Raw genomic sequence first — 57,461 nt, 5'->3', positions numbered from 1 at the left:
CGCTGCGCAGCGCGTAGCTTTCCAGCAGCCGGTTGCAGTGCTCCAGCAGCGCCTTGCGCGGCGCCTGGCGCGGATAGAGGTGCTTGAGTTCGGCCAGGTAGCGCGCCTGCTCGGCGCCATCCAGCTGGCTGACCTGATTGCCGGAAGTCTCGCTGCCCTGCTCGTGCTGGCTGTCGTCGTTGCCGGTGGCCTCCGCGGCGGCGCCGGCCGGCAGCGCGGCGCCGAGCAGGGCCAGCAACAGGCCGCGACGCAGCCGCTGCATGAATCCTGTGTGCATGATGGTTACCCTTGGTTCACGTGAAAAATGCCGCCAGCTTAATCCGCACGCATGTTCGGCGCACAGCCCGGCGGCCTGCCAGTATTAACAGGATGTGACAGGACGGACAAAGGTCGCCGACGGCCCGCCAAGGGTTGCAGGCAGAGGCGCAGGCGGGCAAGTTAGACGAACAACTCACCGCCTTGCCGAGGAGGCAGCCATGCCCCTGCGTTCCCAGATTCTCGCCCACAAGCTCGCCCTGCCCAGTGCCGAGCAGGCGCTGCCCGGGCGCGCCAGCGCCATGCCGGTGCCCGAGCGGCACCATGTCAACGGCAATCCGCTGCTGCCGCCGTTCCCCGACGGGCTGGAGGAGGTGCAGTTCGGCCTCGGCTGCTTCTGGGGCGCCGAGCGGCGCCTGTGGCAACAGCCGGGAGTGTGGGTGACCGCGGCGGGCTATGCCGGCGGCCATACCCCCAACCCGACCTACGAGGAAGTCTGCTCCGGGCTGACCGGGCATACCGAGGTGGTGCGCGTGCTCTACGATCCGCGCCAGACCAGCCTCAAGGCCCTGCTCAAGGCGTTCTGGGAGGCCCACGACCCGACCCAGGGCATGCGCCAGGGCAACGACGTCGGCACCCAGTACCGCTCGGCGATCTACTGCAGCACGGCGGAGCAGCTGGACGAGGCGCGCGCCAGCGCCGAGGCCTTCGCCGCCGAACTGGCCCGCGCCGGCTTCGGGCCAATCACCACCGAGATCCGCGCCAAGGTGCCGTTCTACTATGCCGAGGCCTACCACCAGCAGTATCTGGCGAAGAACCCCGGCGGCTACTGCGGCCTGCGCGGCACCGGGGTGTGCCTGCCCGAATAAGGATATCTCGATGGCTCCCACGCTCCAGCGTGGGAGCCGGAGCCCTGGACGCTCCGCGTCCGGCCCGCGATGCATGCCCACGCCGGACAGCGGCATCGTAGGGTGCGCCGTGCGCACCACGACACCGCAGGTGCGCACAGCGCACCCTACGGGCGGACACCCGCCTCACCGAGCGCCAACCAACTCAGCCGCCGGCCTTCTCCTCGATCAGCCAGTCCAGCCGCCAGCCGCCCTGGCTCTGCGCCAGTTGCGTCGCCAGATACGGCAGCAGCTCGCGCAGCTCGTCCTCCAGCGGCCACGGCGGGTTGGCGATGACCAGGCCGGAGCCGTTGAGACCGGCCGGGTTGTCGGTGGGGTGCACCCACAGCTCGGCGCGCAGCAGCTTGGGCGCACCGCTCTTCGAGAGGTCCTGGTAGAAGCGCCTGAGCTGGCGCGCATCCTTGATCGGATACCAGATCGCCACCACCGCCTGGCGCATGCGCGCGATGGCGGTACTCAGCGACTCGACGCAGCGCTCCAGCTCGTCGGCCTGCTCGAACGGCGGGTCGATCAGCAGCAGCGCACGCTTCTCCGCCACCGGCAGCAGTGCCTTGGCCAGGTGCCAGCCCTCGCCCAGGTGCACGGTGACCCGGCGGTCGCCGGCCATGTTGTCCTTGAGCAGGCGACCGTCCTCGGGGTGCTTCTCGTTGAGCAGCACGCGGTCCTGGGCGCGGGTCAGCCGGCGGGCGATCTCCGGCGAGCCGGGGTAGTAGCGCAGCCCGGTGTCCGGGTTGAGCGCGGCGATGGTCGCGCAGTAGTCGTCGAGCAGCGCCGGCAGGTCGTCGCGCCCCCACAGGCGGGCGATGCCCTGCAGCCACTCGCCGGTCTTGCCGGCCTGTTCGCCGGCCAGGTCGTAGAGGCCGACGCCGGCGTGGCTGTCGAGGTAGGCGAAGGGCTTGTCCTTGCGTGCCATCAGGGCGAGCAGGCGGCAGAGTACGGCGTGCTTGAGCACGTCGGCATGGTTGCCGGCGTGGAAGGCGTGACGGTAGTTCATCGGCGAATCCGCGAGTGGCCGGTCGCGCACGGCGGCCAGCGCTGAGAGGTGGGTCGGGAGTGGCGGCGAGTTTACCAGTTGCCCCCGCCCGGCGCAGGCGCGCCCCGCTCGAGCGGTACAACCCCTGCGCAACGATCGCCGGCCTGACGCAAAAACCCGATATTTTTCCGACCATGCGACAAATCAACGGGTTAGAATCCCTTGGCACGACCAGTGCATGATTTTGCCTGCCCGTCAACCCGCTTCGGAGCCTGCCGTGGATACCGCCGCCGTCAACAGCCTGTTCTTCATCGGCGCACTGCTGGTCGGCGTCAGCATCCTGGTCAGCTCGTTCTCGGCGCGCATCGGCATCCCGGTACTGGTGATCTTCCTCGCCGTGGGCATGGTCGCCGGGGTCGACGGCATCGGCGGCATCGTGTTCAACGACTACTCGCTGGCCTACCTGGTCAGCAACCTGGCGCTGGCGGTGATCCTCCTCGACGGCGGCATGCGCACCCGGGTGGCCACCTTCCGCGTCGCTCTGTGGCCGGCGATGTCGCTGGCCACCTTCGGCGTGGTGATCACCGCCGGGCTGACCGGCCTGGCCGCCGCCTGGCTGTTCGACCTCAAGCTGCTGGAAGGCATGCTGATCGGCGCCATCGTCGCCTCCACCGACGCCGCCGTGGTGTTCAACCTGCTCAACGGCAAGGGCCTCAACGAGCGGGTCGGCTCGACCCTGGAGATCGAGTCGGGCAGCAACGACCCGATGGCGATGTTCCTCACCGTGACCCTGATCGGCATGCTCGCCGCCGGCGAGACCAGCTTCGGCTGGAGCGTGCTGGGCAGCCTGTTCCTGCAGTTCGGCATCGGCATCGCCCTCGGTCTGGCCGGCGGCTGGCTGCTGCTGCAACTGGTCAACCGCCTGTCGGTGGCCGACGGCCTGTACCCGCTGCTCACGGTCAGCGGCGGCATCATGATCTACGCCGTGGCCGGCGAGATCGGCGGCAGCGGCATCCTCGCCGTGTACGTCTGCGGCCTGATGCTCGGCAACCGGCCGATCCGCAACCGCCACGGCATCCTGCACATGTTCGACGGCCTGGCCTGGCTCAGCCAGATCGGCATGTTCCTGGTGCTCGGCCTGCTGCTCACCCCCAGCGAGCTGCTGCCGATCGCCGTGCCGGCACTGGCCCTGTCGCTGTGGATGATCCTGTTCGCCCGGCCGCTGTCAGTGTTCATCGGCCTGCTGCCGTTCCGCGCCTTCCACTTCCGCGAGCGCCTGTTCATCTCCTGGATCGGCCTGCGCGGCGCGGTGCCGGTGATCCTCGCGGTATTCCCGCTGGTCGCCGGCCTGCCCAACGCCCAGCTGTTCTTCAACGTGGCGTTCTTCATCGTGCTGGTGTCGCTGGTGCTGCAGGGCAGCACCCTCGGCTGGGCGGCACGCAAGACCCGCGTCGAGGTACCGCCGCAACCGGCGCCGATCTCCCGCGCCGGCCTGCAGATCCACCCCACCAGCCAGTGGGAGCTGTTCGTCTACAAGCTGCGCGCCGACCGCTGGTGCGTCGGCGCCCCGCTGCGCGAGCTGAAGATGCCCGAGGGCACGCGCATCGCTGCACTGTTCCGCGGCCGCGAACTGCTCCACCCCAGTGGCAGCACCCGCCTGGAGGCCGGCGACATCCTCTGCGTGATCGGCCACGAGAAGGACCTGCCGGCGCTCGGCAAGCTGTTCAGCGAGGCGCCCAAGCGCGGCCAGGACCTGCGCTTCTTCGGCGACTTCGTCCTCGAGGGCGACGCCGAGCTGGGACCGGTGGCGGCGCTCTACGGCCTCAGGCTGGACGGCACCGACCCCGCCCAGCAGCTCGGTCCGTTCATCGCCCACCTGATCGGCGGCGAACCGGTGGTCGGCGACCAGGTCGAATGGGCCGGGCGCACCTGGACGGTGGCACAGATGGAAGGCAACCGCATCCGCAAGGTCGGCCTCAAGCTGCCCGCCGGCGGCGCCGGGCCGACCCTGATGTTCTGAGTGCCCGGTCGTCGGGCATGGCCATTTCCGGACCGGCTGCCTTGTCGCGGCGGCGCTGCGCCAGTAGGCTTGCCGATCCCCCAACCGAAACCCTCGCGCTTATGATGTTCCAGTACCGTTCGTTTCTGGTTTCCCTGTTCCTCGGCCTCGTGCTGCTCGCCCCCCTCGCCGGTGCCGCCGGCAACCTGCCCAGCGCCACCGCCGTGCAGAAGCAGCTCGACGGCCTCGAAGGCCGCAAGCTGCCGGAGGCCGAGCACAAGGCCCTGCAGGACACCCTGCAGAAGACCCTCGCCAACCTGCAGACGCTGCAGAGCAGCAGCGACGAGCTGAACCGGCTCAAGCAGCAGTTGGCCGCCGCCCCCAGACAGACCCAGGAGGCCCAGCGCGAACTCAAGCAGCTGGTGCCGGTGCCCGCCGAGCAGTTGGCCAAGCGCTACGCCGGCCTGCCCGTCGCCCAGCTGGAAGGCCTGCTCGCCGAGCGCCTGACCCAGCTCAGCGACAGCCAGACCCAGCTGGCCCAGGCCACCAATGCGCTGATCAACGCGCAGACCCGTCCCGAGCGCGCCCAGTCGGAGATCAGCGCCAACCAGGCGCGCGCCCAGGTCATCCGCGACATCCTCAAGGACGGCAAGGACAACAACCAGCCGCTCGGCGCCGAGCAGCAGGCCATGCTGCAGAGCGAGCTGGCCGCCCTGGAGGCGGTCTCCCAGCTGCGCCGCCAGGAACTGGCCGGCACCACCGCCCTGCAGGATCTCAGCGCCAGCCAGCGCGCCCTGCTGAGCCAGCGCACCACCCTGCTCGAGGCGGAAATCCTCGCCCTGCAGAACAGCCTCAACGAGAAGCGCCGCGAGGAATCGGCGGAAACCGTGGCCCAGCTGTCGCGCGAGAGCCAGGGCAACCAGGGCGGCAGCCTGCTGGCCACCCAGGCCGACCTCAACCTGGCGCTCAGCGACTACCTGCTCAAGTCCACCGACCGGGCCAACGCGCTGATCCGCAAGAACATCGAGACCAAGCAGCAGCTCGACGGCCTGAAGCAGGCCGAGCAGGCCCTCGACGAGCAGATCGCCGTGCTCAAGGGCAGCCTGCTGCTGACCCGTATCCTCTACCAGCAGAAGAACGCCCTGCCCAAGGTCAGCGCGGACAAGAACCTCGCCAACGAGATCGCCGACCTGCGCCTGTACCAGTTCGAGCTGAACCAGCGCCGCGCCGAGATCGTCAATCCGACCCAGTACGTCGCCAACCTGCTCGCCAGCCAGCCGAGCGAGAGCGTCAGCCCCGAGCTGCGCAGTCAGCTGGAACAGCTGGCCCGCGCGCGCCTGGAGCTGCTCGACCGCCTCAACACCGAGCTGGGCAACCTGCTGACCCAGGCCATCACCCTGCAGCTCAACCAGAAGGAGCTGCTGGCCACCAGCGCCAGCCTCAGCCGCACCCTCGACGAGCAGATGTTCTGGATCGCCAGCAACAAGCCGCTCGATCTGGACTGGTTCAAGGAAGTGCCCGGCCGCCTGCAGCGCCAGCTCGAAGCCCTGCCGATCCGCGACAGCGCCACCGTCATCGGTCACGGCCTGATCGGCCAGCCGCTGCTGTTCCTGCCGCTGGTGGTGCTGCTCGCCGCGCTGATCGGCGGCCGCCCCTGGCTGCGCCGCCAGCTGGCGCACATCGACGACGAACTCTCCCAGCTGCGCCGCTACCGGCAGACGCTCACCCCGCTGGCGGTGCTCTGCCACTTCCTGCTGGTGCTGCCGCTGCCGCTGATCGTCGCCGCCTGCGGCGTGGTGCTGATCCGCGACCCGCAGGCCGGCACCACCATCTTCGGCGAGTCGCTGCTCAAGTTGTCCCAGGCCATGCTGGTGTTCGGCGTCAGCTACCGCCTGCTGGCCCGCGGCAGCGTGGTCGAGCGGCATTTCGGCTGGGATCCGGCGCGGGCGCAGAGCCTGTACCGCCAGGTACGCCAGCTGGGCCTGGTGGTGATGCCGATGGTCCTGGTGGTGAGCATCGCCGAGCGCCAGCTCTCCGGCCTGGCCGACGACGTGCTGGGCATCTTCATCGTCCTCAGCGGCTTCCTGCTGATGAGCTGGATCCTGCTGCGCATCATGCTCAGCCAGCCGCCGTTCTTCGGCTCGCGGGTGCTGCACTTCGTCGCCGCGCTGCTGCTGGTCGGCCTGCCGCTGGCCCACGTGGTGCTGGTCGGCTTCGGCTACTACTACACCGCACTCAAGCTCACCGGCCGCCTGCTCGACAGCCTGTACATCATCGCCATCTGGACGGTGGTGCAGTCGGCGGTGCTGCACGGCCTCGACGTCGCCGCCCGCCGCCTGGCCCTGCAGCGCGCCCAGGCGCGCCGCCAGGCCGCGCCGCGCGAGGGCGCCGACGGCGGCGAGCTGATCGAGGAGCCGACCCTGGCCCTGGAGCAGGTCAACCAGCAATCCCTGCGCCTGGTGCGCCTGGGCCTGCTGCTCGGCTTCGTCGGCATCTTCTACTTCGTCTGGGCCGACCTGCTGGCGGTGTTCACCTACCTCGACAGCGTGACCCTCTACCAGTACACCAGCGGCAGCGGCGACACCGCCGTGCGCGTGCCGATCAGCCTGGGCGATCTCATCGGTGCCGGGGTGATCCTGGCCATCACCCTGGCGCTGGCGCGCAACCTGCCGGGCCTGCTGGAAATGCTGGTGCTGTCGCGCCTCAACCTGGCCCAGGGCAGCGCCTACGCCACCACCGCCCTGCTGTCCTACGCGATCATGGCCTTCGGCCTGGTCAGCACCCTGTCGACCCTGGGCCTGAGCTGGGACAAGCTGCAGTGGCTGGTCGCGGCGCTGTCGGTGGGCATCGGCTTCGGCATGCAGGAGATCTTCGCCAACTTCATCTCCGGCCTGATCATCCTGTTCGAGCGCCCGGTGCGCATCGGCGACGTGGTGACCATCGGCAACCTGTCCGGCTCGGTGAGCAAGATCCGCATCCGCGCCACCACCATCACTGATTTCGACCGCAAGGAAATCATCGTTCCCAACAAGACCTTCATCACCAGCCAGCTGATCAACTGGTCGCTGACCGACACGGTCACCCGCGTCACCATCAAGATCGGCGTCGCCTACGGCTCCGACCTCGAGCTGGTGCGCCGGCTGCTGCTGCAGATCGCCCACGACAACCCGCGGGTGCTCAGGGAGCCGGAGCCGGTGGTGTTCTTCCTCACCTTCAACGAGAGCACCCTCGACCACGAGCTGCGCATCCACGTGCGCGAGCTGGGCGACCGCAACGCGGCGATCGACGAGATCAACCGCGAGATCGACCGCCTGTTCCGCGAACACGACATCGACATCGCCTTCCGCCAGCTCGACGTCTTCCTGAAGAACCTGCAGGGCCAGCAGCTGCAGCTGGTCAGCGGCCAGCCGCTGCCGCCCGCCGCCAGCGTCAAGCCTGCCGAGCGCGCGAACCGGGAGTGACTGGACGGCCTGCGGCAATTCCCAGCACAATGCTCGGGAATTGCCGGAGGCCGCCGTGACCACTCTCGACCAGCTCGAATTCGACAACCGCTTCGCCCGCCTGGGCGACACCTTCTCCACCGCCGTGGCGCCGCAGCCGATCGAGCAGCCGCGCCTGGTGGTGGCCAGCCCGGCGGCCATGGCGCTGCTCGATCTCGATCCGGCCGAGAGCGCACGGGCGGAGTTCGTCGCGCTGTGCGCCGGACAGCAGCTGTGGAGCAGCGCCGAGCCGCGGGCGATGGTCTACTCCGGCCACCAGTTCGGCATGTACAACCCGCAGCTCGGCGACGGCCGCGGCCTGCTGCTCGGCGAGGTGGTCAACGCCGCCGGCGAGCACTGGGACCTGCATCTCAAGGGCGCCGGCTACACCCCCTACTCGCGCATGGGCGACGGCCGCGCGGTGCTGCGCAGCTCGATCCGCGAATTCCTCGCCAGCGAACACCTGGCAGCGCTGGGCATCCCCACCACCCGCGCGCTGTGCGTGGTGGCCTCCGATACCCCGGTATGGCGCGAGCGCGCCGAGACCGCCGCCACGCTGCTGCGCCTGTCGCCCAGCCACCTGCGCTTCGGCCACTTCGAGTTCTTCTACTACACCCGCCAGCACGACGCCCTGCGCCAGCTCGCCGAGCACGCCCTGGACTGCCACTTCGCCGAGTGCCGCGCGCAGGAGCAGCCGTTCGCCGCCATGTTCGGCCAGGTGGTCGAGCGCACCGCCGAGCTGATCGCCCTGTGGCAGGCCTACGGCTTCTGCCACGGGGTGATGAACACCGACAACATGTCGCTGCTCGGCCTGACCTTCGACTACGGTCCCTACGCCTTCCTCGACGACTTCGACGCCCGCCACGTGTGCAACCACTCCGACAGCGGCGGGCGCTACAGCTTCGAGAACCAGGTGCCGATCGCCCACTGGAACCTCTCCGCGCTGGGCCAGGCGCTGACTCCGCTGGTGGCGGTGGACGAGCTGCGCGAAGCGCTCGGCCGCTTCCTGCCGCGCTACCAGGCCGCCTGGCTGCAGCGCATGCGTCTGCGCCTCGGCCTGCGCACGGCCGAGGACGGCGACGAGGCCCTGGTGCAGCGCCTGCTGGCGCTGATGCAGATGGGCGCCGTGGACTACTCGCTGTTCTTCCGCCGCCTGGGCGATGCGCCGGCCGCCGAAGCCCTGCGCGTTCTGCGCGCGGACTTCGTCGACCTGGCCGGCTTCGACGCCTGGGGCGCCGACCTGCTCGCCCGCCTGGCCCGCGAAGGCAGCGACGACCAGGCCGCGCGGTGCGCGCGGATGCACGCGGTCAATCCGCGCTACGTGCTGCGCAACTACCTGGCCCAGCAGGCCATCGAGGCCGCCGAGCGGGGCGACTACAGCCTGGTGCGCGAGCTGCACGCGGTGCTGGCGCGACCGTTCGCCGAACAGCCGGGGATGGAGCGCTACGCCGAACGCCCGCCGGAGTGGGGCAAGCGCCTGGAAATCAGCTGCTCGTCGTGAACGGACGCCGACAGACTCAGCGCTGCCGCCAGGCAGCGCAGGCGTCCCCGGCGCGTTTTTTATAGAAAAAACACATATAAACCTTATAAATCATTCTTTGACCGTCTAAACAAACCTTCCTATCGTTGGAGGCCGCCCGCGCCACCGACGCCGGGCCGATACCTCACCCGAGATTCGCCCCAAGGATGTCCATGCTCCCGGACTCGCTGTCGCTCTGGTTCGTCGCCGCCCTGCTGGTCTGGGTGCTGTATGCCTTCGTCCGCGAGAAGTGGAGCCCGGACATCGTCGCCGCCATCGGCGTCGCCGCCCTGCTGGTCGCCGGCCTGCTGGAGCCCAGGGAAGTGCTCGGCGTGCTGTCCAACTCAGCGCCGGTGACCATCGCCTGCATGTTCGTCATCTCCGCGGCGCTGGAGCGCACCGGCTGCATCGACGCCCTCGGCAACTGGCTGGGCGAGCTGGTCGGCAGCAGCCCGACGCGGGTGATGCTCGGCCTGACCGTCACCGCCCTGGCGATCTCCGCCTTCCTCAACAACACCCCGGTGGTGGCCATCCTCACCCCGGTGGCCATCGCCCTGGCCAAGCGCTCCGGCACCCTGCCCTCCAAGCTGCTGATCCCGCTGTCCTACGCCACCATCCTCGGCGGCACCCTGACCATGATCGGCACCTCGACCAACATCCTGGTCGACGGCGTGGCGCGCAAGCTCGGCCTGGCGCCGTTCGGCATGTTCGAGATCACCGCCGCCGGCCTGGCCTTCGCCGCCGCCGGCATGCTGTACATGCTGACCATCGGCAAGCACCTGCTGCCGGCGCGCGAGAGCCTGTCGCGCCAGCTGCGCCCGGACCTCGACCGCACCTTCATGAGCGAGCTGCTGGTGCCGCACGACTCGCCGGTGATCGGCAAGACCATCAACGAGGCCAACCTCAACGGCGGCAGCGGCCTGCAGGTGCTGCAGGTGAGCCGCGACGAGCAGCAGATCAGCCGCCCCCACCACGACTTCGTGCTGCAGGCCGGCGACCTGCTGGTGCTGCACGGCCAGGTCAGGGACGTGGTCGACCTGCGCGAGAGCGGCCACCTCGCCTTCAACCGCGGCGACGCCTTCGAGACGGTCAGCAGCCATGACGTGATCCTCGCCGAGGCCATCGTCGGCCGCAATTCGCGCTACAGCCACCGGCCGATGCGCGATCTCGACCTCGGCGCGCGCTACGGCATCAACGTGCTGGCCGTGCACCGCCAGGACGAGAACGTGCAGGGCAACCTCGACGACTTCCAGCTGCAGTTCGGCGACGTGATGCTGGTCGAGGGCACCCCTTCGCAGATCAAGCGCTTCGCCGACAACGGCGAGCTGATCAGCCTCAACGCCGTGCAGGAACGTGCCTACCGCCGCGACAAGGCGCCGATCGCCATCCTGGTCACCGCCGCGGTGATGCTGCTGGCCGCCTTCGGCGTGATGCCGATCGAGGGGCTGGCGATCATCGGCGCGGTAGTGGTGCTGGCCACCCGCTGCCTGGACGTCGAGGACGCCTACAAGGCGGTGGACTGGAAGATCCTCAGCCTGATCTTCGGCATGCTGGCGATCAGCATCGCCATGGACAAGGTCGGCCTGGTCCGGCTGATCGTCGAGAACGTGATGGACCTGCTGCCCTGGGCCGGGCCGCTGCTGCTGCTGTCGTTCATCTACCTGTTCACCTCGATCCTCACCGAGGTGCTGTCCAACAACGCGGTGGCGGTGCTGGTCACCCCGATCGCCATCGGCATGGCCCAGCACCTGGGCGTCGACCCGCGCGCCTTCGTCGCCGCGGTGATGTTCGCCGCCAGCGCCAGCTTCGCCACGCCGATCGGCTACCAGACCAACACCTTCGTCTACAACGCCGGCGGCTACCGCTTCAGCGACTTCATGAAGGTCGGCATCCCGCTCAACCTGCTGCTGTGGCTGGTCGCCACCGCCGTGCTGCCGCTGGTCTGGCCGCTGACCCCGGTCTGACCGCCCGGGCCAATGCCCCCATCGCGCATGGTGGCATTGACCATGGCACAGCCCGCTCGGCATGCTGCACACTTTTCCCTGTCTCGAAGGAATGTGTGCATGAAAGCGGAAACCCTGGCCATCCACGCCGGCTACAGCCCCGACCCGACCACCAAGGCGGTGGCGGTGCCGATCTACCAGACCACCTCCTACGCCTTCGACGACACCCAGCACGGCGCCGACCTGTTCGACCTCAAGGTCGCCGGCAACATCTACACGCGGATCATGAACCCCACCACCGACGTGCTGGAGAAGCGCGTGGCGGCGCTGGAGGGCGGCGTGGCGGCGCTGGCGGTGGCCTCGGGCATGGCGGCGATCACCTACGCGATCCAGACCATCGCCGGGGTCGGCGACAACATCGTCTCGGTGGCCAAGCTGTACGGCGGCACCTACAACCTGTTCGCCCACACCCTGCCGCGCCAGGGCATCGAGGTGCGCTTCGCCCCGCACGACGACATCGCTGCGCTGGAAGCGCTGATCGACGCCAACACCAAGGCGGTGTTCTGCGAGTCGATCGGCAACCCGGCGGGCAATATCGTCGACCTCGAAGCCCTCGCGCAGGCCGCGCACCGCCACGGCGTGCCGCTGATCGTCGACAACACCGTGGCCACGCCGGTGCTGTGCCGGCCGTTCGAGCACGGCGCCGACATCGTGGTGCACTCGCTGACCAAGTACATCGGCGGCCACGGCACCAGCATCGGCGGCATCGTGGTCGACTCCGGCAAGTTCCCCTGGGCCGACAACAAGGAACGCTTCCCGCTGCTCAACACCCCGGACGCCTCCTACCACGGCGTGACCTACACCGAGGCCTTCGGCCCGGCCGCATTCATCGGCCGCTGCCGCGTGGTACCGCTGCGCAACATGGGCGCGGCGCTGTCGCCGTTCAACGCCTTCCTGATCCTCCAGGGCCTGGAGACCCTGCCGCTGCGCATGGAGCGCCACTGCGAGAACGCACGCAAGGTCGCCGAGTTCCTGCAGCAGCACCCGCAGGTCAGCTGGGTGAAGTACGCCGGCCTGGTCGACCATCCCGAGCACGAGCTGGCGCAGCGCTACATGGGCGGCCAGCCGGCCTCGATCATGTCGTTCGGCATCCAGGGCGGCATCGAGGCGGCGGCGCGCTTCATCGACGCGCTCAAGCTGGTGGTGCGCCTGGTCAACATCGGCGACGCCAAGTCGCTGGCCTGCCATCCGGCCTCGACCACCCACCGCCAGCTCAACGACGAGGAACTGGCCCGCGCCGGCGTGTCCCGCGACCTGGTGCGCCTGTCGATCGGCATCGAGCACATCGACGACATCCTCGCCGACCTCGGCCAGGCGCTGGAAGCGTCCCGCGGCTGACTCCCGCAGGGTGCGCCACGCGCACCGCCGCCGCTGCGCATCGGTGCGCACGGCGCACCCTGCATTGCCTTGATATCCGCAGCGCCGGCCCCACACTAGGGACATCACCCCGTGGAGCCCGCCATGACCGATTCGCTGATCATCCCCTGCCCGCACTGCCACGGGCTCAACCGCATCCCCGCTGCCCGCTTGGGCGACGCACCGCGCTGCGGGCGCTGCAAGAGCGCCGTGCTGCCGGGCCAGCCGTTCGCCGTCGACGGCGCCGGCTTCGCCGCCCAGCTCAGGGGCGACCTGCCGCTGCTGCTCGACGTCTGGGCCGACTGGTGCGGGCCGTGCAAGGCCTTCGCGCCGGTCTTCGACCAGGCGGCACGCCAGCTGTCCGGGCGCGTGCGCCTGGCCAATCTGGACAGCGAGGCCGAACCGCAGCTGGCCGGCCAGCTCGGCATCCGCTCGATTCCCAGCCTGATCCTGTTCAAGGACGGCCGCGAGGTGGCGCGGCAGAGCGGCGCCATGGCGCTGCCGCAGCTGCTCGCCTGGCTGCGCCAGCACGGCGTAGCGTAGGGAGCGCCTTGCGCTCCACGCTTCGACTGGCGCGGCGCACCCTACGCTCGACAGGACAGCCCGGGACCTGCGCGGCATACTGGCAACCTCCGTTCCCCGCAGTGAGGCCGCCATGCCCCAGCACATCCTCGTCGCCCACGATCTCAGCCCCGAGGCCGACCTGGCCCTGCAGCGCGCCGCCCGCCTGGCCCGCCAGAGCGGCTCGCGCCTGAGCCTGCTGCACGTGCAGTCCGCCCAGCTCGCGGCGGGCAGCGACGACCTGCGCCGGCAGCTGGAGGAGCGCCTGGCGGCCTGCGTCCTGCCGCGCGCCGAACTGGTACTGCGCCACGGCCCGGTCGCCGAGGAGATCCTCCGTCAGGCCCGCGGCCTGGAGGCCGACCTGCTGGTGCTCGGCGCCCACCACCGCGGCTCGCCGGAGGGCTTCGCCGGCACCACCCTCGAGCGCATCCTGCAACGCAGCCCGGCCCCGGTGCTGCTGGCGGTCGGCGACAGCCCCTGGCAGCGCGCGCTGGTGGCGCTGGACTTCTCGCCCTGCGCCAGCCGCGCCCTGCGCCAGGCGGCCCGGCTGCTGGAGCCGGGTGCCCGCCTGCATGCCCTGCACGTCGAGGAAGTGGCGCCGCTGCACGCCGGCGACGATCCGGAGGAACTGGCCTTCGAGAGCGAGCTGTTCGAGCATCTGGTCGCCGAGGAGCGCGCGCGACTGCCGGGCGGCCTGCAGCTCAGCCACGAACTGCGCGCCGGCGAGCGCAGCGCCTGCCTGCAGGCGGTGCTCGCCGAGCAGCGCCCGCAGCTGCTCGCCCTCGGCAGCCACAGCCGCGGCGAACTGGCCGACGCCCTGCTCGGCAGCCTGACCCTGGAGTGCCTGCGCCACCCGCCCTGCGACGTGCTGGTGGCGCGCTGAAGGAGCCTCAGCCCTCCAGGCAGGCGTGCAGTTCGACGAACTGGCGGGTCAGCTTGTGCCGCGGATCGAGGTGGATCAGCGGCGTGCAGGCCTGGTGCGACTCGCGCATCTTCACCGAGGCGCCCAGGTACACCGGCAGCAGCGGCATGTCCTCGGCGAGCAGTTCGGCGAGCAGCTGCTGCGGCAGGGCGGCGCGCGCCTGGAACTGGTTGACCACGATGCCCTCGACCTCGAGATCCTCGTTGTGGTCCTCGCGCAGCTCGTCGATCTCGGCCAGCAGGCCGTACAGCGCCTGGCGCGAGAAGCTGTCGCAGTCGAAGGGGATCAGCACGCGGTCGGCGGCGATCAGCGCGGAAACCGTGTAGAAGTTCAGCGCCGGCGGGGTATCCAGATAGATCCGGTCGTAGTCCTCGTCCAGCTCGTCGAGCAGCCTGCGCAGCTTGTTGATCTTGTGCTTCTGCTCCAGCTTGGGCTGCAGCTCGGCCAGCTCGGCGCAGGCGGTGACCAGATGCAGGTTGGCGAAGGGCGTCTCGACCACCTTGACCCGCGCCTTCTTGCCGGCACTGCCGGCCAGTACCTGCTTGAAGAAGTCGGCGATGCCGGCGGGGATGTCGTCGCCGCTCAGCCCGCTGAGGTAATGGGTGGAATTGGCCTGGCTGTCGAGGTCGATCAGCAGGGTGCGATAGCCCTGCGCCGCGCTCACTGCCGCCAGGTTGCAGGCGATGCTCGACTTGCCCACTCCGCCCTTCTGGTTGAACACCACGCGCCGCATACCGTCGTCTCCTTGTCGTTCTGCCGTGTGTCCCGCATTTAACCCCATTCCGCCGCCGCGCGCTCAGCCTTCGGGACGGGCACGCTGGCGCCGGGCCTCGGCGGCCTCGTTCTCGAGCAGCTCGGCGAAACGCTGTACCAGCGGCGAGGCATCGCCTGCGCGGCGCACCAGCCACACAGCGGTGCCGGCGCCGGGGTCGCGCAGGGTGCGGCAGACCACGCCGTCGATGCGCATGCGGTTGAACGAGGCCGGCAGCACGGTGACGCCCAGGCCGGTGGCCACCAGGCCGATCAGGGTCATCGCCTCGCTGGCCTCCTGGACGATGCGCGGGGCGAAACCGGCGCCGCGCGCCAGCTCGAGCAACTGGTCGTAGAGGCCGGTGCCGAAGCTGCGCGGGAAGAACACGAAGGCTTCGCCAGCCAGTTCGGCCAGTGCGATGCCGTCATCGCGCGCGGCCAGCGGGTGGCCGGCCGGCAGCACCGCGACCAGCGGCTCGACGAACAGCTCCAGCGCCTCCAGCCCCACCGGCAACGGATCGAGCGGGCGCATCATGCCGACCTGCAGCAGCCCGGCGGCCACCGCCTCGGCCACCCCGCGGCTGCTCAGCTCGCGCAGGTCGAGGTGCACCTGCGGGCAGGCCAGGCGGAAGGCCTGGATGGCCCGCGGGATGGTCGAGGTGAAGGGCGCCGAGGAGGTGAAGCCGACCTTCAGCTCGCCCAGCTCGCCCTGGCGGGCGCGGCGGGCGACATCGACCGCCCTGTCCAGCTGGGCGAGCACCGCGCGCGCCTCGGGCAGGAACAGCTCGCCGACCGTGCTGAGCGCCACCCGGCGGTTGGTGCGCTCGAACAGGCAAACGCCGAGTTCCTCCTCCAGCGCCTGGATCTGCTGGCTCAGCGGCGGCTGGGAGATGCCCAGCCGCGCCGCGGCGCGGCCGAAGTGCAGCTCCTCGGCGACGGCGACGAAGTAGCGCAGGTGACGGAGTTCCATGGGCAGCCCATTCGATTCGAAATGCATATCAGACGAGTCGAATAATATATTGGAACTAACAATCCTGCCTCGCCTATGCTTGCCGGCATCCACCCCGCCCGCTTCCCGGAGCGGCACGACCGTCCGTACCGAGGTCCCGATGCCCAGCCTTGCCGCCAGCCCCGCCGAGGGCGCCGCCACCGAACAACCCGGCCACATCGAGAAGGGCAGCGCCGCCTTCCGCCGCACCAACTGGGCGCTGTTCGCCGGCGGCTTCGCCACCTTCGCCCTGCTCTACTGCGTGCAACCGATGCTGCCGGTGCTGTCGGACGCGTTCGCCGTCAGTGCGGCGCAGAGCAGCCTGGCGCTGTCGGTGGCGACCATCGCCCTGGCCGTCGGCCTGCTGCTCACCGGGCCGCTGTCCGACGCCGTCGGGCGCAAGCCGGTGATGGTCGCCGCGCTGGTCGCCGCCGCGCTGTGCACCCTGCTCGCCCCGCTGATGCCCGGCTGGCACGCCCTGCTGCTGATGCGCGCGCTGGTCGGCCTGTCGCTGAGCGGCCTGGTGGCGGTGGCGATGACCTACCTCAGCGAGGAGATCCACCCGCAGCACCTCGGCCTGGCCATGGGCCTGTACATCTCCGGCAACGCCCTCGGCGGGATGAGCGGGCGGCTGGTCAGCGGCGTGCTGGTCGACCACCTGTCCTGGCAGGCCGCGCTGGGCATCCTCGGCGGCCTGGCGCTGCTCGCCGCGCTGCTGTTCTGGCGCCTGCTGCCGGACTCGCGGCACTTCCGGCCGACGCCGCTGAGCTTCGCCAACCTGGCCGGCGGGCTGCGCCTGCACCTGTCCGACCGCGGCCTGCCGTGGCTGTTCCTCGAGGCCTTCCTGCTGATGGGCGGCTTCGTCACCCTGTTCAACTACATCGGCTACCGCCTGCTGGAAGAGCCCTACCGGCTGAGCATGACCTGGGTCGGCCTGCTCTCGGTGGTCTACCTGTCCGGCACCTACAGCTCGACCCAGGCCGGCGTGCTGGCCGACCGCCTCGGCCGCCACCGGGTGTTCTGGCCGGCAATCCTGGTGATGCTCGCCGGCCTGCTGCTGACCCTGTTCGGCTCGCTGGCACTGATCCTCGCCGGCATGCTGCTGTTCGCCTTCGGCTTCTTCGCCGCCCACTCGCTGGCCAGCAGCTGGGTCGGCCGCCGCGCCCTCGAGGCGCGCGGCCAGGCCTCGTCGCTGTACCTGTTCAGCTACTACCTCGGCTCGAGCATCGCCGGCACCGCCGGCGGCTTCTTCTGGCAGCACGGCGGCTGGACCGGCGTCGGCCTGTTCATCGCCGCCCTGCTCGCCGTCGCCCTCGGCGTGGCCCTGCACCTGTCGCGCCTGCCGCCCAAGCGGCCACAGGGCTGAACCCTAGGGTGCGCCATGCGCACCACGACCCTCCCAGGTTTCGCGGTGCGCATGGCGCACCCTACCCCGAAAACGACGAAGCCCGATCACTGGATCGGGCTTCGTCGGTTAGCGCGTGGCTCAGTGGTGGTACTGCGCCGACAGCTCGTGCACCGCCTCGATGAACACCCCGGCATGCGCCGGGTCGACTTCCGGGGTGATGCCGTGGCCGAGGTTGAACACGTGGCCGCTGCCGTGGCCGAAACGCTCGAGGATGCGCGCCACCTCGGCGCGGATCGCCGACGGATTGGCGTACAGCACGGTCGGGTCCATGTTGCCCTGCAGGGCCACCTTGTCGCCGACGCGGGCGCGGGCGTTGCGGATGTCGCAGGTCCAGTCCAGGCCCAGCGCGGTGGCGCCGGTGTCGGCCATCGCCTCCAGCCACTGGCCGCCGTTCTTGGTGAACAGGATCACCGGTACCTCGCGACCTTCGTGCTCGCGGATCAGGCCGTGGACGATGCGCTCCATGTAGAACAGCGAGAACTCGCGGTAGGCCGCATCCGACAGGCTGCCGCCCCAGGTGTCGAAGATCTGCACCGCCTGGGCGCCGGCGCGGATCTGGCCGTTGAGGTAGGTGGTGACCGACTGGGCCAGCTTGTCGAGCAGCGTGTGCATGGCCTGCGGGTTGTCGTAGAGCATCGCCTTGGACTTGCGGAAGTCCTTGCTGGAGCCGCCCTCGACCATGTAGGTGGCCAGGGTCCAGGGGCTGCCGGAGAAGCCGATCAGCGGCACGCGGCCGTTCAGCTCGCGGCGGATGGTACGCACCGCATCCATCACGTAGCCCAGATCCTTCTCAGGATCGGGGATGGGCAGCGCGTCGATGTCGGCCATGCTGTCGATGCGCTTCTTGAAGCGCGGACCTTCGCCGCTCTCGAAGTACAGGCCCAGGCCCATGGCGTCGGGAATGGTGAGGATGTCGGAGAACAGGATGGCCGCATCCAGCGGGTAGCGGTCGAGCGGCTGCAGGGTGACCTCGCAGGCCAGCTCCGGGTTCATGCACAGGCTCATGAAGTCGCCGGCCTTGGCGCGGCTGGCGCGGTACTCGGGGAGGTAGCGTCCGGCCTGGCGCATCATCCACACCGGGGTGACGTCGACGGGCTGCTTGAGCAGGGCGCGGAGGAAACGGTCGTTCTTCAGGGCGGTCATAACGGCTTCCGACGAAAATTCAGACGGGCATTGTCGCAAAGCACACGGCAAAAGGCACGGCGGGGGCCGTGCCTTTCGTGGTGCCGTTGATCCCGGTCAGCGCTGCCGCCGCAATCACGCCGGCAGGCCGGCTGCCAGCGGCGCCGGGCTGTATCGCAGTCGCCACCACAGCAGCAGGGGCGCCAGCAGCAGGAAGATCACCGGCACGCCCCAGGCCGCCAGCACCGCCGAAGAGGGCCAGCAGCCGGCAAACAGCAGCCAGGCGGACATCGTCAGGCCGGCACACAGCACCAGAGCGGACAGCCCCCAGCGCCAGCGGTCCCGCCAACCGGCGACGACCAGCAGCACATGAGCCATCTCGACGGCCAGCATCAACAGCGACCAGACGACGAACCACTGCAACCAGGGCAACGGAAAGCCATAGTGCCAGGCAACGGGAACGACAACGACGCCCAGCAGCAACAGCCGCTCGCCCTGCACCAGCAGCGCCTGCCGGCACAGAGCCCGCAGCAGCGCCTGACCGCGCGGCAGGCCGGGCAGCAGGAACAGCTCGTCGAGCGCCGCACGTCCCTGGGCGGAGGCCAGCCACTGGGCATTGAAGGCTGACGACAGAGCCAGCAGCACCGGGGCACCACCCACCAGCATGAAGCGATGGAGGTTCTCCGGCTCCAGCGCCAGCAGGATCAGCAGGATCAGCAGGCAGCTGCCCAGGAACGCTCCGGACGCCAGCCGCCCGCGCCAGCGATAGCGTTGCCGGAATGTCTGCATCGGTGCGCCCAGCACGGCAGCCAGCGCGCGATTGTCTTCCCGAGTCGCCTCCCCGACATGCCTGTCGAGCGCCGAGGACGTGGCGCGCCCCTGGCCGATCGCGCTATCCATGAGCAAAACCTGCGGCTGCCACCACCAGTTGGCGCTGCGAACCGGGCTGCAATACCAGCGCCAGAGCAACATGACAGCGCACAGCACGCCGCCCGTCACCCCCCAGTAGCCGAGCGCGGTCGTCGGCCAGCAGAGATGCTGGGCCGCCTGCGGCAACACGATCGCCAGCCACCACAGGGCATGCGGCAGACTCAGCAGCAGCATGCCCAGCGCCGAGCCCAGCAGAAGGGCGCCGGCGAACAGGAATACATCCAGGGTCGCGCCGACCCAAGGCAGCGCCAGCAGGAAGGCGGCCAGTACCGGCAGCATGTACAGCACCAGGCCAGCGCCCAGCAACCGCCCGGTACCCGGCAGCAACAATGGCGGCATGGCACAGGCCAATCGCCCCAGGCGTCCGGCCATCAGCAGCCACCAGAGCATGGCGCTGGCCAGCGCGGCGACGATCAGCGTCTCCTCCCGTTCGGCCCGGGGCAGACGCTCGAGGAAATGGATAGCACTGGCCAGGGGCGTCACCAGCAGCGTCAGCGCCAGCAGCAGGCGCCCCTTGCCGGGCAACAGCACGCGCAGCAGATGCCCACTCATGCGGCCAGCTCCACGAACAGATCCTCGAGACCGAGCGGCTGCAGGCGGGCCTGCACCGGCAGCCCGGCCGGCGGCTGGCCCTGCGTCAGGCGCAGCAGCAGGTTCCAGCCACCATCCTCGCGCCGATGGCGCGCCAGCTCGCCGGGCAGCGCAAGTCCCGGCTCCACACCCGCCGGCAGGCTGACCCGGCGCACCTCCTCCTTCAGCTCATCGAGAGCGGCGTGCAGGCGCAGACGGCCGGCGTCGAGCAATGCGACATGCGAGACGATGCGTTCCAGGTCGGAGAGGATATGGCTGGAGAACACCACGGTGGCGCCCTGCTCCGCGGCGGTGGCGACGATCTCGCCGAGCAGTTCACGACGCGCCAGCGGATCGAGAGCCGCGGCCGGCTCGTCGAGCACCAGCAGGCGCGGGCGCGAGGCCAGCGCACGGATCAGGCCGACCTGCTGACGCTGCCCGGGCGAGAGCAGATCGAGACGGCGGTCACCGTCCAGCGACCAGCGCTGCAGCAGGCGCGCGGCCAGTGCCCGGTCCCAGTGCGGATAGAGCCCGGCGACGAACTCCAGCATGGCCGTGGCGCTCATCCAACCGAAACTGTCGAGCTGCTGCGGCACATAGGCCAGCGCCGCCCTGTCGGCATCCGTGAGGCGCAGGGACGGCACCCCGTCGATCCAAGCCCCGCCCCGCGACGGCTGCAGCAGGCCGAGCAGGCAGCGCAGCAGGGTGGTCTTGCCGGCGCCGTTGCGGCCGATCAGGCCGAGGATGCAGCCCGGCTCGATCCGCAGCGAGATGTCGTCCAGTACCGGCTGGCCATGGTAGTCCTTGCCCAGCCCGCGCGCTTCCAGCGCAGCTTCCATTTGCATTCTCCTCGGTTCAGTCCTTTTCGCTCATCAGCGGACGCAAGGCGGCGGCGACCTGAGCATGGTCGAGGCCGAGCTGCCGGGCCTGGCGTGCCAGCTCGGCCAGCGGCTCGGCCAGCAGCTCCAGGCGCTGCTCCAGCGACGGCGCGACGGGCGAGCACAGGGCGACTCGCATGCCCTTGCCGCGCAGGCGCTCCAGCAGCCCCTGGGCCTCCAGCAGGGTATAGGCCTTGGAAACCGTCATCGGGTTGATTGCATGGACGGTCGCCACCTCGCGTACCGACGGCAAAAGCTCGCCCGTCGGCCATTGGCCGGCGAGGATCAGGCGACTGATCTGGCCTACCAGTTGGCGGTAGATGGGATCGGGTGATCCGGGCTCGATGTGCAGTTGCATTGCGTCCATGTGTATTAGTATAGCAATACACATGGAATATGAAAAAGCCCTGCCGGCATGATGACCGACAGGGCCCGCAGAGCGCCATGCGCCAGCCGGCGCACGGAAGGCCGGATCAGACGCCCAGGTAGTCGAGGATGCCCTCGGCGGCCTGGCGGCCTTCGAAGATCGCGGTGACCACCAGGTCGGAGCCGCGCACCATGTCGCCGCCGGCGAAGATCTTCGGGTTGCCGGTCTGGAACTTGAACTGGCCGGCTTCCGGGGCGATCACCCGGCCGGAGCCGTCGACCCGGATGCCATGCTGCTCGAACCAGGGCGCCGGGCTCGGGCGGAAGCCGAAGGCGATCACCACGGCGTCGGCTGGCAGGATCTCCTCGGAGCCCGGGATCGGCTCGGGGCTGCGCCGGCCGCGGGCGTCCGGCTCGCCGAGGCGGGTCTCGATGACCTTGACGCCTTCCACGCGCCCCTCGCCGACGATGGCGATCGGCTGGCGGTTGAACAGGAACTTCACGCCCTCTTCCTTGGCGTTCTTCACCTCGCGGCGCGAGCCCGGCATGTTTTCCTCGTCGCGGCGGTAGGCGCAGGTGACGGCCTTGGCGCCCTGGCGGATCGAGGTGCGGTTGCAGTCCATGGCGGTGTCGCCGCCGCCGAGCACCACCACCTTCTTGCCGGCCATGTCGATGAAGTCCGCCGGGGACTTCTCGAAGCCGAGGTTGCGGTTGACGTTGGCGATCAGGAAGTCCAGTGCGTCATAGACGCCCGGCAGGTCCTCGCCGGGGAAGCCGCCTTTCATGTAGCTGTAGGTACCCATGCCCATGAACACGGCGTCGTACTCGGCGAGCAGCTGCTCCATGGTGATGTCCTTGCCCACCTCGGTGTTGAGGCGGAACTCGATGCCCATGCCGGCGAACACCTCGCGGCGACGGCTCATCACGGTCTTCTCGAGCTTGAACTCGGGGATGCCGAAGGTCAGCAGGCCGCCGATTTCCGGGTTCCTGTCGAACACCACCGGGGTCACGCCGTTGCGCACCAGCACGTCGGCGCAGCCGAGGCCCGCCGGCCCTGCGCCGATCACCGCGACGCGCTTGCCGGTCGGCTTGACCTTGGACATGTCCGGGCGCCAGCCCATGGCGAAGGCGGTGTCGGTGATGTACTTCTCCACCGAACCGATGGTCACCGCGCCGAAGCCGTCGGCCAGGGTGCAGGCGCCTTCGCACAGGCGGTCCTGCGGGCAGACGCGGCCGCAGACTTCCGGCAGGGTGTTGGTCTGGTGCGACAGCTCGGCGGCGGCGAGGATGTTGCCTTCGGAGACCAGCTTCAGCCAGTTGGGGATGAAGTTGTGCACCGGGCACTTCCACTCGCAGTACGGGTTGCCGCAGCCCAGGCAGCGGTGCGCCTGTTCGGTGGCCTGCTGCGGCTTGAACAGGTCGTAGATCTCGACGAATTCCTTCTTGCGCTGGCGCAGCAGCTTCTTCTTCGGATCCTTGCGGCCGACCTCGATGAACTGGAAGTCGTTGTTCAGACGCTCAGTCATATCAGAACCTCTTTGCAGCAGCCCCAGGCCAGGCGCCTGCGGCTGCGAAACTCATCTGGATGACCGGGCCCGCGCGGACGGGCCTCGGTCTGGCTCGGCCTTACTGCGGGTTGGCCCGGGTGCTGGACAGCAGGGTCTTGAGGCTCGCGGCCTTCGGCTTGACCAGCCAGAAGCGGCGGGCGTAGTCGTCGAGGTTGTCGAGCACCTCGCGGCCCCAGACGCTGCCGGTCTCCTCCACGTACTCGACCAGCACGCGGCGCAGGTAGCTGCGGTAGGCCTCCATCGGCTCGCCGCTGATGCGCTGCAGGTCGACCAGTTCGTGGTTGACGCGGTCGAAGAAGCTGTTGTCCAGGTCCAGCACGTAGGCGAAGCCGCCGGTCATGCCCGAGCCGAAGTTGTAGCCGGTCTTGCCCAGCACGCAGACGAAGCCGCCGGTCATGTATTCGCAGCAGTGATCGCCGGTGCCTTCCACCACCGCATGGGCGCCGGAGTTGCGCACCGCGAAGCGCTCGCCGGCGGTACCCGCGGCGAACAGCTTGCCGCCGGTGGCGCCGTACAGGCAGGTGTTGCCGACGATGGCCGACTCCTGGCTCTTCAGCGCGCTGCCGGCCGACGGGGTGATGACGATCTTGCCGCCGGTCATGCCCTTGCCGACGTAGTCGTTGGCGTCGCCTTCCAGATGCAGGTGCAGGCCGCCGGCGTTCCACACGCCGAAGCTCTGCCCGGCGGTACCCTTGAAGCGGAAGCTGATCGGCGCGTCGACCATGCCCTGGTTGCCGTGACGACGGGCGATCTCGCCGGAGATGCGCGCGCCGATGGAGCGGTCGCAGTTGCCGATGTCGAGGGCGAACTCGCCGCCGCGCTTGGCCTCGATCGCCGGCAGGGCCATCTCGACCATCTTCTCGGCCAGCAGGCCCTGGTCGAACGGCGGGTTCTTCTCCACCTGGCAGTACTGCGGCTTGTCGGCCGGGATCAGGTCGCTGCCCAGCAGCGGGGTCAGGTCCAGGTTGCCCTGCTTGGCGGTTTCGCCCGGCAGCACCTCGAGCAGGTCGGTGCGACCGATCAGCTCGCCCAGGCTGCGCACGCCCAGCCTGGCCAGCCACTCGCGGGTTTCCTCGGCGATGAAGGTGAAGAAGTTCATCACCATCTCGACGGTGCCGATGAAGTGGTCCTTGCGCAGTTGGTCGTTCTGGGTGGCCACGCCGGTGGCGCAGTTGTTCAGGTGGCAGATGCGCAGGTACTTGCAGCCCAGGGCGATCATCGGCGCGGTGCCGAAGCCGAAGCTCTCGGCGCCGAGGATGGCGGCCTTGATCACGTCGAGGCCGGTCTTCAGGCCGCCGTCGGTCTGCACGCGGACCTTGCCGCGCAGGTCGTTGCCGCGCAGGGTCTGGTGCGCCTCGGCCAGGCCCAGCTCCCACGGGCTGCCGGCGTACTTGATCGAGGTCAAGGGCGATGCGCCGGTGCCGCCGTCATAGCCGGAGATGGTGATCAGGTCGGCGTAGGCCTTGGCCACGCCGGCGGCGATGGTGCCGACGCCCGGCTCGGCGACCAGCTTGACCGACACCAGCGCCTGCGGGTTGACCTGCTTGAGGTCGAAGATCAGCTGGGCCAGATCCTCGATCGAGTAGATGTCGTGGTGCGGCGGCGGCGAGATCAGGGTCACGCCGGGCACCGCGTAGCGCAGGCGGGCGATCAGGCCGTTGACCTTGCCGCCGGGCAGTTGGCCGCCCTCGCCGGGCTTGGCGCCTTGGGCGACCTTGATCTGCAGCACTTCGGCGTTGACCAGGTACTCGGGGGTGACGCCGAAGCGGCCGGTGGCCACCTGCTTGATCTTCGAGCTCTTGACGGTGCCGTAGCGGGCCGGGTCTTCGCCGCCCTCGCCGGAGTTGGAGCGCGCGCCCAGGCGGTTCATCGCCTCGGCCAGCGCCTCGTGGGCTTCCGGCGACAGCGCGCCGAGGGAGATACCGGCGGCATCGAAGCGCTTGAAGATGGCGCTCAGCGGCTCGACCTGATCCAGCGGCAGCGGCTGCTCGACCGGCTTGACCTTGAGCAGGTCGCGGATCATCGATACCGGGCGCTGGTCGACCAGCGCGCTGTAGTCGCGGAAGCGGGCGTAGTCACCCTGCTGCACGGCTTCCTGGAGCAGGCGCACCACGTCCGGGTTGTAGGCGTGGTATTCGCCGCCGTGGACGAACTTGAGCAGGCCGCCCTGCTGGATCGGCTTGCGCTGGTTCCAGGCCTCGCGGGCCAGCAGCTGCTGCTCGGCCTCGAGGTCGACGAAGCGCGCGCCCTGGATGCGGCTGGCGACGCCGCGGAAGCACAGCTCGACCACCGCATCGGACAGGCCGATGGCCTCGAACAGCTGGGCGCCGCGGTAGGAAGCCACGGTGGAGATGCCCATCTTCGAGAGGATCTTCAGCAGGCCCTTGGAGATGCCCTTGCGGTAGTGCTTGAACGACTCGTGCAGGTCGCCGAGCACCTCGCCGCTGCGGATCAGGTCGGCCAGCACCTCGTAGGCGAGGAACGGGTAGACCGCAGTGGCGCCGAAGCCGATCAGCACGGCGAAGTGGTGTGGATCGCGCGCGGTGGCGGTCTCCACCAGGATGTTGCAGTCGCAGCGCAGGCCGGTCTCGGTCAGACGGTGATGCACGGCGCCGACCGCCAGCGCGGCATGCGCCGGCAGCTTGCCGGGGGCGATGTGGCGGTCGGACAGCACCAGCAGCACCTTGCCGGCGCGCACGGCGGCCTCGGCCTGGTCGGCGATGCGCCGCACCGCAGCCTCGAGGCCGAGCGACTCCTCGTAGTTGAGGTCGATGATCTCGCGCTCGAAGCCCGGGCGGTCGAGAGTCATCAGGGTCTGCCACTTGGCCGGGGAGATCACCGGGGTGTTGAGGATCGCCCGGTTGGCGTGATCGGCGGTCTCCTCGAAGACGTTGCGCTCGGCGCCCAGGCAGGTCTCCAGGGACATGACGATGGCTTCGCGCAGCGGGTCGATCGGCGGGTTGGTGACCTGGGCGAACTGCTGACGGAAGTAGTCGTAGGGCGAGCGCACGCGCTGGCTGAGCACCGCCATCGGGGTGTCGTCGCCCATCGAGCCGACCGCCTCCTGGCCCTGCTCGGCCAGCGGACGCAGCACCTGGTCACGCTCCTCGAAGGTGACCTGGAACATCTTCATGTACTGCTTGAGCTGGTCGGCGTCGTAGGCGGAGCTGCCGTGATCGTCGTCCATGCCGGCCTGGATGCGCAGGGCATTCTGGCGCAGCCACTGGCGGTACGGGTGGCGCGACTTCAGGCGGTTGTCGATGTCCGCGGTGTGCAGCACCTGGCCGGTCTCGGTGTCCACGGCGAGGATCTGCCCCGGGCCGACGCGGCCTTTGGCCAGCACGTCCTCGGGCGCGTAGTTCCACACGCCGACCTCGGAGGCCAGGGTGATGTAGCCGTTCCTGGTGGTGACCCAGCGCGCCGGGCGCAGGCCGTTGCGGTCGAGCAGGCAGACCGCATGGCGGCCGTCGGTCAGCACCACGCCGGCCGGGCCGTCCCAGGACTCCATGTGCATGGAGTTGTATTCGTAGAAGCTGCGCAGCTCGACGTCCATGGTCTCGACGTTCTGCCAGGCCGGCGGGATGATCATGCGCAGGCCGCGGAACAGGTCCATGCCGCCGGTGACCAGCAGTTCGAGCATGTTGTCCATGCTCGAGGAGTCGGAGCCGGTGCGATTGACCAGCGGCGCGATGCTTTCCAGATCGGGCAGCAGCTCGTTGGCGAACTTGTTGCGCCGCGCCACCGCCCAGTTGCGGTTGCCGGTGATGGTGTTGATCTCGCCGTTGTGCGCCAGGAAGCGGAACGGCTGGGCCAGCGGCCAGCGCGGCAGGGTGTTGGTGGAGAAGCGCTGGTGGAACACGCAGATCGCGGTTTCCAGGCGCTCGTCGCCGAGGTCCGGATAGAAGCTGGCCAGATCCGCCGGCATCATCAGGCCCTTGTAGATGATGTCCTTGGCCGACAGGCTGCAGACGTAGAAGTCCGCATCGTCCTTGAGCGCCACTTCGGCGCGGCGACGGGCGAAGAACAGCTTGATCGCCATCTGCTGGTCGTCGAGGCCTTCGCCGCTGACGAACACCTGCTCGATGCGCGGCAGGCACTCCAGAGCCAGGCGGCCGAGCACCGAGGTGTCCACCGGCACGGCGCGCCAGCCGACCAGGGTCAGGCCCTGGGCGACGATCTGCGCGTTGACTTCCGCGCGCGCGCGCGCGGCGCGGGCCTCGTCCTGGCTGAGGAACACCATGCCGACCGCGTACTGCTCGGGCAGGTGCACGCCGAACTGCTCGGCGGCCAGCACGCGCAGGAAGCGGTCGGGCTTCTGCAGCAGCAGGCCGCAACCGTCGCCGGTCTTGCCGTCGGCGTTGATGCCGCCGCGGTGGGTCATGCAGGTCAGGGCTTCGATGGCGGTCTGCAGCAGATGGTGGCTGGGCTGCCCGTGCATGTGGGCAATCAGGCCGAAGCCGCAGTTGTCCTTGAATTGTTCAGGTTGGTACAGACCAGCTTTCATAGACACTCTCACCGGCTAGCTTTCTATTCGATTCGGGCGTTTCTTCGCAACTTTGTCCCGCTTTCCTACCACGTTTGCGGCGCTTGCTGCGATCACGGATGCGCCATTGTAGCGTGCACACCATGACCGAAAAAGCACAAATGACGCGTAAGCGAAAATTCGATGTCGCATTTATAAAAGAAAACCGGCGATGCGCCTAGGCGCATCGCCGGTTTTTTCATCACCTCAGCGAGTCTAGCGACCGGCCTGGCGGATTTCCTGCTGGATGCTGGCGAAGGTCCGCGGCCAGGGCTTGCCGGCCTGCAGGCGTCCCGGCAGGGCGCCCACCGCCGACTTCGCCGCCTCCGGGCTGCTGAAGCGGCCGTAGGTCACCACGTACAGCGGCTTGCCCTGGTGCAGCTTGCGGAAGTAGCGGTATTCGCCGCCACCCTCGCGCACCATGCTCTGCGCCGCCGCCTCCGAACTGGTGCCGAGCAGCTGCAGGGTGTACTGGCCGACCGGCTGAGACAGATACCAGCCGCTGTTGCCGGCGCCGCCAGCCGCCGAGGCTGGTGCAGGAGCCGGGGTCGGAGCCGCCGCGACCGGCTTGGCAGGCGCCGGCTGGGGCGCAGCAACCGGCTTGGCGACCGGCACAGCGGCGACTGCGGCAGACTGGACTGCCGGTGCAGGTGCCGGTGCAGCCGCCGGGGCGGGAGCCGGTGCCGGCTTGGCGACCGGCTCGACCGGCGGGAGCGCGACCGGGGCCACCGGCTCCTGCGGCGGCGTGGCGCTGCTCGGGGTGACCGGCTGGCCGGCCGCCGGCAGCGGCATGGCCGCGTTGGCGGCATCCAGCTCCTCGACCGCCGCCTGTCCGGCGGCGCGCGCCAGCGGCTCGCGCGGCACCGGCTGCCCCTGGCCGACCAGCGGCAACGGCACCGCCTTGCCGTCACCGGCGAACTCGATGGACGGCGCGCTCGCCACGCCAGACTCACCAGCCGGAACGCCATCCGGCCGAGGCAGCTCCGGGGCGCCCCCCTTCATCACCAGAGCCAGGGCCACACCGGCCACCACCACGCCGAGGGCGACGATGTGCTTCTTCGGCAGGCTCAGGCCACCACCGGCCTGCGCCTGCGGCTGATGCTCGACCAGCATGGCCTCGACCAGCACCTCCCGGGCAACCCGATTGATCGCTCCCGGCCAACCTCCCGACTCGGCGTGGATCTCCTCTATCTGCGCATCATCGAACAGCTCCAGCTCCTGACCGGCACCTTCCAGGCGTTGCGCCAGGTAGGCACGGGTATCGGCCAGAGTGTAGGGCTGCAGCTGCTGTACATGGCAGTTGGCGGCCCTGCCGCGGGCATCCAGACGCGCCAGCAGCTCAGGCTCGCCGAACAGGAACACATGGGCGCGACCATCGCTGTCCCCGGCCGCCAGGGCCGCCAGGGTATCCAGCGCCTCGTCCTGCAGCTTCTCGGCATCGTCGACCAGCAGGTAGACCTCCTGGCCGACCTGATTGAGGCGGGCGACCTGACCGAGCAGGCCGTCGACATCCTGATAGCTGCCTCCCAGGCCGTGGCTGAAGGCGCGCAGCAGCATGGGACTGCTGGCTGCCTGGCGGGCCGAGACCGGCACGCTGACCACGCTGCTCTTGTTGCTGCTGGCGACCAGCGCCTGGCGCAGCAGCGTCTTGCCGCTGCCCAGAGGGCCGGTCACCACCTGCATCAGCGCGCTGTAGCGCGCCAACTGGTGCAACTGCGCCAGCACCGGCTTGCGCTGCGCGGGAAAGAACTTGAAGCCCGGCACCCGAGGGGTGAAGGGGTCGTGCGTAAACTGGTAATGCTCAACAAATGCCTCATCGGCCTGCAGGCTGGTCATGAATGCCTCATCCCATTTGCACAAAAAGCCCCGGCGCGAACGCCGGGGCCATCAGCTCACTTCATGCTTGACGGACCAGCGCAGCGTAGTCCGTACGCAACGTCGCCTCGAGAACCTCGCGGGGGTAGTCCGCGGTGACCACGGCATCGCCGAGCTGGCGCAGCAGCACCAGACGCAACTGGCCATCGAGAACCTTCTTGTCGACCGCCATGTGGCGCAGGAATTCCTCCGGCCCCATTTCCGCCGGGGGCACCAGCGGCAGACCGGCGCGCGCCAGCAGGCGGATACCGCGATCGCGAGCCGCGGCATCGATCCAGCCAAGACGGCAGGACATTTCCAGCGCCATCACCGTGCCGGCCGCCACCGCCTCGCCATGCAGCCAGACCCCGTAACCCATCTCGGTCTCGATGGCATGGCCGAAGGTGTGGCCGAGGTTGAGAGTGGCGCGCACGCCGGACTCACGCTCGTCGGCATTCACCACCCGCGCCTTGGCCGCGCAGGAGCGCTCGACCGCCTCGCTGACCGCCTCGGCGTCCAGCGCGCGCAGCGCATCGATGTGCAGTTCCAGCCAGGCAAGGAACGGCTCATCGCAGATCAGCCCGTACTTGATCACCTCGGCGAGGCCGGCCGACAGTTCGCGCGCCGGCAGGGTTCCCAGGGTCGCCGTATCGATCACCACTGCCTTCGGCTGGTAGAAGGCGCCGATCATGTTCTTGCCCAGCGGGTGGTTGATACCGGTCTTGCCACCCACCGAGGAGTCCACCTGCGACAGCAGGGTGGTCGGCACCTGGATGAAATCGACACCACGCTGGTAGCAGGCGGCGGCGAAACCGGCCATGTCGCCGATCACTCCGCCACCGAGGGCGATCAGGGTGGTGCGCCGGTCGTGGCGCGCCTCGAGCAGACCGTCGAAGATCAGCTGCAGGGTTTCCCAGTTCTTGAACGCCTCGCCGTCGGGCAGGACGATGGGCGTCACCTGGTAGCCCTGCAGGGTGTCCAGCAGGCGCTGCAGATACAGCGGCGCCACCGTCTGGTTGGTGACGATCGCCACCTGGCGGCCGGCAATGTAGGGAGTGAAGCAGTCGCGCCGGTCGAGCAGACCAGCGCCGATGAAGATGGGATAGCTGCGCTCGCCGAGATCGACGTGAAGAGTCCGCATGTGGCCCCCGCTCATGGAAAAAGACCACTAGGATAGCGCAGTTCGCCCCCCATTCGGAGCGGACTTGCGCCTTGGTCGTAGACGCCGACCACCAGCGCTCAACGAGGGAGCAACTGTTCCAGACGGCCCAGCACTTCCTGCACCACCAGGCGCGGCGGTCGCTGGTCGGTCTCGATGATCACGTCGGCAATCTCGCGATAGAGGGGGTCGCGGAGCGCCATCAACTCACGCAGCACCTGGCCGGGATTGGCCGTGCGCAACAGCGGGCGATTGCGATCCCGCGCAGTGCGCTCCAGCTGCTGCTCCACTGAGGTGTGCAGGTAGACCACCCGTCCACCGGCGCGCAGCGCTTCGCGATTGGCCGGGCGCAACACCGCGCCGCCGCCGGTGGCCAGCACCAGGCCATCCTCATGACAGAGGTCGGCAATCACCGCCTGCTCGCGCTCGCGGAAACCCTGCTCGCCTTCGACATCGAAGATCCACGGGATGTCCGCACCGGTGCGCACCTCGATTTCCTTGTCGGAATCCTTGAACGGCAGGTGCAGCTCCTTGGCCAGAAGACGCCCGATGGTGCTCTTGCCAGCCCCCATCGGGCCCACGAGTATCACATTGCGCACGTATCAACGACTCACCGAAATTGCCTGGGTGTCCATGATACGCGGGGTGAGGAAGATCAGCAGCTCGGATTTGCTGTCGCTTACCAGATCACGGCGGAACAGCCGACCAAGGAATGGCAGATCTCCGAGGAACGGCACTTTCTCGACTGATTTACCTTGCGAATTGGAGTAAACACCACCGATCACGATGGTTTCACCATCATTGACCAGAACTTTGGCATTGACCTCATTCTTGTTGATCGGAGGCACGCCACCGATGGCACGACCAAAGTCAGGCTCATCCTTGGTGACTTTCACCTCGAGCATGACACGGTTGTCCGGCGTAATCTGCGGGGTCACCTCCAGGGCCAGCGCAGCCTCCTTGAACGAAGTGCTGGTAGCACCGCTGGAGCTGGCCTCCTGGTAAGGCACTTCCGAGCCCTTCAGAATCTTCGCGGTTTCCTTGTCGGACGTGACCACCTTGGGCTGGGACACAATCTCGCCATTACCACTCGCCTCCATGGCAGTCAGCTGCAAATCGAGGATCACGTTGTCGGTGATGAAGCCCAGACCGAAGCCCGAAGTAGCTCCGGCCGCGCCCAAATCGACGAAGGGGCTGTTGACTGGCACCGTGGGGGTACCGGGAAACCGTCCCACCTGCCCCTCATCGCCATCCTCCACTCCCAGGTTGCCATCCTTACCCCAGGCACGCCACTTGGTATCGTTAGCCTTCCAAAGGTTGCCGCCCCAACGGACACCGAGGCTCTTGTCGTAATCGACATTGGCCTCCACGATGCGCGCTTCGATCATCACCTGGCGCACCGGGATATCCAACTGGGCAACGATGCGACGCAGCTCATCGAGCTTGTCCTGGGTTTGGTAGGCGATGATGCTATTGGTGCGGTCATCTACAGTAACCGACCCACGTTCCTTGCCCTGCTCCTCGCCACTGGTGACTGACTGGAAGAGCGTGGCGATATCGGAGGCCTTGGCATAGTTGACCTGAATCAACTCCCGGCGCAGCGGTGCCAGCTCAGCGATCTGCTTCTGCGCCTCCAACTCCTGGCGCTCGCGGGCGGCAATCTCGTCGGCCGGCGCCACCAGCAGCACGTTGCCGATCTTGCGCTTGTCCAGGCCCTTGGTCTTCAGCACCAGATCCAGCGCCTGATCCCAGGGTACGTTCTGCAGACGCAGGGTGATGTTGCCCTGCACGGTGTCGCTGGCCACCAGGTTGAGGTCGGTGAAATCGGCGATCAACTGCAGCACCGAGCGCACGTCGATATCCTGGAAGTTCAGCGACAGTTTCTCGCCGGTATAGGCGAAGCGCTCGCCCTTGCGCTTCTCCACGTCCGCCTGAGTCAGCGGCTTGACGCTGATGGTCAGCCGGTTGTCGGTCTGGTAGGCGAGGTAGTCGTAATGGCCGCTCGGCTCGATGACGATGGTGGCCTTGTCGCCGCTGACGGAGGCGTTGACGAACTGCACCGGGGTGGCGAAATCCTTCACATCCAGGCGCGCACGCAATTGCTCGGGCAACTGGGTGCGCGGAAACTCGAGGCGGATCCTGCCGCCACTCTCCTGGATATCGGGTGCGATCCCAGCCTCGGACAGGTCGATGACGACATTGCCTTCACCCTGCTCGCCGCGCTGGAAATCGATGTTGCGGATCGCCTTGCCGGCCGGCACGAACGGCTGAGAAGCCTGGGCCAGCGGCCGGGCTGCCGCAGGCGCCGGAACCGCACTGACGCTGCCGGCGGCGGCCGCCGCCGAGCCGCCAACCACGACGAACAGGTTATTGCCCTCGACACGCGTGCTGTATGGAGCCTGGGTGCTGAGGTTGATGATCAGCCGGGTACGATCCTTGGCCTCGACCACAGTCACACTGCGAGCATTACCGACGCCCAGTTCGCGATTGCGCGAGCCAAGCCTGTTGCTGACTCCCGGCAGGTCCAGGGCTATGCGCGCCGGCTGGTCGATGGTGTAACCACGCGGGGCGGCCACCGGCTCGTCGAAGGCCAGTTTCAGCTCGACCCGGTCCCCGGGCAGGGCCGCCACATCGAGCCCCTGCAGGTTGGCGGCCAGGGCCGCCTGCGAAAGCAGCGCCGCCAGCAGCGACAGGCTGAAGCGCGAAATGCAAGTGTTCATTGTCTGAATCCGTTGTGCAGACCGAATTGGATTGTGCATGCGTGGAAGCCCCCTCAGGAACGCTCTTTGAGGGTCAGGGTGCGCGGCCGCTCGAGCCAGCCCCCCTCGCCGTCCGGAACAATTTCGACGACCTCGATGCGCTCGTCGGCGATCGTCACGATGCGACCGTGGTTGCGCCCTAGGTAGTCGCCGACCTTGACCCGGTGCACTCCGCCGGCACCGTTGACCAGGGCGAAGCGGCCGTTGTCATTGGCCAGCAGGCCGACCATCTGGAACACCTCAATGTTGAAACCCTCGAGGAACTGCTTGGGCCGTGTCTCGTCGGGCTTGATTTCCACCGAGCCCTTCTGGCGCTTCTGCAGGTCGACCCTGACCGGCGGCTGGAACGGACTGCGCATCGCCGCGGCACTGTAGGTGAAGGCCTCGTAGGGCTGGAACTTGGGCAGCGGCTCGATTTCCCCCCTGGGACGTCCGCGCACCTCGTTCATGTAGGCCTGCAGGTCTGCGAAGTCTCCCGAGGACTCGCAGGCGGTGAGACTGAGCAGCAGCAGGCTGCCGATAATCAGGCGGGAGCCGTTCATCATTTCAGCCCCTTGTCGTTGTAACGGTAGGTCTTGGCCAGGATGCTCATTGCCAGTTTCGCATCGCCCACCTCCCCCTGCGGCTTGATCTCGAAGTCGTGCAGGGTGACGATCCGCGGCAGACTGGCGGCACCACTGACGAAAGAGGCCAGATCGTGGTAACCGCCGACCACACGAATCTGGATCGGCAGCTCGATGTAGAACTGCTGGGTGACTTCCGGCAGCAGCTTGATCTCCTCGAACTCCAGGCCGCTGCCAAGGCCGGTGCGGGTGATGTCCTCGAGCAGGCCGGGCACCTCGGTATCGCTGGGCAACTGCCGCAGCAGCGCACCGAAGGACTGCTCCATCTCCACCATCTGCTGGCGGTAGGCGTCCAGGTTGGCGGCCTGGAAGGCCTTGGTGGCGAACTGCTCCTTGAGAAGCTCCTCCTCGCTGCGCTGCTGGTCGAGCTGCGCCTGCAGATCCATGAGATGGAAGTTGTAGCCCAGCGCCAGTACCACCACGAAAAGCAGGATGCCGGCGATGACCTTAACCGGCCCCGGCCAGGACCCCAGATTGTTGACATCGAGTTCGTTGAAGTTGACCTTGCGCAGGCTTTCCAGGGATTCAGCCAGACTCATTGCTTGGCACCTCCTCGCTGGGCGACGGACTTGTCAACATTCTCGGGCTGGGTCTGCTGCACGCTCAGCTTGAACACGTTGGCCTGGTCCACGGCGCCGGCGGTCACCGCCTTGACCTCGGTCAGGTTGGGCGCCTCCAGCCACTCGGAGGCATCCAGGTTGCGCATCAGGGTGGACACGCGATTGTTGGACTCGGCGGCGCCGCCGATGGCGATGTTCTTGCCGGTCATCTTCAGTTCGGTGAAGTGCACGCCATCGGGCAGGGTACGCACCAGTTGATCGAAGATCCGGCCGATGATGGGCCGATTACCCTGCAGGTCCTGGATGATCTTCATCCGCTCCAGCAACTGCTGACGGCGCTGCCGCAACTCGCTGATCTCCTTGATCCGCCCATCCAGCACGGCGATTTCCTTGCGCACGAAGTCGTTGCGTGCGTTCTGCTGCTCGATGGCCATGTTCAGGTAGCGGTCGCCAGCGAACACCAGCGCAGCACCACCCACCAGCACAGCTCCGAGCGCCACCAGGAAACGCTGCTTGCGCTCCTCGCGGCGCTGCTCGCGCCAGGGAAGAAGGTTGATTCTGGCCATCAGTCGAAACTCCTCATCGCCAGGCCGCAGGCGATCATCAGCGCCGGCGCATCGCTGGCCAGCGCCGCGGCATTCACCTTGCTGCCCAGCGCCATGTCGGCGAAGGGGTTGGCCACCACGCAGGGGGTGCCGATCTTCTGCTGGATCAACCGGTCGAGATCCGGCAGGGACGCCGTACCGCCGGCCAGCAGGATGCAGTCGACGTCGCTGTACTGGCCGGCGGCGAAGAAGAACTGCAGCGAGCGCGACACCTGCTGCACCACGGCCTCCTTGAAGGGCAGCAGCACTTCGCTGTCGTAGTCGTCCGGCAGGCCACCCTGTTTCTTGGCCAGACCGGCCTCCTCGAAGGACAGCCCGTAGCGGCGCTGGATCTCCTCGGTCAGCTGCTTGCCGCCGAACAGCTGCTCGCGGATGTAGATGGTCTTGCCGTTGTGCAGCACGCTGAGGGTGGTCATGGTCGCACCGACGTCCACCACTGCCACGGTCAGCTCGTCGCGCTCGCCCGCCAGGCGCGGCTCAAGCAGCGAGTAGGCGCGCTCCAGCGCATAGGCCTCGACATCGACTACCCGAGGGGTCAGGCCGGCGAGAGCCAGGGCGGCCTCGCGCACCTCGACGTTCTCCCGGCGGCAGGCCGCCAGCAGCACCTCGACACGCTCGGGGTTGCGTGGCGCCGGGCCCTGGACCTCGAAGTCGATGGCCACCTCCTCGAGGGGATAGGGGATGTACTGGTCGGCCTCGATCTTCAGCTGGTTCTCCAGCTCGTCCTCGGACAGCCCGGCGTCCATCTCGATGCTCTTGGTGATCACCGCCGAGCCAGCCACGGCCACGGCCGCGTTCTTGACCCCGGTGCGGGCCTTGACCAGCACGCGGCTCAGCGCCTGACCGACACCCTCGATCTCGGCGATGTTCTTCTCGACGACGGCATTCGGCGGCAACGGCTCGACCGCGTAGGCCTCAACCTTGTAGCGCCCCCCCGAGCGGCTCAGCTCCAGCAGCTTTACCGAGGTGGAGCTGATGTCGATCCCCAATAGCGTATTCGCGGTCTTGTTGAAGAGCCCTAGCACGGCCAATTTCCTATCAGCATCCGATGGTTACGGACGGTTCGCGTATTTCAGCATTAAACACCCCCACTTGACAGAGGGGTAAATGGCTACCTCGGGGAAAAAACACTTATAATGTGAACAGCTTTTGCCTTTTCCCTGCCGCCCAGTCACCGCCTTTCCCCCCGGACAAGCCAGATTCCCAATGCGTCTGTTGAAGCTTCTGTCGTGGACCTGTGTCGCCCTGCTCAGCGCATTGCTGCTCGGCTTCAGCGGCACCTTCCTCTATCTCAGCCCGGGCCTGCCCTCCGTCGAAACGCTGCGCAACGTGCGCATGCAGGTGCCGCTGCGCGTCTACAGCGCCGACGCCAAGCTGATCGCCGAATTCGGCGAGATGCGCCGCAGCCCCATCGCCTTCGCCGACATCCCCCAGGACTTCATCGATGCCCTGCTGGCGGCAGAGGATGACAATTTCGCCCGCCATCATGGCATCGACGTCAAGAGCCTGATGCGTGCCGCGGCGCAATTGCTGAAGAGCGGGCAGATCCAGACCGGCGGCAGCACCATCACCATGCAGGTGGCGAAGAACTTCTTCCTCTCCAACGAGAGAAGTTTCTCGAGGAAAATCAACGAGATACTCCTGGCCCTGCAGATCGAGCGGGCGCTCGGCAAGAACGAGATCCTCGAGCTCTACGTCAACAAGATCTATCTTGGCAACCGCGCCTACGGCATCGAGGCGGCGGCACAGATCTACTACGGCAAGCCGATCGGCGAGCTGTCGCTGGCCCAGCTGGCGATGATCGCCGGCCTGCCCAAGGCTCCCTCGCGCTACAACCCGGTGGTCAACCCCGAGCGCGCCAAGATCCGCCGCGACTGGATCCTCTCGCGCATGCACGAGCTGGGCAAGATCGACCTGCAGCGTTATCAGAGCGCACTGGCCGAACCCGTCGAAGTGCGCCAGCAGGCTGCCAGCCCGCCGGAGCTGGAGGCCCCTTACGTGGCGGAGATGGCCCGCGCGGAAATCATCGGTCGCTTCGGCAGCGACGCCTATACCGAAGGCTATCGTGTCCACACCACCGTCAGCAGCAGACTGCAGAGCGCGGCCAACCAGGCCCTGCGCGACGGCCTGATCGAGTACGACCAGCGTCACGGCTACCGCGGCCCGGAGCAACGCCTGCCACAGCTCGACGCGGCAGGCTGGCTGGGCAGACTGGCCGAACAGCGCACTCTCGGCGGCCTGGAGCCGGCGATCGTCAGCGCCATCGGCAGCGACGGCATCCGCGTCCTGACCCGCGGCGGCAGCGAGGAAGCAGTGGCCTGGGACACCATGCGCTGGGCACGCCCGCACCTCGGCAACAACAGCCTGGGCCGCCAGCCGAGCAAACCGGCCGACGTGGTGCAGAAGGGCGACCTGATCCGCGTGCAGCGCCAGGCCGACGGCACCCTGCGCTTCGTCCAGCTGCCGCAGGCCCAGGGCGCGCTGGTCTCCCTGGACCCGGCCGATGGTGCGATCCGCGCACTGATCGGCGGCTTCGCCTTCGAGCAGAGCAACTACAACCGCGCCACCCAGGCCAAGCGTCAGCCCGGCTCGAGCTTCAAGCCGTTCGTCTACAGCGCCGCCCTGGACAAGGGTTTCACCGCCGCCAGCCTGATCAACGACGCCCCCATCGAGTTCGTCGACCCCTACAGCGGCGAAGTCTGGCGTCCGAAGAACGACAACAATACCTTCCTCGGCCCGATCCGCATGCGCGAGGCCCTGTTCAGGTCGCGCAACCTGGTGTCGATCCGCCTGCTGCAGGAAATCGGCATCGACTACGCCCTCGACTACGGCAAGCGCTTCGGCCTGCCCCCGGAGGAGTTGCCGCGCAACTTCTCCCTGGCCCTCGGCACCGCCAACCTCACTCCCCTCGAGGTGACCACCGGCTACGCGGTATTCGCCAATGGCGGCTACCGGGTGCAGCCCTACCTGATCACCCGCATCGACGACCGCGACGGCAAGACCCTGTACCAGGCCAACCCGCCGCGGGTACCGGGCGCGCAGGAGCCGGCGCCGGTGATGGCCAGCGACGCTGCGCCCACCACCGACAGCCCGCAGCAGGCGGCGCCCGCCCAGCAGGCCCAGCGGGCGATCGATGCACGCACCGCATACATCATGACCAGCATGCTGCAGGACGTGATAAATCGCGGTACCGGCCGTCGCGCCCTGAGCCTGGGGCGCAGCGACCTGGCCGGCAAGACCGGCACCACCAACGAGCAGAAGGACTCCTGGTTCGCCGGCTACAACGGCGACTTCGTCACCACCGCCTGGGCCGGCTTCGACCAGCCGCAGAGCCTCGGCCGCCACGAATACGGCGGCACCGTGGCCCTGCCGATCTGGATCCGCTACATGGACGTTGCCCTCAAGGACCGCCCGATGCACCTGCCGCCGGAACCGGAGGGCCTGCTGCGCCTGCGCATCGACCCGAGCACCGGTCGCGCCGCCGCCGCGGGGGCCAGCGGCGCCTTCTTCGAGCTGTTCAACAAGGACGCACCGCCGCAGCCGGCGCAGGAAGTCAGCAGCGACGGCTTCCGGGACCAGTTCGGCAGCGAGCCGGCTGCAGTGCCCATCGACCTGTTCTGACCCGCCCGGACATGAAAAAACCCGCCGAATGGCGGGTTTTTTCTGGCTTGCCGATCGATCAGGCGCCGAACACGTCATCCACCGACTTCAGCGGATAGTGCGCCGGATAGCCCAGGCGCGCCACGCCGGTCTCGATGGCCGCCTTGGCCACCGCATCCGGCACCAGCTGGATCAGGCGCTGATCCATCGGCTTGGGAATGATGTACTCGCGACCGAACTCCAGGCAGTCGACACCGTAGGCTGCACACACTTCCTGCGGCACCGGCAGCTTGGCCAGCTCGCGGATGGCGTTGACCGCGGCGATTTTCATCTCTTCGTTGATGCGGGTGGCGCGCACGTCGAGGGCACCGCGGAAGATGAACGGGAAACCGAGCACGTTGTTGACCTGGTTCGGGTAGTCGGAACGGCCGGTGGCCATGATCACGTCCGGGCGTACCTCGCGGGCCAGCTCCGGCTTGATCTCCGGATCCGGGTTGGAGCAGGCGAACACGATCGGATTGGGCGCCATGCGCGCCAGGTCTTCCGGCGGCAGCAGGTTGGCCCCGGACAGGCCGACGAACACGTCGGCACCCTCCATCGCGTCGGACAGGGTGCGCTTGTCGGTCTCGTGGGCGAACACCGCCTTGTACTGGTTCAGATCGTCGCGACCGGCGTGGATCACGCCCTTGCGGTCGATCATGTAGATGTTCTCGATCTTCGCACCGATGGCGACCAGCAGCTTCATGCAGGCGGTGGCCGCGGCGCCGGCGCCGAGGCAGACGATCTTCGCGTCTTCCAGCTTCTTGCCGACGATCTCCAGGGCATTGAGCATGCCGGCGGCGGTGACGATGGCGGTGCCGTGCTGGTCGTCGTGGAACACCGGGATGTCGCACTGCTCGATCAGCGCGCGCTCGATCTCGAAGCACTCGGGCGCCTTGATGTCCTCGAGGTTGATGCCGCCGAAGGTGATGGAAATGCGCTTGACGGTATCGATGAAGGCCTGCGGGCTTTCGGCGTCCACCTCGATGTCGAACACGTCGACACCGGCGAAACGCTTGAACAGCACGCCCTTGCCTTCCATCACCGGCTTGGAGGCCAGCGGACCGAGATCGCCCAGACCGAGGATCGCGGTACCGTCGGAAATCACCGCCACCAGATTGCCCTTGCCGGTGTACTTGAACGCCAGCTCGGGGTCGCGGGCGATCTCGCGCACCGGCTCGGCGACGCCGGGGCTGTAGGCAAGGGACAGGTCGCGCGCGGTAGCCGTGGGCTTGGTCAGCTCGACGCTCAGCTTGCCGGGGCGGGGCTGGGCATGGTACTCGAGCGCGGCGGTTTTCAAATCAGACATGTTGGTGCTTCCGCTTTCTATAGTTATGTAGGTACAGACAGGGATCCCGAGCATACGGCAAGAGCGCGAAGCCCCACAAGAGCATCACCGCAGAGCCTCGAAGCCGCCTGTCAAGGGCCACTTTCGGCCAGCCCCGCAGCCACCTCGCCGGCCCGCCCCGGCGCTGCCCGGGCCCACCTTTTCAGCGCCGCTCGAGCATCGCCGGATGGGTGAGCGGCAACAGCCAGCGCGCCTGCCCCTGCCCGGATGAGCCGCGCCGGCGGCGCTCGATCACCCAGCCACGCGCCTCGACCATCTGTCCCCGCAGCTTCCGCAGGGCGCGCTCGTCGAACTGCGCCAGCACGCTCGGGGCAACCTGCAGCACCAGGTCGCCCTCCAGCTCCAGCCAGACTCCGCCGCGGTTGCGCTCGATCCGCTCCACCCGCCCGCGCACCAGGGCAAAGCCGGCGCGGCGCAGCTGCGCCGCCTCGATCAGCGGACTGCGCCGCCACACTCCCCGGCCGCCCGCACGGGCTCCCGCCTCGGCGGCGAACTGGCACTGCGCCAGCGCGGTGTTCGGCGCCAGCGCCACGGCGAAGCCGAGACCGGCGGCGAGCTGCTGTGCCTCCCAGTTGCGCCCGTCACGACCGAAGGCATGCGCCAGGAGACGGCCGTAGCGATCGCGCCCCTGCACGCCGGAGACCAAGGCAACCTGCCCACCGCTGGCGGCAACCAGACGCTCGAGATGACGGGTCGCCGCCTCGGCGAACGGCTCGGGTGGGCGGCCATCGCGGCCCCGCTCCGGTGCGTTGAGGCCGATCAGGCGCACGCTGCGGCCATCGCCCAGGCGCAGGGTATCGCCGTCCACCACCCGCACCACCGACGCCTCGCGCAGCGGCCCCGGCGCCCGGCAGCCATCGGCCCGGGCGCCGGGCGGCGCCAGGACAAAAGCGGCACAAACAAAAAAGGCGCCCCAGAGGGACGCCTTTTTGGTGGCTGCGGGAAACGCCTGGCGAGCCCCGCTGCGCATCGCTTACTTCTTGGTGGAACCGAAGCCGGCGAAACGCTGCTTGAAGCGGTCGATGCGGCCGCCGGTGTCCAGCACCTTCTGCTTGCCGGTGTAGAACGGGTGGCACTCGGAGCAGACGTCGAGGCTCAGGTCCTTGCACAGGGTGGAACGGGTCTTGACCACGTTGCCGCAGCTGCAGGTCGCGGTGACTTCTTCGTACGCGGGATGGATTTCCGGTTTCATCTATGGATCCTCAGGGGTGGTGTGCCGCCACCCGACACCATGCCGGGCACCGCACGAGGTAATTCACCGGGGCAGCCAGGCCACCCGGAAAAATAGGGCGGCATGATAACAGACGCCCTATCCGATGCAAGCATCCGGCCGTCACGGCGGCGCAGTGCCTGCGTGCTAAGATCGCCGGCCTTCGCCTGCGGAGCCCCTGCGTGACCCTGCCCATCCTGCGCCTCGCCCTGCCCTCGCCGCTGCGCCGCCTGTTCGACTACCGCGCGCCCACCGATTGCGACCCGACCCTGCTCGTGCCCGGCGTACGCCTGCGCGTGCCGTTCGGCCGCCGCGAGCTGGTCGGCGTACTGGTTGAGAAAGTCGCCCACAGCGAGGTGCCGGAGGAACGCCTGCGCGCAGCCGTCGCCCTGCTCGACCGCCGCCCGGTGCTGCCGCCGGCGCTGCTCGAGCTGTGCCGCTGGACCGCCAGCTACTACCAGCACAGCCTCGGCGACACCTTCAGCTGGGCGCTGCCCAACCTGCTGCGCCAGGGCGAATCGGCCGAGCGCGGCGAGGAACGCATCTGGCAGGCCGCGGCCGGCGCCCGTCTCGACGACCCGCGTCTGGCCCGCGCGCCGCGCCAGCGTCAGGCGCTGGCGACCCTGGCCCAGCATCAGCACGGCATCAACCAGAACCTGCTGGAGCAGTTCCAGCTGTCGCGCGACAGCCTCAAGCTGCTGCACGACAAGGGCCTGGTCGAGGTGATCCGCCGCCGCCCGAGCATTCCCGAGCACCACGGCGCCTGGCTGCTGCAGCCGGAGCTGGCGCTCAACGCCGAGCAGCGCAGCGCCTTCGAGGCGGTGCGCGCAGGCGCAGGACGCTTCCACCCCTGCCTGCTGGCCGGGGTCACCGGCAGCGGCAAGACCGAGGTCTACCTGCAGCTGATCCGCGAGACGCTGGAGGCCGGCAAGCAGGCGCTGGTGCTGATCCCGGAGATCAACCTCGGCCCGCAGACCCTCGAGCGCTTCGCCCGCCGCTTCAACGCGCGGATCGCCCTGCTGCACTCGGGACTGACCGACCGCGAGCGCCTGGAAGCCTGGCAGGCTGCCCGCGAGGGCCACGCGCAGATCGTCATCGGCACCCGCTCGGCGCTGTTCACCCCGCTCAGGTCGCCGGGGCTGATCATCGTCGACGAAGAGCACGACGCCTCCTATAAACAGCAGGAAGGTCTGCGCTACCACGCCCGCGACCTGGCAGTGATGCGCGCGCGCCTGGAGCGGGTGCCGCTGCTGCTCGGCTCGGCCACGCCGTCGCTGGAAAGCCTGCACAACGCCGAGCAGGGGCGCTACGCCCTGCTGCGCCTGAACCAGCGCGCCGGCGGCGCCCGCCAGCCGCGCTTCGAGCGCCTCGACGTGCGCAGCCGGCCGCTGGACAGCGGCCTCTCGCCGCCGCTGCAGCGGCTGATCGGCGAGACCCTGGCCGCCGGCCAGCAGGTGCTGGTGTTCCTCAACCGCCGCGGCTTCGCCCCCACCCTGCTGTGCCACGACTGCGGCTGGATGGCCAAGTGCCCGCGCTGCGACGCGCGCCTGACCCTGCACCAGCGCTCCGGCGAGCTGCGCTGCCACCACTGCGACCACCGCGAGAAGCCGCCAGCCGCCTGCCCGCAGTGCCAGCACGTCGACCTGCGCCCGGTCGGCGTCGGCACCGAACGCAGCGAGGAGCGTCTGCGCATCCTGTTCCCCGACTACCCGATACTGCGCGTCGACCGCGACAGCACCGCGCGCAAGGGCGCCATGGAGCAGCTGTTCGCCACCATCCAGCGCGGCGAGCCGTGCATCCTGGTCGGCACCCAGATGCTCGCCAAGGGCCACCACTTCCCGCGGGTCACCCTGGTGGCCATCCTCGACGCCGACGGCGGCCTGTTCAGCGCGGATTTCCGCGCCAGCGAGCGCATGGCCCAGCTGATCGTCCAGGTCGCCGGCCGCGCCGGCCGCGCCGAGGCACCCGGGCGGGTGCTGATCCAGACCCACCTGGCCGACCACCCGCTGCTGGTGCAGCTCACCGAGCAGGGCTACTTCGCCTTCGCCGCCCAGGCGCTCAGCGAACGCCGCGCCGCCGGCCTGCCGCCGTTCAGCCACCTGGCCCTGCTGCGCGCCGACGCCCACCAGATGGCGCAGGCCGAGGCCTTCCTCGACCAGGCCGCCAGTCTGGCCGAGCAGCGCCTGGCGGCCAGCGGCGAGACCGCCGTGCAGGTGCTCGGCCCGGTGCCGGCGCCGATGGAGCGCCGCGCCGGCCGCCACCGCGCCCAGCTGCTGCTGCAGGCCCCCGGCCGCGCCGCCCTGCACCGCCTGCTCGGCCCCTGGCTGCTCGACCTTGAGAGCCTGCCGGGCAACCGCCAGGTACGCTGGTCGCTGGACGTCGATCCGATCGACCTGTTCTGATCCGGTGGCGGTTGGCAAGCCCCGACGGGCTACGGATAATGTACGGTTTTCGAGCAGCGCCCCGGCGCCCACGCACCCGGCCTGAAGAGCACACCGATGAAAGACAGCATTCGCCACCTGATCCAGCAAGCCCTGACCCGCCTGACCGCCGAAGGCGTGCTGCCGGAGGGACTGACCCCGGCGATCCAGGTGGAGAACACCCGGGACAAGACCCACGGCGACTTCGCCAGCAACATCGCCATGATGCTGGCCAAGCCGGCCGGGATGAAACCGCGCGAGCTGGCCGAGAAGCTGATCGCCGCGCTGCCGGCCGATGCCGCCATCAGCAAGGTGGAGATCGCCGGTCCCGGCTTCCTCAACTTCTTCCAGAACAGCGCCGCCCTGGCCGAGCGCCTGGAGGCCGCGCTGGCCGACGCGCAGCTCGGCGTGCGCAAGAGCGGCGCCGCCCAGCGCGTGGTGGTCGACCTGTCCTCGCCGAACCTGGCCAAGGAGATGCACGTCGGCCACCTGCGCTCGACCATCATCGGCGACGCCGTGGCCCGCGTGCTGGAGTTCCTCGGCGATACCGTCATCCGCCAGAACCACGTCGGCGACTGGGGCACCCAGTTCGGCATGCTGCTGGCCTACCTCGAGGAGAACCCGGCCGCCGCCGAGAGCGAGCTGGCCGACCTCGAACAGTTCTACCGCGCGGCCAAGAAGCGCTTCGACGACAGCGCCGAGTTCGCCGACCGCGCCCGCGCCCTGGTGGTCAGGCTGCAGGCCGGCGATGCCGAGTGCCTGCGCCTGTGGCAGCGTTTCAACGACGTGTCGCTGTCGCACTGCCAGGCCGTCTACGACCGCCTCGGCGTCAAGCTGAGCCCGGCCGACGTGCGCGGCGAGAGCGCCTACAACGCCGACCTGCCGACCATCGTCGCCGAGCTGCAGGCCAAGGGCCTGCTGACCGAGAGCGACGGCGCGCAGTGCGTGTTCATGGACGAGTTCAGGAACGCCGAAGGCAACCCGCTGCCGGTGATCGTGCAGAAGGCCGGCGGCGGCTACCTGTACGCCACCACCGACCTGGCCGCCATGCGCTACCGCAGCCAGACCCTCAAGGCCGACCGCGCCCTGTACTTCGTCGACCAGCGCCAGGCCCTGCACTTCCAGATGGCCTTCGAGGTCGCGCGCCGCGCCGGCTTCGTCCACGCGGGCATGGACCTCGAGCACATGGGCTTCGGCACCATGAACGGCGCCGACGGCCGCCCGTTCAAGACCCGCGACGGCGGCACCGTCAAGCTGATCGACCTGCTCGACGAGGCCGAGCAGCGCGCCTACGCCCTGGTCAAGGCCAAGAACCCCGAGCTGGACGAGGCCGAGCTGCGAGGAATCGCCCAGGCCGTCGGCATCGGCGCGGTCAAGTACGCCGACCTGTCCAAGCACCGCACCAGCGACTACAGCTTCAACTTCGAGCTGATGCTCAGCTTCGAGGGCAACACCGCGCCCTACCTGCTGTACGCCTACACCCGCGTCGCCAGCATCTTCCGCAAGCTGGGCAAGGGCATCGACGAGATCGGCGGGCAGATCGACCTGCAGGCCGAGCAGGAGCAGGCGCTGGCTGCCAAGCTGGCGCAGTTCGGCGAGGTGCTCAACAGCGTCGGCGCCAAGGGTGTGCCGCACGTCCTGTGCAGCTACCTGTACGAACTGGCCGGGCTGTTCTCCAGCTTCTACGAGAACTGCCCGATCCTCGCCGCCGAGGACCCGGCGGTGCAGCAGAGCCGCCTGCGCCTGGCCGCGCTGACCGGCCGTACCCTCAAGCAGGGCCTCGAGCTGCTCGGCCTGACCACCCTGGAGCGCATGTAAGCCCATGTCCGACAGCAAGAAGGAGGCGCCACGCGGCGCCAGCCGCACGCCACCGCCGTCGACTCGCCAGCCGGTACCCGGCTGGATCTGGCTGGCGTGCGGCGCGGCGATCGGCGGCTTCCTGGTGTTCCTCGCCCAGCTCGAGCCGAAGCGCGACGAGGCCAGGCGTGCGCCGGCGGAGGCCGCCGCCAAGCCGGCTGCGCCAGAGGCGCCGCAGCGCCCCAGGTTCGAGTTCTACGAGGAGCTGACCAAGGCCTCGCCGGCACCCCTGCCCGGCGAGCAACCGACTCCCGAGCAGGTCCAGGCCGCCGAGGCCGCCCGCGCCCAGGCGCTGCTGGAGGGTCGCACTCCGCCGCCGCGCCTGGTGGTCGCGCCGCAGCCGGCGCCCGCCCCCGCACCGACGCCGGCCCCGGTCACCGCGGCGCTGAGCCCGGCACGGCCCGCTGCGGCACCGGCGCAGGTGCAGAGTCCGCCCCCGGCCGCCAGGCCCGCCGCGACGCCGCCGCCCGCCGCCAGGCCGGCCACGGAGCCCGCCAGCCGCTACTACCTGCAGGCCGGCTCCTTCGCCAGCCGCGACCAGGCGGAAAGCGCCCGCGCCAAGCTGATCCTGCTCGGTCAGGATGCGCGCATCGAGTCCGGTCAGGTCGGCGGCAAGACCTGGCACCGCGTGGTGGTCGGCCCGTTCGGCAACCGCCAGCAGGCCGACGGCGCCAAGCAGCAGCTCGGCGCCAATGGCGTCGGCAGCGTGGTGCAGCAGCGCCGCTGATCCGCCTTTCGCCGCCCGCACTCGACCAAGGTCGGGCGGGCGGTTGAAAAGCGCATCGCCCTCCCCCATATCCCCCTGCATCCCGGACGTCCGCGTCCAGCTGCAGGAGATCGCTCCCTTGACCACCATCGTTTCAGTCCGCCGCAACGGCAAAGTCGTCATGGGCGGCGACGGCCAGGTATCCCTCGGCAACACCGTGATGAAAGGCAACGCCAAGAAGGTGCGCCGCCTGTACCACGGCCAGGTGCTGGCCGGCTTCGCCGGCGCCACCGCCGACGCCTTCACCCTGTTCGAGCGCTTCGAGGGCCAGCTGGAGAAGCACCAGGGCCACCTGATCCGCGCCGCCGTCGAGCTGGCCAAGGACTGGCGTACCGACCGTTCGCTGAGCCGCCTGGAAGCCATGCTGGCGGTGGCCAACAAGGATGCCTCGCTGATCATCACCGGCAACGGCGACGTGGTCGAACCCGAGCACGGACTGATCGCCATGGGCTCCGGCGGCGGCTTCGCCCAGGCAGCGGCCATGGCCCTGCTGCAGAAGACCGAGCTGTCCGCCCGCGAGATCACCGAGACCGCGCTGAACATCGCCGGCTCCATCTGCGTGTTCACCAACCAGAATCTGACCATCGAGGAAGAAGACTGCGCCCAGTGAGCGCGTCTTCCGGAGCCCCACCCATGTCCATGACGCCCCGCGAGATCGTCCACGAACTCAACCGCCACATCGTCGGCCAGGACGACGCCAAGCGCGCCGTCGCCATCGCCCTGCGCAACCGCTGGCGGCGCATGCAGCTGCCCGCCGAGCTGCGCGCCGAGGTGACGCCGAAGAACATCCTGATGATCGGCCCGACCGGCGTCGGCAAGACCGAGATCGCCCGCCGCCTGGCCAAGCTGGCCAACGCGCCGTTCATCAAGGTCGAGGCGACCAAGTTCACCGAGGTCGGCTACGTCGGTCGCGACGTCGAGTCGATCGTCCGCGATCTGGCCGACGCCGCGCTGAAGATGCTGCGCGAGCAGGAAGTGCAGAAGATGCGCTACCGCGCCGAGGACGCCGCCGAGGAGCGCATCCTCGACGCCCTGCTGCCGCCGGCGCGCAGCGGCTTCGGCGACGAGCCGGCCCCGCGCGAGGACTCCAGCACCCGCCAACTGTTCCGCAAGCGCCTGCGCGAAGGCCAGCTGGACGACAAGGAGATCGACATCGAGGTGGCCGATACCCCGGCCGGCGTCGAGATCATGACCCCGCCGGGCATGGAGGAGATGACCAGCCAGCTGCAGAACCTGTTCTCCGGGCTGTCCAAGGGCAAGAAGAAGACCCGCAAGCTCAAGGTCGCCGAAGCGCTGAAGATGGTCCGCGACGAGGAAGCCGCGCGCCTGGTCAACGAGGAGGAACTCAAGGCCCGCGCCCTCGAGGCGGTCGAGCAGCACGGCATCGTGTTCATCGACGAGATCGACAAGATCGCCAAGCGCGGCAACGTCAGCGGCGCCGACGTGTCCCGCGAGGGCGTGCAGCGCGACCTGCTGCCGCTGATCGAGGGCTGCACGGTCAACACCAAGCTGGGCATGGTCAAGACCGACCACATCCTGTTCATCGCCTCCGGCGCCTTCCACCTGGCCAAGCCCAGCGACCTGGTGCCCGAGCTGCAGGGCCGCCTGCCGATCCGCGTCGAGCTCAAGGCGCTGAGCCCGCAGGACTTCGAGCGCATCCTCACCGAGCCGCACGCCTCGCTGACCGAGCAGTACTGCGCGCTGATGAAGACCGAGGGCCTGGACATCGCCTTCGCCGCCGACGGCATCCAGCGCCTGGCCGAGATCGCCTGGCAGGTCAACGAGAAGACCGAGAACATCGGCGCGCGCCGCCTGCACACCCTGCTCGAGCGCCTGCTCGAGGAAGTGTCGTTCAGCGCCGGCGACCTGGCCGCCGACCACAGCGGCCGGCCGATCGTCATCGACGCCGCCTACGTCAACGGCCACCTCGGCGAACTGGCGCAGGACGAGGATCTGTCGCGCTATATCCTGTAAGCCGACACCGGGTGGGCAACGCTACGCGCGTGCCCACCGCTCGGCGTAGGGTGCGCCATGCGCACCATGCCGTGCCGCGGTGCGCATGGCGCACCCTACGACCACCCCGCAGAGACCTGCTGCAATGCCCATCCCCACCGCCATCAAGCTGCACAAGGCGTCGAAGACCCTCGAGCTGCACTTCGGCGACCAGCAGTACCGCCTGAGCGCCGAGTTCCTGCGCGTGCACTCGCCGTCGGCCGAGGTGCAGGGTCACGGCAACCCCATCCTGCAGTACGGCAAGCTCAACGTCGGCTTCAGGGGCGCCGAGCCGGCCGGCCAGTACGCCCTCAAGCTGGTGTTCGACGACGGCCACGACAGCGGCCTGTACACCTGGGACTACCTGTACCAGCTGGCCACCCGCCAGGAGCAGCTGTGGGCCGACTACCTCGCCGCACTGGCCGCCGCCGGCAGGTCGCGCGACCCCGACGAATCCGTGGTCAAGCTGATGCTCTGAATAGCCGCCCGGTGCGCACGGCGCACCGCACTCCAGCAGCGCCGAGACAAACTGCCACAGCCCCTGGCAGGCAGCGTCAAGACAAAGCCCGGCGCGGCGATTAGAATGGCCGCCACATTTTTTCAGGTGACTGCGACATGAGCGATCCGCGCAAGCCCGACTCCGCCGAGCCCTCCACCCACTTCGGTTACCAGAGCGTGCCGGAAAGCCAGAAGGCGCAGAAGGTGGCCGAGGTGTTCCACTCGGTGGCCGCCAAGTACGACCTGATGAACGACGTGCTGTCCGGCGGCATGCACCGCCTGTGGAAGCGCTTCACCATCGAGCTGTCCGGCGTGCGTCCGGGCAACCGCGTGCTCGACATCGCCGGCGGCACCGGCGACCTGACCCGCCAGTTCTCGCGCCTGGTCGGCCCGACCGGCGAGGTGGTGCTGGCCGACATCAACGACTCGATGCTCAAGGTCGGCCGCGACAAGCTGCTCGACTGCGGCGTTGCCGGCAACGTCAGGTTCGTCCAGGCCGACGCCGAGAAGCTGCCGTTCCCCGACAACCACTTCGACGTGGTCACCATCGCCTTCGGCCTGCGCAACGTCACCCACAAGGAGGACGCCCTGCGTTCCATGCTGCGCGTGCTCAAGCCCGGTGGCCGCCTGCTGGTGCTGGAGTTCTCCAAGCCGTCCAGCGCCCTGCTCGGCAAGGCCTACGACGCCTACTCGTTCGCCTTCATGCCGCTGGCCGGCAAGCTGATCACCAACGACGCCGACAGCTACCGCTACCTGGCCGAGTCGATCCGCATGCACCCCGACCAGGAAACCCTCAAGGGCATGATGGTCGACGCCGGCTTCGACCTGGTCACCTACCACAACATGACCGGCGGCATCGTCGCCCTGCACCGCGGCATCAAGCCCTGATGCTGCCGCTCGCGCTGCTCGCCGGCGTCGAGGCCGGCCTCAACCGCGTGCTGGCGCTGGACGCCACCGCCGGCCCGCGCCTGGCCGCACTGGAAGGCCGGGTGATCGCCGTCGACTGCACGGCACCGGCGCTGCGCCTGTACCTGCTGCCCGGCAGCGACGGCCTGCGCCTGGCCGGCCACTGGGAGGCCGTCCCCGACTGCACCCTGCGCGCTCCGGCCAGCCGCCTGCTGCAGCTGGCCGTGCGCCGCGACAAGACCGCCGTGCTGCACGCGCCCGACGTCGAGCTGGACGGCCACAGCGCCTGCCTGCTCGATCTGGCGGCGATCCTCCAGGATCTCGAACTGGACTGGGAAGGCGCGCTGGCCGAGTGGCTCGGCCCGCTCGGCGCCGTGGCCCTGGCCCGCCCGCTGCACGGCGCCGCCGCCTGGAGCGGCGACGCCCTGGCCAGCCTGCGCCTGGATCTGGCCGACTGGCTGGCCGAGGAGGCCCGTCCTCTGGTCGGCTGCCGCGAGGCCGAGGCGCGCTTCGCCGAACTGGACGACCTCACCCTCGCCCTCGACCGTCTCGAGGCGCGCAGCGAGCGCCTTGCCCGCCGCCTGGAAACCGACTGACCGCATGAAGCTGCTCGCCCTGCGCCGCCTGATCCGCATCCAGCGCACCGCCGTGCGCTACCAGCTCGACGAGCTGCTGCTCGACCTGCCGCTGCCCTGGTGGCTGCGCAGCCTGCTGCGCGCCATGCCCTGGCGCTGGCTGCCGCGCGCCCCCATCCAGATGTCGCGCGGCGAGCGCCTGCGCCGCAGCCTGGAAGACCTCGGCCCGGTGTTCATCAAGTTCGGCCAGCTGCTGTCCACCCGCCGCGACCTGCTGCCGCCGGACATCGCCGACGAGCTGGCGCGCCTGCAGGACCAGGTGCCGCCCTTCCCGCCCGAGCAGGCGGTGGCGCTGATCGAGCAGCAGCTCGGCGCGCGCATCGACCAGGTGTTCAGCCGCTTCGAGCGCCAGCCGCTGGCCTCGGCCTCGGTGGCCCAGGTGCATGCCGCCCAGCTGCGCACGGGCGAGGACGTGGTGGTCAAGGTGGTGCGCCCGGGCCTCGAGCCGGTGATCCGCCAGGACATGGCCTGGCTGTTCGTGCTGGCCAAGATCGCCGAACGCGCTTCCGCCGACGCCCGCCGCCTGCGCCCGGTGGAGGTGGTCAGCGACTACGAACGCACCATCTTCGACGAGCTCGACCTGATGCGCGAGGCGGCCAACGGCACCCAGCTGCGGCGCAACTTCGACGGCTCGCCCATGCTCTACGTGCCGCAGGTGTACTGGGACTGGTGCCGGCCCAAGGTGCTGGTCATGGAGCGCATCTACGGCATCCCGGTCACCGACCTGGCCGCCCTGCGCGACCAGCACACCGACATGAAGAAGCTGGCCGAACGCGGCGTGGAGATCTTCTTCACCCAGGTGTTCCGCGACAGCTTCTTCCACGCCGACATGCACCCCGGCAACATCTTCGTCAGCACCCGCACGCCGCATGACCCGCAGTACATCGCCATCGACTGCGGCATCATCGGCAGCCTGACCGCCGAGGACCAGGACTACCTGGCGCGCAACCTGCTGGCCTTCTTCAAGCGCGACTACCGCAAGGTGGCGCAGCTGCACATCGACTCCGGCTGGGTGCCGGCCGATACCCCGGTCAACGACTTCGAGGCGGCGATCCGCACCGTGTGCGAGCCGGTGTTCGAGAAGCCGCTCAAGGACATCTCCTTCGGCCAGGTGCTGCTGCGCCTGTTCCAGACCGCGCGGCGCTTCAACATGGAGGTGCAGCCGCAGCTGGTGCTGCTGCAGAAGACGCTGCTCAACATCGAGGGCCTCGGCCGCCAGCTGTATCCGGATCTCGACCTGTGGAGCACCGCCAAGCCGTTCCTCGAGCGCTGGATGCGCCAGCGCATGAGCCCGCTGCAGCTGCTGCGCAACCTGCAGAGCCAGGCCGAGCAGGTGCCGCAGCTGGCCAAGAAGACCCGGCAGGCGCTCGATCGCCTGGGCCAGGGCGGCGCGGCCGCCGCCCCGGCGCGCAGTCGCTGGCTGGAACGCCTGCTCGGCGCGGTGCTGCTGCTCGGCGCCGCCAGCCAGGGTCTGGCACCGAGCATGCAGACCTGGCCGGCCTGGGCGATGCTCGCCGGCGGCCTGTACCTGATCCTGCGCCGATAGCCAGCGCGCGGCAGCACTGGCAAACTGACCGAACTGTGAACCGGCGCCCCGCGCGCCCCGGACAAGCGAACACGCAATGAGCAACTGGCTGGACGAAATTCACTGGAACGCCGACGGGCTGGTCCCGGCGATTGCCCAGGACCACAAGACCGGACGCATCCTGATGATGGCCTGGATGAACCGCGAATCCCTGCAGCTGACCGTCGACGAGGGCCGCGCCATCTACTGGTCGCGCTCGCGCGGCAAGCTGTGGCGCAAGGGCGAGGAGTCCGGCCACGTACAGAAGCTGCACGAGCTGCGCCTGGACTGCGACGCCGACGTCGTCGTCCTGCAGGTCGAGCAGCTCGGCGGCATCGCCTGCCACACCGGCCGCGAGAGCTGCTTCTACCGCGTCTACGAGAACGGCGCCTGGAAGACCGTCGATGCGGTCCTCAAGGACCCGCACGCCATCTACGAACACAAGGGCCACAGCCATGAGTGAAGCCAGCAGCAACGACACCCTCGCCCGCCTGGCCGAAGTGCTGGAGGCGCGCAAGGGCGCCGCGCCGGACAGCTCCTACGTGGCCAGCCTGTACCACAAGGGCCTGAACAAGATTCTGGAGAAAGTCGGCGAGGAATCGGTGGAAACCATCCTCGCCGCCAAGGACGCCGCCACCAGCGGCGACTGCAGCGACCTGATCTACGAGACCGCCGACCTGTGGTTCCACTCCCTGGTCATGCTCGCCGCCCTCGGCCAGCACCCGCAGGCGGTACTCGACGAGCTGGACCGCCGCTTCGGCCTCTCCGGGCACGCCGAGAAGGCCGCCCGCTCGCAATCCTGACTTCCAACCCAATTCGGAGATTCCATCATGGGACTCGGCGGCATCAGCATCTGGCAACTCCTGATCATCCTGCTCATCGTGGTCATGCTGTTCGGCACCAAGCGCCTCAAAACGCTCGGCTCGGACGTCGGCGAAGCGATCAAGGGCTTCCGCAAGTCGGTGAACGCCGGCGAGGAAGAACCCGCCAAGCCGCAGGTGGACGAGCCCAAGGGCCACACCATCCAGGGCGAAGTGCGCAAGGTCGACGAACCGGCGAAGAAGGACTGACGCACCCGCGGGTGCCGGAGCTTGGCTGAATCATGTTCGACGTAGGCTTTTCCGAACTGCTGCTGGTGGCCCTGGTGGCCCTGGTGGTGCTTGGCCCCGAGCGCCTGCCGGGCGCCGCACGCACCGCCGGGCTGTGGATCGGCCGCCTGAAGCGCAGCTTCGCCGCGATCAAGACCGAGGTGGAGCGCGAGATCGGCGCCGACGAGATCCGCCTGCAGCTGCACAACGAGCAGATCCTCGAGCGCGAGCGCCAGCAGCAGGCGGCCCAGACGCCCGCCAGCCCGCCTCCGGCGCCGACCGCCGAGCAGGCCAACGCGCCCATCGCCGCGCACAGCCGCCTGGCCGCACTGCCCGAGCACCAGGCCGGCGCGCAGATCCCGGCCGGCGCCGGCAGCGATGCCGCCTCTCCCGCCGCCCGCCGCGACAGCGCGCCGGCGGCCCCCAGTGAACCGCCGCGCCCGACATGACCGACCAGATACCCCACCCGGACCAGGAAATGCCCCTGGTCGCCCACCTCACCGAGCTGCGCAACCGCATCCTGCGCTGCGTGATCGCGGTACTGGTGATCTTCGCCGGACTGTTCTACTTCGCCCAGGACATCTACGCGCTGGTCGCCGCGCCGCTGCGCGCCTACCTGCCGGAAGGCGCGACCATGATCGCCACCGGGGTGGCCTCGCCGTTCCTCACCCCGTTCAAGCTGACCCTGGTGGTGTCGCTGTTCCTCGCCATCCCGGTGATCCTCCACCAGATCTGGGGCTTCATCGCGCCCGGCCTGTACCAGCACGAGAAGCGCATCGCCGTGCCGCTGCTGGTCTCCAGCATCCTGCTGTTCTACGCCGGCATGGCCTTCGCCTACTTCGTGGTGTTCCCGATCATGTTCGGCTTCTTCGCCAGCGTGACGCCCGAGGGCGTGGCGATGATGACCGACATCGGCCAGTACCTCGACTTCGTGCTCACCCTGTTCTTCGCCTTCGGCGTGGCCTTCGAGATTCCGGTGGCGACCTTCCTGGTGATCTGGGTCGGCCTGGTCGACGTCGCCACCCTGCGCAAGAGCCGGCCCTACGTGATCGTCGGCTGCTTCGTGGTCGGCATGTTCCTCACCCCGCCGGACGTGTTCTCGCAGACCCTGCTGGCGGTGCCGATGTGGCTGCTGTTCGAGTCCGGCCTGTTCTTCGGCGCCATGGTGCGCAGGCCCGAGGCCGAGGAAGCGCCGAGCGAAACCGACGCCGGCACCGCGCTGGCCACCCGCGACGACGACCAGCCGCCGGCGCCGCAGCCGTGAACCTGCTGCTGCTCGAAGACGGCGACTTCGTCGCCGAGGACCGCGCCCTGCTGCGCGGCCGGCGCCTGAAGCACCTGCACGAGGTGCACCGCGCCGAGAGCGGCGACGCCCTGCGCGTCGGCCGCCTCGGTGGGCTGATGGGTGAAGGGCGCATCCTGCGCCTCGACGCCGAGGCGGCGGAAATCGCCGTGGAAAGCCTCGAGCAGAACCCACCGGCCAAGCTGCCGGTCACCCTGCTGCTCGCCCTGCCGCGGCCGAAGATGCTCAAGCGCACCCTGCAGACCGTGGCCAGCATGGGCGTGGCGCATCTGGTGCTGCTCAACAGCTACCGGGTGGAGAAGAGCTTCTGGCAGACCCCGTTCCTCGAATCCGAGGCGATCCGCGAACAGCTGATCCTCGGCCTCGAGCAGGCACGCGACACCGTGCTGCCGGAGGTGACTATCGAGAAACGCTTCAAGCCGTTCGTCGAGGACCGTCTGCCGCAGCTGGCCGCCGGCAGCCTCGGCCTGGTCGGCCACCCCGGCGACTTCCCGGCCTGCCCGCGCGCGGTAGACGGCGCGGTGACCCTGGCCATCGGCCCGGAAGGCGGCTGGATCCCCTACGAGGTGGACAAGCTGCAGGCCGCCGGTCTCGCCCCGGTGCAGCTCGGCGAGCGCATCCTGCGCGTCGAGACCGCCGTGCCGGTGCTGCTGGCGCGGCTGTTCTAGCAGGCTGCAGCCAGCCCCGCCTTCAGCTGCCGGTCGCGGCGCTCGACGCCCTTGAGCGCCAGCAGCAGCAGGGTGCCGACCACCATCATCGCCGCGGCGAAGTACAGCCCGCCGGCATAGCTGCCCAGGCTCGCCGCCAGCCAGCCGGTCACCGCCGGGCCGACGATCTGCGCCGCACCGTAGGACAGGGTCATCTTGCCCATCATCTTCGCCGGCCGGGTCGGGTAGTAGCGCCCGGCCATGGCCAGCACCAGGCTGACCAGGCCGACGAAGGTGCCGCCGAACAGCAGCGCCCCGGCGAGCGCGCCGCCCAGCCCGCCGGACAGCGGCAGGAGGATGCCGACCACCTGCAGGGCGGCGGCGAGGATCAGCGCGTTGAGCTCGCCGGTACGCCGGGCGACGAAATCCCAGACGATGCACGCCGGCGCCGCGGCCAGGCCGATGGCGAGGAAGCTCCAGCTGCCCTTGCCGGCCAGCCCGGGCAGGCGGTCGACGATGGCGACGATGAAGGTGGCGCTGACCACGAAACCGACCCCGGCGCAGAAGTAGGCGGCCATGAACAGGCGCAGGAACAGCCGGCTCGGCGGATTGTCTGCCATCGGCTGGCCGCTGGTGGTCAGCGGGCTGGGATCGGGGCGCGGCAGCCAGGCCAGCGCCGGCACCAGCAGCAGGCAGGCCAGCGCGGTGAGGGCGAACCACTGCTCGCGCCAGTCCAGCCACTGGCCCATCGCCGCCACCGCCAGCGAGCAGCCGACGATGCCCAGGCCGACCCCGGAGAAGTGGATGCCCAGTTCGCTGCGCTGGCCGTGGCGGATCAGCCAGTTGAGGATCAGCCCGGTGCCCAGCAGCATGCTCGCCGCGCTGCTGAGGCCGGCGACGAAGCGCGCCAGCGCCCACAGGGCGAAGTCGGTGGTCAGGCCCATCACCAGGGTGCTGAGCACGGCGAGGACCATGCCGATGCGGTACAGGCGATCCTTGAGCACCAGGTCGCTGATCAGCGAGGCGATCAGCGCGCCGGACAGGTAGCCGGCGTAGTTGAGCGCGGCCAGCCAGCCGCCCTCGGCCAGACCGAGGCCGGCCTGGGCCTGCATCACCGGCAGCAGCGGGGTATAGGCGAAACGGGCGACGCCCAGGGCAAGGAGGAGACTGAAGATGCCCGCGCCGAGCACCTTCATGCGTTGTCCCTGTGTTGTCATGGCTGGCTTCCCGCGCAGAGGTGGAAGCCACACCATAGTGGGCGCCGCCCGTCGCCTCAAGCGATTCCTGCGACAGGACGCCGCAGGCGGCGTCTCAGACCTCGAGCAGGAAGGTCACCGGCCCGTCGTTGACCAGGTGCACCTGCATGTCGGCGCCGAAGCGGCCGCTGGCCACCGGCGCGTGCTGCTCGCCGGCGCGCGCCAGCAGGTAGTCGAACAGCGCCGCGCCCTGCGCCGGCGGTGCGGCGCTGGAGAAGCTCGGGCGCATGCCGCTTCTGGTGTCGGCAGCCAGGGTGAACTGCGAGACCAGCAGCAGGCCGCCCTCCACGTCCTTCAGCGACAGGTTCATCTTGCCCTCGGCATCGCCGAACACCCGGTAGTTGAGCAGCCTGTGCAGCAGCTTGTCGGCGCTGGCCTCGCTGTCCTGCGGCTCGACGCCGACCAGCACCAGCAGGCCCTGGTCGATGGCGCCGACCACCTCGCCGGCGACTTCCACCCGCGCGCCGCGCACCCGTTGCAGCAGCGCCTTCACGCGTGGCCCTCCGGCAGGTCGAGCAGGCGCCGGGCGATCTGCCCGGTGGCGCGCACCAGCGCGTCGGTGATACCGGCCTCGGCGGCGGCGTGGCCGGCGTCGCGGATGATGTTCAGCTCGCTGTTCGGCCAGGCCTGGTGCAGCGCCCAGGCGTTGTCCAGCGGGCAGACCACGTCGTAGCGACCGTGCACGATCACCCCGGGAATGTGGGCGATCCTGTGCATGTCGCGCAGCAGCTGGTCCTCCTCGAGGAAGGCGTTGTTGATGAAGTAGTGACACTCGATGCGGGCGATCGACAGCGCGCGCTGCGGCTCGGCGAAGCGCTCGACCACGTGGTTGTTGGGGCGCAGGGTGGCGGTGCGCCCTTCCCAGATCGACCAGGCCTTGGCCGCGTGCATCTGGGCGATCTGGTCGCTGCCGGTCAGCCGGCGGTAGAAGGCGGCGACCAGGTCGTCGCGCTCCTCGGCCGGGATCGGCGCCAGGTAGTCCTCCCAGTAGTCGGGGAACAGGCGGCTGGCGCCGGCCTGGTAGAACCACTGGATCTCCTGCGGGCGGCACAGGAAGATGCCGCGCAGGATCAGCGCGTGCACGCGCTCCGGATGGGTCTGCGCGTAGGCCAGCGCCAGGGTCGAGCCCCAGGAGCCGCCGAACAGCACCCACTTGTCGATGCCCAGGTGCTCGCGGATGCGCTCCATGTCCGCCACCAGGTCCCAGGTGGTGTTGCGGTCGAGGCTGGCGTGCGGGGTCGAGCGGCCGCAGCCGCGCTGGTCGAAGGTGACGATGCGGTAGATGGTCGGATCGAACCAGCAGCGGCTGGCCGCGTCGCAGCCGGCGCCCGGCCCGCCATGGACGAACAGCACCGGCAGGCCGTCCGGGGTGCCGCTCTCGTCGACGTACAGCTCGTGCGGATGGTCCACGGCCAGCTGGTGGCGGGCGTAGGGTTTGATCTCCGGATACAGGGTCAGCATGCTGGGCCTCCGAGGCTGGAACAGGACCGTCCGTCCTGGCGTGGTGCCCGCATCATAGCGGGGATTGCCGGACTGCGGCATGCCCGCGATCGGCATGCCTCAGTCGCGCGGCGCCAGCGCCGGCTGGCGGGCGAAGCGCGGCAGCCGGCCGGAGTGGTGCAGCGCCAGGTAGGCGACGCCGCCGATCACCACGCCCCAGAACGCCGAGCCGAGGCCGAAGAAGCTCATCCCCGA

General features: G+C 69.0%; 50 protein-coding genes (2 of these 50 cut by a window edge). 25 read left to right on the top strand and 25 right to left on the bottom strand.

The window, feature by feature from the left end; all coding sequences use genetic code 11:
- A protein-coding gene (locus tag RA210_RS00490; RefSeq protein ID WP_236574582.1) for a hypothetical protein crosses the window boundary here: on the bottom strand, positions 1-277 show its 5' end (the start). Its footprint begins 311 nt before the window's first position; only the first 277 of its 588 coding nucleotides appear in the window; its start codon is at positions 275-277; its stop codon lies off the left edge, out of view.
- A gap of 199 nt (positions 278-476) precedes the next feature.
- Here RA210_RS00490 and msrA point away from each other — a divergent pair, with 199 nt between their 5' ends.
- A complete protein-coding gene (msrA, locus tag RA210_RS00485; protein WP_201485064.1) occupies positions 477-1,124 on the top strand; it encodes a peptide-methionine (S)-S-oxide reductase MsrA in 648 nt (215 codons plus the stop codon).
- Positions 1,125-1,308: 184 nt separating this feature from the next.
- On the opposite strand, the gene RA210_RS00480 is transcribed toward msrA, so the two are convergent.
- Positions 1,309-2,157 (bottom strand): 23S rRNA (adenine(2030)-N(6))-methyltransferase RlmJ, encoded by an 849-nt coding sequence (locus RA210_RS00480; protein ID WP_201485063.1) that lies wholly within the window; start codon positions 2,155-2,157, stop codon positions 1,309-1,311.
- 256 nt (positions 2,158-2,413) lie between these two features.
- Between RA210_RS00480 and RA210_RS00475 the strand changes: the two genes are divergently transcribed.
- The 7 genes from RA210_RS00475 (at position 2,414) to RA210_RS00445 (ending at position 13,936) form a co-directional block, all read left to right on the top strand.
- A complete protein-coding gene (locus RA210_RS00475) occupies positions 2,414-4,156 on the top strand; it encodes a potassium/proton antiporter (protein WP_236574580.1) in 1,743 nt (580 codons plus the stop codon).
- A 101-nt stretch (positions 4,157-4,257) separates the two neighbouring features.
- A complete protein-coding gene (gene mscK / locus RA210_RS00470) occupies positions 4,258-7,596 on the top strand; it encodes a mechanosensitive channel MscK (RefSeq protein ID WP_201485061.1) in 3,339 nt (1,112 codons plus the stop codon).
- Between the two features lie 55 nt (positions 7,597-7,651).
- On the top strand, positions 7,652-9,115 hold the full coding sequence (gene selO, locus RA210_RS00465) for a protein adenylyltransferase SelO (protein ID WP_201485060.1): 1,464 nt from the start codon (positions 7,652-7,654) through the stop codon (positions 9,113-9,115).
- A 191-nt stretch (positions 9,116-9,306) separates the two neighbouring features.
- Positions 9,307-11,097, top strand: coding sequence for an SLC13 family permease (locus tag RA210_RS00460; protein WP_201485059.1), 1,791 nt, complete (start codon positions 9,307-9,309; stop codon positions 11,095-11,097).
- 99 nt (positions 11,098-11,196) lie between these two features.
- On the top strand, positions 11,197-12,474 hold the full coding sequence (locus tag RA210_RS00455) for a bifunctional O-acetylhomoserine aminocarboxypropyltransferase/cysteine synthase (protein WP_201485058.1): 1,278 nt from the start codon (positions 11,197-11,199) through the stop codon (positions 12,472-12,474).
- Positions 12,475-12,597: 123 nt separating this feature from the next.
- Positions 12,598-13,035, top strand: coding sequence for a thioredoxin TrxC (gene trxC / locus RA210_RS00450; RefSeq protein ID WP_201485057.1), 438 nt, complete (start codon positions 12,598-12,600; stop codon positions 13,033-13,035).
- A 112-nt stretch (positions 13,036-13,147) separates the two neighbouring features.
- Positions 13,148-13,936 carry a universal stress protein gene (locus RA210_RS00445; protein ID WP_201485056.1) on the top strand — a complete coding sequence of 263 codons (789 nt, stop codon included), beginning with the start codon at positions 13,148-13,150 and terminating at the stop codon, positions 13,934-13,936.
- Positions 13,937-13,943: 7 nt separating this feature from the next.
- Here the strand turns inward: RA210_RS00445 and RA210_RS00440 are convergent, their stop codons facing one another.
- The gene (locus RA210_RS00440; protein WP_136491030.1) at positions 13,944-14,708 is read right to left on the bottom strand and encodes a ParA family protein; all 765 of its coding nucleotides are present in this window, start codon (positions 14,706-14,708) and stop codon (positions 13,944-13,946) included.
- A gap of 63 nt (positions 14,709-14,771) precedes the next feature.
- Positions 14,772-15,695, bottom strand: coding sequence for a LysR substrate-binding domain-containing protein (locus tag RA210_RS00435; protein WP_201485055.1), 924 nt, complete (start codon positions 15,693-15,695; stop codon positions 14,772-14,774).
- A gap of 139 nt (positions 15,696-15,834) precedes the next feature.
- Here RA210_RS00435 and RA210_RS00430 point away from each other — a divergent pair, with 139 nt between their 5' ends.
- Positions 15,835-17,079, top strand: coding sequence for an MFS transporter (locus RA210_RS00430; protein WP_201485054.1), 1,245 nt, complete (start codon positions 15,835-15,837; stop codon positions 17,077-17,079).
- A 120-nt stretch (positions 17,080-17,199) separates the two neighbouring features.
- Here the strand turns inward: RA210_RS00430 and hemE are convergent, their stop codons facing one another.
- The 14 genes from hemE to RA210_RS00360 form a co-directional block, all read right to left on the bottom strand.
- Positions 17,200-18,264 carry a uroporphyrinogen decarboxylase gene (gene hemE, locus RA210_RS00425; RefSeq protein WP_201485053.1) on the bottom strand — a complete coding sequence of 355 codons (1,065 nt, stop codon included), beginning with the start codon at positions 18,262-18,264 and terminating at the stop codon, positions 17,200-17,202.
- Positions 18,265-18,378: 114 nt separating this feature from the next.
- The gene (locus tag RA210_RS00420) at positions 18,379-19,725 is read right to left on the bottom strand and encodes a hypothetical protein (RefSeq protein WP_201485052.1); all 1,347 of its coding nucleotides are present in this window, start codon (positions 19,723-19,725) and stop codon (positions 18,379-18,381) included.
- Positions 19,722-20,582: an ABC transporter ATP-binding protein gene (locus RA210_RS00415; protein WP_236574579.1), complete on the bottom strand. Its 861-nt coding sequence runs from the start codon at positions 20,580-20,582 to the stop codon at positions 19,722-19,724. The genes RA210_RS00420 and RA210_RS00415 overlap by 4 nt, the downstream gene beginning before the upstream one ends.
- A 16-nt stretch (positions 20,583-20,598) precedes the next feature.
- Positions 20,599-20,979: a GntR family transcriptional regulator gene (locus RA210_RS00410; protein WP_236574578.1), complete on the bottom strand. Its 381-nt coding sequence runs from the start codon at positions 20,977-20,979 to the stop codon at positions 20,599-20,601.
- Positions 20,980-21,094: 115 nt separating this feature from the next.
- Entirely contained in the window at positions 21,095-22,513 is a 1,419-nt protein-coding gene (locus RA210_RS00405; RefSeq protein ID WP_201485047.1) for an FAD-dependent oxidoreductase, read from the bottom strand.
- A 100-nt stretch (positions 22,514-22,613) separates the two neighbouring features.
- Complete coding sequence (gene gltB, locus RA210_RS00400; RefSeq protein WP_201485045.1) at positions 22,614-27,059, bottom strand: glutamate synthase large subunit; 4,446 nt, start codon at positions 27,057-27,059, stop codon at positions 22,614-22,616.
- 234 nt (positions 27,060-27,293) lie between these two features.
- Positions 27,294-28,913 (bottom strand): AAA family ATPase, encoded by a 1,620-nt coding sequence (locus RA210_RS00395; RefSeq protein WP_201485043.1) that lies wholly within the window; start codon positions 28,911-28,913, stop codon positions 27,294-27,296.
- Between the two features lie 61 nt (positions 28,914-28,974).
- Positions 28,975-30,072 carry a 3-dehydroquinate synthase gene (gene aroB / locus RA210_RS00390; protein ID WP_136491086.1) on the bottom strand — a complete coding sequence of 366 codons (1,098 nt, stop codon included), beginning with the start codon at positions 30,070-30,072 and terminating at the stop codon, positions 28,975-28,977.
- A 98-nt stretch (positions 30,073-30,170) separates the two neighbouring features.
- Positions 30,171-30,689, bottom strand: a complete 519-nt coding sequence (gene aroK, locus RA210_RS00385) for a shikimate kinase AroK (protein ID WP_201485042.1) — start codon at positions 30,687-30,689, stop codon at positions 30,171-30,173.
- Between the two features lie 3 nt (positions 30,690-30,692).
- Entirely contained in the window at positions 30,693-32,810 is a 2,118-nt protein-coding gene (pilQ, locus tag RA210_RS00380; RefSeq protein ID WP_201485039.1) for a type IV pilus secretin PilQ, read from the bottom strand.
- A 53-nt stretch (positions 32,811-32,863) separates the two neighbouring features.
- Positions 32,864-33,391: a type 4a pilus biogenesis lipoprotein PilP gene (gene pilP / locus RA210_RS00375; RefSeq protein WP_136491098.1), complete on the bottom strand. Its 528-nt coding sequence runs from the start codon at positions 33,389-33,391 to the stop codon at positions 32,864-32,866.
- Entirely contained in the window at positions 33,391-34,011 is a 621-nt protein-coding gene (gene pilO / locus RA210_RS00370) for a type 4a pilus biogenesis protein PilO (RefSeq protein WP_136491089.1), read from the bottom strand. The genes pilP and pilO overlap by 1 nt, the downstream gene beginning before the upstream one ends.
- A complete protein-coding gene (gene pilN, locus RA210_RS00365; RefSeq protein ID WP_136491090.1) occupies positions 34,008-34,598 on the bottom strand; it encodes a type 4a pilus biogenesis protein PilN in 591 nt (196 codons plus the stop codon). The genes pilO and pilN overlap by 4 nt, the downstream gene beginning before the upstream one ends.
- Positions 34,598-35,662, bottom strand: a complete 1,065-nt coding sequence (locus RA210_RS00360; protein WP_136491091.1) for a pilus assembly protein PilM — start codon at positions 35,660-35,662, stop codon at positions 34,598-34,600. Before RA210_RS00360 ends, pilN begins: the two co-directional genes overlap by 1 nt.
- A 181-nt stretch (positions 35,663-35,843) precedes the next feature.
- On the opposite strand from RA210_RS00360, the gene RA210_RS00355 reads away from it, so the two are divergent.
- Positions 35,844-38,258, top strand: coding sequence for a penicillin-binding protein 1A (locus tag RA210_RS00355; RefSeq protein WP_201485038.1), 2,415 nt, complete (start codon positions 35,844-35,846; stop codon positions 38,256-38,258).
- A gap of 58 nt (positions 38,259-38,316) precedes the next feature.
- Here the strand turns inward: RA210_RS00355 and RA210_RS00350 are convergent, their stop codons facing one another.
- The 3 genes from RA210_RS00350 to rpmE form a co-directional block, all read right to left on the bottom strand.
- Positions 38,317-39,585 carry a malic enzyme-like NAD(P)-binding protein gene (locus tag RA210_RS00350; protein ID WP_136491093.1) on the bottom strand — a complete coding sequence of 423 codons (1,269 nt, stop codon included), beginning with the start codon at positions 39,583-39,585 and terminating at the stop codon, positions 38,317-38,319.
- Positions 39,586-39,766: 181 nt separating this feature from the next.
- Positions 39,767-40,594: a thermonuclease family protein gene (locus RA210_RS00345; protein ID WP_201485037.1), complete on the bottom strand. Its 828-nt coding sequence runs from the start codon at positions 40,592-40,594 to the stop codon at positions 39,767-39,769.
- Between the two features lie 3 nt (positions 40,595-40,597).
- Entirely contained in the window at positions 40,598-40,816 is a 219-nt protein-coding gene (gene rpmE / locus RA210_RS00340) for a 50S ribosomal protein L31 (RefSeq protein WP_136491095.1), read from the bottom strand.
- Between the two features lie 200 nt (positions 40,817-41,016).
- Between rpmE and RA210_RS00335 the strand changes: the two genes are divergently transcribed.
- The 15 genes from RA210_RS00335 (at position 41,017) to RA210_RS00265 (ending at position 54,531) form a co-directional block, all read left to right on the top strand.
- Positions 41,017-43,236: a primosomal protein N' gene (locus RA210_RS00335; RefSeq protein WP_201485035.1), complete on the top strand. Its 2,220-nt coding sequence runs from the start codon at positions 41,017-41,019 to the stop codon at positions 43,234-43,236.
- A gap of 96 nt (positions 43,237-43,332) precedes the next feature.
- Positions 43,333-45,072 (top strand): arginine--tRNA ligase, encoded by a 1,740-nt coding sequence (gene argS / locus RA210_RS00330; protein ID WP_201485033.1) that lies wholly within the window; start codon positions 43,333-43,335, stop codon positions 45,070-45,072.
- A gap of 4 nt (positions 45,073-45,076) precedes the next feature.
- Positions 45,077-45,838: an SPOR domain-containing protein gene (locus tag RA210_RS00325; RefSeq protein WP_201485031.1), complete on the top strand. Its 762-nt coding sequence runs from the start codon at positions 45,077-45,079 to the stop codon at positions 45,836-45,838.
- Between the two features lie 118 nt (positions 45,839-45,956).
- The gene (gene hslV, locus RA210_RS00320; RefSeq protein ID WP_090349625.1) at positions 45,957-46,487 is read left to right on the top strand and encodes an ATP-dependent protease subunit HslV; all 531 of its coding nucleotides are present in this window, start codon (positions 45,957-45,959) and stop codon (positions 46,485-46,487) included.
- A 23-nt stretch (positions 46,488-46,510) separates the two neighbouring features.
- Positions 46,511-47,851, top strand: a complete 1,341-nt coding sequence (hslU, locus tag RA210_RS00315; RefSeq protein WP_201485030.1) for an HslU--HslV peptidase ATPase subunit — start codon at positions 46,511-46,513, stop codon at positions 47,849-47,851.
- Between the two features lie 124 nt (positions 47,852-47,975).
- Positions 47,976-48,347, top strand: a complete 372-nt coding sequence (locus RA210_RS00310; RefSeq protein ID WP_201485029.1) for a gamma-butyrobetaine hydroxylase-like domain-containing protein — start codon at positions 47,976-47,978, stop codon at positions 48,345-48,347.
- Positions 48,348-48,484: 137 nt separating this feature from the next.
- Entirely contained in the window at positions 48,485-49,255 is a 771-nt protein-coding gene (gene ubiE / locus RA210_RS00305) for a bifunctional demethylmenaquinone methyltransferase/2-methoxy-6-polyprenyl-1,4-benzoquinol methylase UbiE (protein WP_201485028.1), read from the top strand.
- Positions 49,255-49,869 (top strand): ubiquinone biosynthesis accessory factor UbiJ, encoded by a 615-nt coding sequence (locus RA210_RS00300; RefSeq protein ID WP_201485025.1) that lies wholly within the window; start codon positions 49,255-49,257, stop codon positions 49,867-49,869. Before ubiE ends, RA210_RS00300 begins: the two co-directional genes overlap by 1 nt.
- Positions 49,870-49,873: 4 nt before the next feature.
- Positions 49,874-51,454 (top strand): ubiquinone biosynthesis regulatory protein kinase UbiB, encoded by a 1,581-nt coding sequence (ubiB, locus tag RA210_RS00295; protein WP_201485021.1) that lies wholly within the window; start codon positions 49,874-49,876, stop codon positions 51,452-51,454.
- Positions 51,455-51,530: 76 nt separating this feature from the next.
- Entirely contained in the window at positions 51,531-51,935 is a 405-nt protein-coding gene (gene hisI, locus RA210_RS00290; RefSeq protein ID WP_201485020.1) for a phosphoribosyl-AMP cyclohydrolase, read from the top strand.
- Positions 51,928-52,275, top strand: coding sequence for a phosphoribosyl-ATP diphosphatase (locus RA210_RS00285; protein ID WP_136491607.1), 348 nt, complete (start codon positions 51,928-51,930; stop codon positions 52,273-52,275). The genes hisI and RA210_RS00285 overlap by 8 nt, the downstream gene beginning before the upstream one ends.
- Before the next feature lie 27 nt (positions 52,276-52,302).
- Positions 52,303-52,542 (top strand): twin-arginine translocase TatA/TatE family subunit, encoded by a 240-nt coding sequence (gene tatA, locus RA210_RS00280; protein WP_090349633.1) that lies wholly within the window; start codon positions 52,303-52,305, stop codon positions 52,540-52,542.
- 32 nt (positions 52,543-52,574) lie between these two features.
- Positions 52,575-53,009, top strand: coding sequence for a Sec-independent protein translocase protein TatB (gene tatB, locus RA210_RS00275; RefSeq protein ID WP_201485019.1), 435 nt, complete (start codon positions 52,575-52,577; stop codon positions 53,007-53,009).
- Positions 53,006-53,824 carry a twin-arginine translocase subunit TatC gene (gene tatC / locus RA210_RS00270; protein ID WP_201485018.1) on the top strand — a complete coding sequence of 273 codons (819 nt, stop codon included), beginning with the start codon at positions 53,006-53,008 and terminating at the stop codon, positions 53,822-53,824. The genes tatB and tatC overlap by 4 nt, the downstream gene beginning before the upstream one ends.
- Positions 53,821-54,531, top strand: coding sequence for a 16S rRNA (uracil(1498)-N(3))-methyltransferase (locus tag RA210_RS00265; RefSeq protein WP_201485017.1), 711 nt, complete (start codon positions 53,821-53,823; stop codon positions 54,529-54,531). The genes tatC and RA210_RS00265 overlap by 4 nt, the downstream gene beginning before the upstream one ends.
- On the opposite strand, the gene RA210_RS00260 is transcribed toward RA210_RS00265, so the two are convergent.
- The 4 genes from RA210_RS00260 to RA210_RS00245 form a co-directional block, all read right to left on the bottom strand.
- A complete protein-coding gene (locus tag RA210_RS00260) occupies positions 54,528-55,727 on the bottom strand; it encodes a YbfB/YjiJ family MFS transporter (protein WP_136490857.1) in 1,200 nt (399 codons plus the stop codon). The genes RA210_RS00265 and RA210_RS00260 overlap by 4 nt on opposite strands.
- Before the next feature lie 94 nt (positions 55,728-55,821).
- On the bottom strand, positions 55,822-56,259 hold the full coding sequence (dtd, locus tag RA210_RS00255; RefSeq protein ID WP_201485016.1) for a D-aminoacyl-tRNA deacylase: 438 nt from the start codon (positions 56,257-56,259) through the stop codon (positions 55,822-55,824).
- Positions 56,256-57,227, bottom strand: a complete 972-nt coding sequence (pip, locus tag RA210_RS00250) for a prolyl aminopeptidase (protein ID WP_136490859.1) — start codon at positions 57,225-57,227, stop codon at positions 56,256-56,258. The genes dtd and pip overlap by 4 nt, the downstream gene beginning before the upstream one ends.
- 99 nt (positions 57,228-57,326) lie before the next feature.
- On the bottom strand, positions 57,327-57,461 hold the 3' end of the coding sequence (locus tag RA210_RS00245) for a benzoate/H(+) symporter BenE family transporter (protein ID WP_201485260.1). Its footprint extends 1,077 nt past the window's final position; only the last 135 of its 1,212 coding nucleotides appear in the window; its start codon lies beyond the right edge, outside the window; the stop codon is at positions 57,327-57,329.

Origin of the sequence: Pseudomonas sp. OF001, from assembly GCF_904426495.1 — a bacterium.
In the GTDB taxonomy this organism is placed as follows: Bacteria; Pseudomonadota; Gammaproteobacteria; order Pseudomonadales; family Pseudomonadaceae; genus Geopseudomonas.
This window is presented reverse-complemented; position numbering and strand designations above follow the sequence as displayed.

Bases quoted from the DNA above. Each gene is read 5' to 3' on its own strand.
- msrA (WP_201485064.1), top strand. From the start codon at position 477: ATGCCCCTGCGTTCCCAGATTCTCGCCCACAAGCTCGCCCTGCCCAGT.
- RA210_RS00480 (WP_201485063.1), bottom strand. From the start codon at position 2,157: ATGAACTACCGTCACGCCTTCCACGCCGGCAACCATGCCGACGTGCTC.
- mscK (WP_201485061.1), top strand. From the start codon at position 4,258: ATGATGTTCCAGTACCGTTCGTTTCTGGTTTCCCTGTTCCTCGGCCTC.
- RA210_RS00460 (WP_201485059.1), top strand. From the start codon at position 9,307: ATGCTCCCGGACTCGCTGTCGCTCTGGTTCGTCGCCGCCCTGCTGGTC.
- RA210_RS00455 (WP_201485058.1), top strand. From the start codon at position 11,197: ATGAAAGCGGAAACCCTGGCCATCCACGCCGGCTACAGCCCCGACCCG.
- trxC (WP_201485057.1), top strand. From the start codon at position 12,598: ATGACCGATTCGCTGATCATCCCCTGCCCGCACTGCCACGGGCTCAAC.
- RA210_RS00445 (WP_201485056.1), top strand. From the start codon at position 13,148: ATGCCCCAGCACATCCTCGTCGCCCACGATCTCAGCCCCGAGGCCGAC.
- RA210_RS00440 (WP_136491030.1), bottom strand. From the start codon at position 14,708: ATGCGGCGCGTGGTGTTCAACCAGAAGGGCGGAGTGGGCAAGTCGAGC.
- RA210_RS00435 (WP_201485055.1), bottom strand. From the start codon at position 15,695: ATGGAACTCCGTCACCTGCGCTACTTCGTCGCCGTCGCCGAGGAGCTG.
- RA210_RS00430 (WP_201485054.1), top strand. From the start codon at position 15,835: ATGCCCAGCCTTGCCGCCAGCCCCGCCGAGGGCGCCGCCACCGAACAA.
- hemE (WP_201485053.1), bottom strand. From the start codon at position 18,264: ATGACCGCCCTGAAGAACGACCGTTTCCTCCGCGCCCTGCTCAAGCAG.
- RA210_RS00420 (WP_201485052.1), bottom strand. From the start codon at position 19,725: ATGAGTGGGCATCTGCTGCGCGTGCTGTTGCCCGGCAAGGGGCGCCTG.
- RA210_RS00415 (WP_236574579.1), bottom strand. From the start codon at position 20,582: ATGGAAGCTGCGCTGGAAGCGCGCGGGCTGGGCAAGGACTACCATGGC.
- RA210_RS00410 (WP_236574578.1), bottom strand. From the start codon at position 20,979: ATGCAACTGCACATCGAGCCCGGATCACCCGATCCCATCTACCGCCAA.
- RA210_RS00405 (WP_201485047.1), bottom strand. From the start codon at position 22,513: ATGACTGAGCGTCTGAACAACGACTTCCAGTTCATCGAGGTCGGCCGC.
- gltB (WP_201485045.1), bottom strand. From the start codon at position 27,059: ATGAAAGCTGGTCTGTACCAACCTGAACAATTCAAGGACAACTGCGGC.
- RA210_RS00395 (WP_201485043.1), bottom strand. From the start codon at position 28,913: ATGACCAGCCTGCAGGCCGATGAGGCATTTGTTGAGCATTACCAGTTT.
- aroB (WP_136491086.1), bottom strand. From the start codon at position 30,072: ATGCGGACTCTTCACGTCGATCTCGGCGAGCGCAGCTATCCCATCTTC.
- pilQ (WP_201485039.1), bottom strand. From the start codon at position 32,810: ATGAACACTTGCATTTCGCGCTTCAGCCTGTCGCTGCTGGCGGCGCTG.
- pilP (WP_136491098.1), bottom strand. From the start codon at position 33,391: ATGAACGGCTCCCGCCTGATTATCGGCAGCCTGCTGCTGCTCAGTCTC.
- pilO (WP_136491089.1), bottom strand. From the start codon at position 34,011: ATGAGTCTGGCTGAATCCCTGGAAAGCCTGCGCAAGGTCAACTTCAAC.
- pilN (WP_136491090.1), bottom strand. From the start codon at position 34,598: ATGGCCAGAATCAACCTTCTTCCCTGGCGCGAGCAGCGCCGCGAGGAG.
- RA210_RS00355 (WP_201485038.1), top strand. From the start codon at position 35,844: ATGCGTCTGTTGAAGCTTCTGTCGTGGACCTGTGTCGCCCTGCTCAGC.
- RA210_RS00350 (WP_136491093.1), bottom strand. From the start codon at position 39,585: ATGTCTGATTTGAAAACCGCCGCGCTCGAGTACCATGCCCAGCCCCGC.
- RA210_RS00345 (WP_201485037.1), bottom strand. From the start codon at position 40,594: ATGCGCAGCGGGGCTCGCCAGGCGTTTCCCGCAGCCACCAAAAAGGCG.
- rpmE (WP_136491095.1), bottom strand. From the start codon at position 40,816: ATGAAACCGGAAATCCATCCCGCGTACGAAGAAGTCACCGCGACCTGC.
- argS (WP_201485033.1), top strand. From the start codon at position 43,333: ATGAAAGACAGCATTCGCCACCTGATCCAGCAAGCCCTGACCCGCCTG.
- RA210_RS00325 (WP_201485031.1), top strand. From the start codon at position 45,077: ATGTCCGACAGCAAGAAGGAGGCGCCACGCGGCGCCAGCCGCACGCCA.
- hslU (WP_201485030.1), top strand. From the start codon at position 46,511: ATGTCCATGACGCCCCGCGAGATCGTCCACGAACTCAACCGCCACATC.
- RA210_RS00310 (WP_201485029.1), top strand. From the start codon at position 47,976: ATGCCCATCCCCACCGCCATCAAGCTGCACAAGGCGTCGAAGACCCTC.
- ubiE (WP_201485028.1), top strand. From the start codon at position 48,485: ATGAGCGATCCGCGCAAGCCCGACTCCGCCGAGCCCTCCACCCACTTC.
- RA210_RS00300 (WP_201485025.1), top strand. From the start codon at position 49,255: ATGCTGCCGCTCGCGCTGCTCGCCGGCGTCGAGGCCGGCCTCAACCGC.
- ubiB (WP_201485021.1), top strand. From the start codon at position 49,874: ATGAAGCTGCTCGCCCTGCGCCGCCTGATCCGCATCCAGCGCACCGCC.
- hisI (WP_201485020.1), top strand. From the start codon at position 51,531: ATGAGCAACTGGCTGGACGAAATTCACTGGAACGCCGACGGGCTGGTC.
- RA210_RS00285 (WP_136491607.1), top strand. From the start codon at position 51,928: ATGAGTGAAGCCAGCAGCAACGACACCCTCGCCCGCCTGGCCGAAGTG.
- tatA (WP_090349633.1), top strand. From the start codon at position 52,303: ATGGGACTCGGCGGCATCAGCATCTGGCAACTCCTGATCATCCTGCTC.
- tatB (WP_201485019.1), top strand. From the start codon at position 52,575: ATGTTCGACGTAGGCTTTTCCGAACTGCTGCTGGTGGCCCTGGTGGCC.
- tatC (WP_201485018.1), top strand. From the start codon at position 53,006: ATGACCGACCAGATACCCCACCCGGACCAGGAAATGCCCCTGGTCGCC.
- RA210_RS00260 (WP_136490857.1), bottom strand. From the start codon at position 55,727: ATGACAACACAGGGACAACGCATGAAGGTGCTCGGCGCGGGCATCTTC.
- pip (WP_136490859.1), bottom strand. From the start codon at position 57,227: ATGCTGACCCTGTATCCGGAGATCAAACCCTACGCCCGCCACCAGCTG.